We start from the raw sequence: 54326 nt of genomic DNA, 5'->3' as shown, positions 1-54326 counted from the left end.
TTTGTTTGTTTGTTTGTTTGTTTGTTTGTTTGTTACCATATAATATCCCATTATATTATAACATAATAGCTTTCAATAGTCAAACCATAATATTTTTTTATTCACATTCTTTATTGATTTTATATATTATTCTATTTTTTTAGCTATAATATATTCTGGTCTTTTTTTTACTTCATTGAAAAGATTAGCCAAATATTCACTTATAACAGAAAGAGAAATCAATTGAGCACCACCCATAAAAAGTATAATAATAATAGTTGATGCCCATCCTTTTACTAAAACATTTGGGTTAAAAAAATATAAATAAAAAACCCTCAAAGAAAATATAAGGGCAAAAAATATAGATATTATACCTAAATATAATGATATCTTTAATGGTTTTACTGAAAATGACAATATACCTGTCATAGCTAATTTAATCATCTTTTTTAATGTATATTTTGTCTCGCCTGCTATCCTTGCCTCTCTTTTGTATTCAAAAGCCATTTGTTCAAAACCCATCCAACTAATTAATCCTCTAATATATTTTGGATTTTCAGAAAATTGCTTATACGTTTCTATAACCTGCCTATTTATTAATCTAAAATCTCCAGTATCTACTGGAAATTTAATTTCAGATAACAAATTTATAAAACGATAAAATAATGCTGCTGTTACCTTTTTAAATAAATTTTCTCCATCTCTTGATATTCTTTTACCATATATTATTGGATTTTTTGTATTTTCGTATAGCTTTATCATATCCGGTATTATTTCAGGTGGGTCTTGTAGATCTGCATCTATAATTACAGCTATATCAGAACTGCAATTATGTATCCCACAACTTACAGCAGCCTGATGTCCGAAATTTCTTGAAAAAGAATATAATTTTATTCTATTGTCTTCTTTTGACAAATCTTCTATTATACTTTCTGTTTTATCTTTACTTCCATCATTAATAAATATAAATTCTATTCTATAATTTTCTATAGATTTCGAAACATTATCCAATCTTTCATAAAGTGATAATAAAACATCTTCTTCGTTATAGCAAGGAATTATAAAACTTAATTTTTCCATCATTCATTCACTCAGCAATTATAGGAATATATTTTTTAGTATATCCATATCTATACATCCAATTAGATATATATCTATTTATCATATCATTTTTATTTTTACCTAATCCAACATTTTGTAAATTAAAATCTTTCATAACTTTTTCAGTTATTATAATAATATTTTTATTTTGTTTATCTGCATCTTTATAAATTTCTACTAAAGAATTTTCAAAATTATATTTTGGATTAATATAATTATTGTTTTTATCATCATAAATTTTAAGAACATTTAAAAACATAGAAAATATTATAAATATAATTAAAAAAGAAGATACAAATGAACATACAATATTTTTAAGCCTAATCATTTTTAGTAAAATTAATACAAATACTGAAAATATTAATAATAATTCAAAATTAACTCTTGAAACTCTTATAGCAAAAAAGCCAAATATACCAATAATATTAACCAATAATATAGAAAAAATAATATAGCTTAATGCTGATATTTTTTTATTTTTAATAGCAACAATAATAATTACTATTAAAGATAGTATGGATAATATTATTAATACTTTTTCAAATATTAATAACTTATTAAAATAGTATGCTATATTACTAAATATTGATGTATCTTTAATACTTACTAATTGAGATTCTCCTCTTCCTCCATTGCCAAAAAGTGTCAAAATAAATGATACAGAACTAAATATTATTGTTAGCATCAATACAAGCAATATAGAAAATTTTATGTTTGCTATATTATTGTTTTTTAATACACTTTTTATAACAAAAAAGTATAGAATCATAAAAAATGACAACCCTGCTATTACTAATGAAGTTGTTTCTAATGTGAAAGTTGCAAAATAAATTAAATGTATTAATAATGAATAATAAATAATTTTATTTTCAGTAAAAATTAATTCTTTATTATTATAAAAATAGTATATTATAGGTAAAAATATTAATAATGAAAATCCTGCTGAACCTATATAAGCAGAAATATATATATAATCAATTGTATTTAAAGAAAGATAATAATTATATAAAGAAATTATAATAAATATTAATTTATAATTGTTTTTATTATTTAAAATCCAAACTAATATTGTTAATGAAATTGTTAATAAATAAAAATATATTGTTGTAAATATAGTTATAGTTATTTTTTGAGCTGTAATTGGTTCTATATTAAACAAATTTATTAAAATATTTCCAAATGGACGCATATTTAATGACATTAATATATCAGCAAAATGTCTTCCTCTTTGCCAAAAATATCCATGAAAATCATATATTTGATAAAAAGAATTATAATCAGTCGAGTATATCCAGTCATCTATACCTAAATTATTGAGTGATGAAGAAGCTAATACTATTAAAGAAAATATAATTATATAAATTATAAAAAGAATATTACTTATGTTATATTTTTTAAAAAAAACAAATTCTTTTATATAATAATTATTTTCAGAAAAATCTATATACTTATCAAATATTTGTCTATTAATATAAATAATGTAAGATATCAAAACAATAAAAAATACAAATATAATAGACATTAATAATTTAGTTTTTATTTTCAAAATATAATTAACATTATCAATTTTATCAGATTCTATCTTTTTGGAAGAAATTAAATTACCAAAAGGGCTACCATTATTAATATCTATTTCTTTAATAAAATCATTGTCTTTTAAAACTTTATTTGTATCTATATAAAGACCATAAATATCACTATGCTTAAATATTCTATTATAATATTGAACTTTAAAGCTATATTCATAATTTCTAATATTTTCATTTGTAAATATATAATTTTTAAGACTTTCTTCATCTAAATTATATTCTTTAATAAATTGATCTTTTATATGATATAAATTATTTAATTCTAAAGTCCTGTTTATATTAAGTTTAAAATCTCCTAAATATCCTATTCTATTTTTATTTCCAATAATAGAAAGTACTATAATCACTATAACAGATATTATTAATAATGATATATATATTTTTGGAGAAAGTTTATTATTTTTCATAAACTTTCTCCAAAAATAAATATGTATTTATATAAAAAAAATATTTTTTTGCAATAAGTATAAATTTCTTTAGAAGAGTAAAACTTGAGGTTTGTTTGTTTGTTTGTTTGTTTGTTTGTTTGTTTGTTTGTTTGTTTGTTTGTTTGTTTGTTTGTTTGTTTGTTTGTTTGTTATATAAATTTCTAGTAGCATAATATGTATTGTAACATAATTATTACAAATTATCAAATCATAATTTATAAAATATTAAATATACAAAATTAATTGTAATATTAGTAGAATAATAAATTCAAAAAATATTAATTATTCTTTTTTATTAACTTAAATACTTTTTTATGCTCAGTATCTACAAGTGGAGTGTATGTTATACCTTCATAGTTTATATAATAATTTGTAAAATAATTTGAAATATATATATGCATATTTTTATCATATGAATTTAGTAAAAAGTAAAATTTATCATCATTTATTTTAGCCAAATCATTTTCATTTTCTAAAATAGAATAATATAAATTTGTATTTAGATAACTAGTATCATAGTATTGAAGCATATCTTTATAACTATATACTTTAATATTTTCTTTTAATATTTCTTTTTTATCCCCTATATATTCAAACATTATAAATCTTTCAGGAGTTGATATAGATACAAAATAAATAGATGCTATTATATAAAAAAATAATATTCTAATTTTAATATTAGATACAAATGATACTACTAATGGTATTATAAATAATATAAATATATATCCTGTAGCTGAATATTTTTCCATTTTAGAACCAGATATTTTATATGCTATTATAGAATACATCAGGCCTATGATTATAACCATAATTAATATCTTTCTTTTGTCAGTATCCATTTTATTTAATATACTAATATTTTTTATCTTATACAGTACCACAAATAATATTATATATAAAACGAAAATTATGAATAAATATGGTATTAGTCCGTTAAATGATAAATTGTTTATATAATTAAAAAGTATACTCATTGGATAAACAGTTTTTTCTATCCTTTCGGAAGAAGTGGAAACTAATGATTTAAAGAAATTTAAATATAATATTTCTGATACAAAAAGTGCTGTTATAAAAGCAGCAGCATAATATAATACTACTTTATAATTATATATTTTTATTAAAGGATTAAAAACAATAATTTTATTACTTAAACAATAATTAATGAAAATTAATAAAGATATTATTAAAATAAATAATAAAGAAGAATATAAAGTTAAATATGTTACTGATGCCATTATAGTTGTAATTATAATATTTTTTATACTATAATTATTTTTATATATAGTACTAATTACCAAATATGTTATGATAACAAACATAGTTTCTTGTAATTGATAGGCTCTTAAATACATAGAAAGCCCAATTGATATAGGAGAAAGTGAAAATACAAAGATACTAAACAATACATATTCTTTCTGATTTTCAAAAATTAGTTTTAATAGCTTATATAAAGCGATAAATGATATAACAAAAAATATGCAATTTAATATTGTTCCTGTAATTATAAAATCAGAAATAGTATATGCAACTCTTCCAATAAAAGCAAGTCTTAATAAGATGTAATATATATTAGGAATAGGTCCATCATTAGTATTTTTATGCATTCTCATAATATCTTCAATGCAATCTTTTATACTTGCATTATCAAATCCAATATTTTTTAATATATCCTCTCCTAATGTATTATTAATTGGAATAGTGAATCTTGCACTGTATCCATTGTTAGAGAATGAAATACTTTGATATTCATCAGGACTTATAGCATCTTGATTATAAGCCCAATATAACCTAACAGATATTGAAAATATTAATATAACAAGAATAACAATATAATAAAATAATTTACTATTTATGAAATAAATTATTTTATTATAAATAATAGTATTGCTGCATACATTCTTGAAGTTGAAATATATTAGAAATAATATATATATTAAAGCACAACAATAAAATATAATTATCTTATTTTTTATCTTCAAAATATAATTAACATTATCAATTTTATCAAAATCTATTTTTTTGGAAGAGATTAAATTACCAAAAGGACTGCCATAATAGTCAGTAATAATTTCATTTATAAAATTATTATCTTGTAAAATTTTATTTGTATCTATATAAACACCATAAATATCACTATTTCTAAATACTTTATCATAATATTTTAATCTGAAACCATAGCTGTAATTTGTTATATTTTCATTTGTGAATATATAATTTTTAATACTTTCTTGATCTAATTTCCCTTCAGCATCTATAAATTGATCTTTTATATGAGATAAATTATTTAATTCTAAAGTACGGATTATATGAAAATCATCAAATTTAAAATCGCCTAAATATCCTACTCTATTTTTACCACCAAGTACATAAAGCACTATAATAGCTACAAAAATTATAATTATCAAAGACACATATATTTTCAGAAATAGTTTATTATTTTTCATAAACTTTCTCCAAAAATAAATATGTATTTATGTATAAAAAATATTTTTTTGCAATAAGTATAAATTTCTTTAGAAGAGTAAAACTTGAGGTTTGTTTGTTTGTTTGTTTGTTTGTTTGTTTGTTTGTTTTCATATAATTTTCCAATATTACAGTATCTATGCAGTGTAACATAATTATTATAAATAGTCAAATAATATCAAAAATACTTTATATTTTTTGACAAAGTATAGTTTATATGTATAATATTAATATGAATAATAAGTTAATAAAAATACTTTTATTAATCAGCATGCTTTTCATGTGCGGATGTTTGAATTTTTTTACAAACTCTTCCAGCACTAATAATGACGGTATAGATAAAAAATATATAGGAACATATCAGGGACAAATAACTACAATAGAAAATAATAATATTCAATCCCAAAGTACAGCAACTGTAACAGTAGGAAGCGGCGGATTTGTACAGATTAGAGTATCAGGCTCAACTATAAATTTAATGGTTAATATATATAAAGAAGATATAATAAAAATATCAGATAATTTATATAAAGCATCTGCAACTTCAAGCGGTTACATATATAATTTTAGTTTTTCATTTAATAATAATTGGTTAAATCTATATTTCACTAGAAGCGATAATAGTATAAGTGAAGGAAATTTAAATAAAATAAATTAACTATTTTTATAAAAATAGATCATAAGTGCAGCAAAAATTGTAAGCATCATTCCTATAATAGAATATATATCTACAATTTCATTAAATAAAAATATGCTGAATAAATAAGAAAATATTACACCTGTATAATTATAAATACTTATTCTTGATATAGGAGCTTTTTTATATGCTATTGTTAAAAAAAATTGTCCAAACCCAGCAAATATTCCTATAATCAAAAGCATTATTATTTGAATAAAATTTGGAATTACAAAATCTTTTATAAAAAATAATGACAATAAACAAGAAAATAAAGAGAAATAAAATATTATTAATGAATTGCTTTCTTTTCCTTTTAGAGAACCTATTATAGTATAAGAAATACCGGCAAACATTGCTGCTGATAATGCTATTAATGCCGGAAAAACATTTGAATTCATAGAAGGCTTTATAATAAAAATAGAACCAATAGCTGCAATTATTAATCCAATCCACTGGATTTTAAATATTTTTTCTTTAATGATAATAAAAGCAAATAAACTAGACCAAAAAGGAGAGGTTTTTTGAAGTACTGATGCATCTGCTAATACCATATTATTCGCAGCATAAAAATAAGCTATAATTCCCAAATATCCAGATACAGATCTGCATACAATAGATAAGACATTATTTTTATCTGGAAATAACCTCTCTTTATTTTTAAACATTACAAAAGCACTTATTAATAATGTTATAAAATTACGGGCAAAAACTTGTTCCATAACAGGAATAGTTTTTCCAGAAATTTTTACAGCTATTTCCATTATACTGAATGATAAAGCAGAAAATATTATATATAATGAGCCTATTTTGATATTGTTCATAAAAACATATTATATAAAAATCTATAATTTTTATAAATATTTTTCTATCTCTGTAAAAGCAACACCAGCCTTCTCTTGTATATAAATGTCTACTATAGAATTTGTAAAATTAGATGGTGCTGGATTTATTTCCATAATTCTAGCTCCGGAACGTTTAGCTAAATGCGGAATCTGTGCAGCAGGCATAACCTCACCGCCAGTACCTATTATAATAAATAAATCACATTTTTGAGCATCTTCTATAGAACTGTTAAAATCTATAGCAGGTAATTGCTCACCAAAGAAAACAAATGCCGGCTTTAAAGTAGCAGAACATTTTTCACATGAAGGAGGATCCATAGCAAGTATTTCTTTATCGATTTTATATCTTGTCTTGCATTTCATACATACTGCATATTTTGCTGTACCATGAAGTTCATAAACAATTTTGCTTCCGGCCTCTTGATGGAGATTATCAATATTTTGAGTAATTACAGAACGCATTATACCCATTTTCTCTAAGTTAGCTAACACTATATGAGCTTTATTAGGCTTAACATCTGTAATAGGGTCATAAAAAACCTTTTTAAGTGATTTCCAAGATTCTTTTTGATGCTTAACAAAATAAGAAATCTCAGCAAACTGACTTCCATGTTTCTCCCAAAGCCCATCAGGACCTCTGAAAGGAGGAACCCCACTTTCTACACTGATACCTGCACCTGTAAAGGCTACAGCGTATTTTGAATCTTTGATTGTTTGTGCTATTAATTTGTAGTCTATCATAATAGTTAAATTATATAATAAAATATTATTTTTTCTAGTATATATTTTATTTTTATAATAATAAATTTCAAATTGTAAAATAATGTTATTAATGTTCTATTAATGTATATAATTTATTATAAAATATAATTTTATAATAATATTTTTTTATTGACACATTACTTTATTATGTTATAATATAACTACATATTTTTATTTTTAAAATAAAAAACAGATATTAAGGATATATTATGATTAGTAGAACACAAATTATGCGTTTATTAAAATACAAAAATGCATTAAGACGCATGAAAAGTTTCGGATTTATAAAAGCTTATTCCAACAACTTGGGAGATGCTATAGGTATTACTTCAGTTCAAGTAAGAAAAGATTTTTCACTTTTTAATATCTCTGGAAATAAAAAAGGCGGATACAATATAGATGATTTACTAGAACAAATTGACAGCATATTAGGAAAACAAATATCACATAATATTATATTGATAGGATATGGTAAAATAGGAAAAGCATTAGTAAATTACAGAGGTTTTGAAAGTGAGTCAATAAGAATTATTGCTGCATTTGATCATAACCCTGATAAAATAGACAGAAATGCCTCTACCCCAATACTTCCTATAGAAGAATTAAAAGATTTTATAATTAATAACAAAATAGAAATAGCAATATTGACTGTTCCTGATTTAGAAGCCCAAAGAATGTTTGATGTTATATGTAATGCTGGTATAAAAGGAGTTCTTAATTTTGCTCCTATTAAATTATTAGAAAGACCTGATTGTATAATCAACGATGTTAATATAGCTGATGAAATTGAATCTTTATTCTATTTTATAAATGATGTAAAAGAAACATCTTCAAGCAAAAAACATAAAGATAAAGATAAAGGTGACAAATAATTAAAAAATAAAAAAAGAGATACTCTAAAAAGTATCTCTTTTTTATATACAAATGCATTATTTATTATAAGTTAAACTTGCTCTAGTCAATAAATCTATTACTTCAGGATTTCCATTTTTCATAGCATACATTAAAGCAGTTTTTCTAAACTTATCTGTAGTATTAAGATGTGCACCGGCATTAACTAAATACTCTACAGACATATAATCACCATTTTCAGCAGCAAACATCAAAGCAGTTTTACCGTCATTATCTGCTATATTCAAATCTGCATTAGCATTAATCAAAGCATTAATAGAACCACTCTTTCCAGAAACAGCAGCCCAAATCAAAGCAGTTCTTCCATCTCTCATTTTAAAATTAATACTTGCCTTTCCAATTAAAAGAGATGATACAACATCTGTTAATCCTAATGTAGAAGCTAAAGCAAGAGGAGTAATATTTCCATAAGGACCATAAGTAGCTACTATGTTAGCATCAGCACCGCGTTCCAATAATATTTTTGCAACTTCATTATTGCCTTTAGCTATAGCATAAAATAAAGCGTTTGCACCATGCTCATTTATATAATTAACTTCACTTCCTTTATCTAAAAGCAGTTTTACTATTAAATCATGGTTATTATATGATGCCACCATTAAAGGAGTCATATTATAATTAACACCATCGCCGTTTCCGCTTCTGTATGTACCGCTTATTTTTAAATCAGCATTCGCATTAACTATCATTTCAACTATGCTGTAATAACCCTTTCCTGCTGCCTGCAAAAGAGCTGTTGTCCCATTATTTAATTTTATATTAGGATTGGCATTTTTAGCAAGCAAATAAGACACTATATCTACATATCCGGCATCTGCCGCATAAGTTAATGCTGTTTTTCCATGTATACATGTAAGATTAACATTAGCATTCTGAGATAATAAAAGTAATACTACATCTTTATATCCTTTTGAAGCTGCAGTTATCAAAGCATTATGCCCTTGATTATCTCCATAGTCTATAAAATTTGAAATAGAACCTTGAGATATTAATCTCCTTATGCCGTTAGTATCACCTGTATTTGCATATTCTAATAATTGATCCAATCTTCCTGTATTAACATTGGCTGTTTGAGCAAAAAGAGTAAAAAATGTATTTAAAAATATCAAAATAAAAACTAAATAACGCATTTTTAATTCTTCCTTAAAGTATAGAATTTTAGCTATCAATAAATTTCGGAAATATATATATTAATTTTTAATAACTTTACAATTTATTTTCATTTATGACAAGTATATATGCTAAAAATTGTTAAGATAATACTTATAAAGTTCTTTTTTGGTAGAATACAAGCTGACTCCTTTTATAGGGCTTATTTTCAAGGTAATTGTTGTTAGCTTTATATTTTTAATATCTTTTATATGTAAAAAACGTTCTTTTAAAGCGTTTATTATATCAATAGTTATGCCTTTATCATTTACTCCGTTATTATAATATTTATAAACTTCTATGCTATCTTCTAAAGTATAGGAAACATCATTATTATTAAGTATCTTAAAAAAATTATTTTCTGTAAAACGGCTTGTAAATATTATAGTTTCTAAATCTTTATAATTATTTTTATCTTTTACAATATCAGACAAAGTATTATTATATTCTTTTATTATTAAATCAGTATCTCTAGCACTTTCAATATTTTTTCTTTCACATTTTGAAAATACATCAGCTATGCCTATTCTATTATTTTCAAAAAGTTTTTTCTTTTTACTTTTGTTAGTTAGAAAATCTTTATCATTTTTATAATCTATTTCAAAGCTATCCGCTATTATCTTCCAAAACTCACTTTTTTTACTTGAATAATACCAAGCATTTTCTCTTTCATAATCACTTAACTTTTCAAACTTTTCAATATTAGAAAAATTAGGCACCGGAAAAGTACCCAATATTAAAACTCTCATTTTCTTTGGAAAGAAATTAATATCGTTAAATACATGTTTTTCTGTTTTTACAATCATTTATCTTTTTATTATCCATAAAATTAAGCAGGATATTATTATTATAAATCCTAAAATACCTGTAAGTATTCTAACTCCAATTTCTCCAAAAATATCATATATAGAAGCCATAAAATTTGAAGCATTAGGATTTAAAAGCCAATTCCATTTAAAAACAGCAGCTAAAACAAATAATAAACCTGCCAATATGCCAATAATATAAGGATATTTATTCATATAAGATATTATACATACTCTCCATTAATTTAAAACCAATAATCATTAATAGTATAAAATTAGTTTATAATTCAAATAACATATTACCAAGACATTTGAAGTCCGAATCCAATATAAATATCATTTAAAGTAGGATAATTTCCTATTATATTTTTATCGAAACTTTTAGGCAGTCTTAAAGCCAATAATAAATAAGGCTCTCCTGTAACTACATTCTGATATCCTGATATTGGTATGCTTGCATTAAAACCAGCCTTTAATGCAACAGACTGCATATAGTCCTTACAATAATAAGCATATCTATATGAAAGAGAGGCAAAAAAATTATCAAAATATATATGGCTCAAATTAAACTGAGAATCCAAATAACCTAAAAGTTCAAAATCTCCAGCCAAAAAATAATTATCTTTATATTTTTTATTTTTCACATAGGCGTGAAACTCTTCCGGAGCCTTTACATATCTGCTTCCGAATACTGTAGAAGCTCCGTCAAATGCCGCAATACTGTCGAAAGCATAAGAACCGTAAAAACTTGCTCTAATTGGAACGTATCTGGTTTGGAACTTAGTGCTGAAATCAAGAGCAAATTTATTATATTTAATTGAGTATGTAGGATATAATGTTATATCAACTAAATCATCTCTGTAAGGCTTATCCGTTTTTACTTTAAATAAAAGAGAAGCCTTCAAAGAAACATTGAAAGTCCATGAAGAATATTTCCAAGTAAATGCACTTGATGTATTAGTTTGAGGATTAACAAACTCTGAAAAAAATGCACCTGATATAGAAGGTTCTAATAAGAAATATAATTTATCACTTTCTGTATTGATTAAAAACTGCATAGCAGCATAAGTATTTAATCTCCAATAATTATAAGTAGAATACACAACATCACTTTTAAATCCGAAATACAAAGGATAAAGCAGATTATATGATGTCAAAGTTAATTCTGTCTGAAGAAAATTAGAAGGTATATCATATCCAAGCCAAATTTGCGCTATATTATCCATTGAAGGCGAAGCTATAACCGATAATATACCAAGTCCATTAACTAAAAATGGAAACGTATCATTAACCTGAGGCAAAGGCACCCACATAGCCCAAGGCTTAATATATTTAAAAGGATTATAATTTCCTAGATCCATTTGAGGTGTAAACTCATACTTATTTATAGTTTTATCTGTATATGTGAAATTTTTATTCTTAGATTCTGTATCAGTATAATTCATGAGTCTGTCATATCTTGAGAATCTTCCCTTATAATAAATTTTATCGCCTGCATATACTGGAGCAAATACTCCGCCTGAATAATCTTTAGTATAAATCTTCATGGAATTATTATTTAAATCAATTTCCCCAAGTTTATAGAATCTGTCATCATTATTATAGGAAAAAAGAAGCTTATTATTTGAGTATCTTAAATATCTTACATAATTTAGAGTATTATCTTTTGTATCAATATATTTTAAAGATTTATCATTATAATTAAATATAGCTATATGCTTAACGCCGCTTTCTGTAACAATTAATGCTATATTATCATCATCTATAACAGCAGGAGAACTGTATCCGAAGTTATCATTGGCAGGAAGCAGAATTTCTTTTTCATTATTTTCATCTATATAAATTAAAACTGAGTTATGCAAATCTTTTGATATTCCTATAATTCCATTTTTGAAATATCTTGCATACTGCATATCAAACCATTTTCTTTTGGTTCTTATCTTTTTATTTAAATCATATTCCTTAACAATATATTTATAAAGTCCGCCGTTATACATTAAAGAAACTATTAAAGCATTGCTTCCGTCCTTTGAAATATCCAAACTCTCAGAGCCTCTGTCTATTAAAAATTCAAATTTTAAATCTTTTTTATTATTTTCATTATTTCTTTTATCTTTATAAGAATACAATGCCCCAATGTCCCCGTCTATATAATAAACTGTGTCATCATAAGAATAAACATCATTAATAAAAGTTTCTTTATCATTTACTCTTAATTCCTCGCTTGGATTAATATTTTCTAATACTAATGAATTTTGAAAATCAGACCATATCTCAGTAAATTTAATTCCGTATACTTTTTTAAAAGCTCCGTAAACTCCTGAATTATAAACTAAAAATGAGAAATGAAGTCTAGTCTGCATTCTATTCCAAAACTCATTATACTTTTCCATTCCGAATCTTTTCTGAATATATTGCGAGAAAAGTCCTCCGTATTCATAATAAACATTTCCGTAAGGGTTTTTAGTCCATAAATAGGAAGCCTGCATAGGTGTTCTGAAATCACCTTCAAATATATCCTGTCTTAATCTTTGCCTAACTAAAGGATCATTAGCTCGTCCGAATCCTGTTAAACTCTCTACACTTACAGGAGCACCTTCTATCATAAAAGGCATAGCATTAATATGTACAAAAGAAGCCCAATTACCCATTACTTTAGTAGCTGTACCGGTATTCTCTGAAGCCATTGAAAGCAAATGCGTAAGTTCATGTATGAATACGCTTTCAAAATTATTGCTGAAGCTTGTAAAGTTTTCATCCAAATTTGTATCATATAGTATCAAACTTGAATAAGGTATTATCATTGCAGCAGAATTAAACAAATTAAAATCCGGTGTTATGGTTATTGGAATTTTTCCTCTTACTGTACTATTTAAAATTTTAGAATATTTTTCATATATATCATCAGCAACTTTTGCAAGATTTTCTGCTGTTCTCCTTGATTCCATTGGGAAAATAATTTCAAACTTTTCTGTTTGTATAGTATAAAGCTTTCTAAACGGCTTAAAGGTCTGCGAATAGATATTGGCAGAAAGTATAATTATAATAGATAAAAATAAAAAAAGTTTTCTCATAAATAATTATTGCTAGTATATTATAGTTTAGTATTTTTGCAATAAACAGTTTATTTTAGATTAGAACAAATTAAACATATATATAATTTTTTTTATAAAATCATAATTAAAGTTAATAATAATTTTATAAAAATCAAATGCATATAATATATTTTCATTATAGATAATAAACTGAATAATCAAATATAAAATATACTTGTAGATTTAAGATTGTATGATAATATAACTCGTACTAAAAATTATAGAACTGTATTTATAAATTATGAAATATAATGTTTTAAGAAATAAAGATTATGATTTTATAAATGAAAATTATTCAGACTTATACCCAAATATTCATAAATATCCTGCTACAATGCTTCCGCAAATAGGTGTAAAAATACTGCATGAATTAAATATTTCTAAAGGCATTTTACTTGATCCTTATTGCGGTTCAGGATCATCTTTCTCAAGCGCTCTGGAATGCGGAATAAATTATATGTCCGGATATGATATCAATCCTTTAGCAGTATTAATATCGAAAGTGAAATTTACTAAAATATCATTAAACTCGCTGGCAAAAGAAAGAGAGCATTTATATGATGAGATTATTAACTTCAAATATAATAAATCATTTATGATTACTCAGCCTAATGTAACAAATATTGATTTTTGGTTTTCAAAAGAAGTGATAAATAAACTAATGATTCTAAAATATTTTATTTATAAGACAAATAACAAATTAAGAAATTTTTTATTAATACCTTTTTCAGAAACAGTAAGAGAATGTTCTTATACAAGAAATAATGAATTTAAACTATATAAAATGGAAGAAGAATATATATCTAATTTTAATCCTAATGTATTTAAATTATATTTTGAAAAATTAGATAAATTAATTTCTATATATAAAGATTTTTATTTACCAAAATTAACTAATAATATTAATATAAAAATAAAATGTTCAGAATTAAAAAATGAAAAAAAATTATACGATGTAGTTTTAACAAGTCCTCCTTACGGCGACAGTAAAACAACGGTTGCTTATGGGCAATTTTCAACTCTGCCTAATGAATGGATGGGAATTGAATATGCTAGAAAAATTGATAATTTATTAATGGGGGGAAATAAATCTAAAACTCTTTTTACTAAAGGTATAATATCAGATTACATTAATGAAATAAATCTTTCTAATAATAAAAGAGCATTAGAGATTTCATCATTTTATTATGATTTAGAAAAATCAATTATGAATGTATCTAAAGCAGTTAAAAAAAATGGAAAAATAATATATGTTGTAGGCAATAGAAGAGTTAAAAATATAGAATTGCCTACAGATCAATTTATAGCAGAAAAATTTGAGGAAAATGGATTTAAACACTTATTAACTTATAAAAGAATATTAAGCAATAAATCTATGCCTTCAAAAAATTCTCCTGAAAATAAAAAAGGCAAAACTTTAAATACTATGCTGTATGAATACATTGTAGTATGTGAAAAATAATTTTTATATAATATTATTTTTTAAGAATGTAAATTCCCAAAGAAATTAATCCCAATCCTAAAACAGTACTTAATATATAAAGAATACTATCAGAAAAAGGAAGTTTTATATCTCTTGGTTTATCAGCATCATACCATAAAGGGATTTTATCTCCTACTTTTCTAAAAGGATAATAACTTTTTAGAGTTGTATATAATGTTCCGTATTTATCTGTTTTATAACTTATAAGCATTGCACTTTCATATCTAGTTTTTCTATACTTATATACTCTTTTTCTATTATACTGTTCAACTACTCCTACAGTATGAATATAATTTTTTGTACCAATAAAAGAAAAAAAGCCTATTATTCCAATCAAAGTTAAAACTATTCCTGCAAAAAATACTGCTATTTTTACTATTATTTTATTCATATTAGTCATAATTAAAACCTATTATTGATTCTATCATACACAAAAATAAAATCAATTATGTTTTTATATTAACTGCAAATTATATAAAACTTGATAAAAAATTTTTTTTGTTTATAATATGAAAACATTTTATAAATTACTTTTGATTTATATACAGGGGAATGAGGGTGAAAATCCCACGCTGGCCCGCAACCGTAAAGTATAGAAATTTGTTTTTCTGTCGAAGTCGGAATGCCTGAAATTAATAATCAAGTCGAGTGCACTAGGTTATATATGCACTCCTTTATAAAATTGCTAGAATTTTTAAAAGGAGTTTTTTATGTCAAATATAAAAACTAAATTATTTTTTATAGCTTCAATGTTATTGTTTGCTATATCATGCTCAAATCCATCAACCAATCCTGTACTTACCCAAAACACAAAAAATTACTTGATAAATGTCTGGGAAAATCCAAGCTATAAAGGAGAAATATACGAATATAAAGAAGGATATTTTTATGCTTACGGCGGAGGATACGGTATAGTTACTTATTCAATTACTGCAGATGAAATAGTTTGGGGTAAAGATAATACATCAGGAATAATATATGGAAAATATCTTGAAAGCTGGGATAAGCCGTCAATTGGAAAATATTATGCTGTATCTTTTAAAAATTTAACAGCAAATAGCATATCTATTTCAGGTGCTTTAAATAAAGACGGAACGTATACAGCTAATTCATTAGAAGAAGCTAAAAAAATATTTACAGCAGAAAATAATTCTTTTTCTGTATATTCAGACTGCATAAAATACAGCAAATGATTTTATCAACTAGGAAACAATTATGAAAAAACAAATTAAAATTTTATTATTTATATTATCAATATTTATACTATCATCATGTGCAAAACATTCGGCAACCGATCCTAGATTAGATAATACAGACAATAATTCATTTAAAGGAGTAGCTATAGGAAATGGTTATGACGGTACTGTTTATTATGGAAATAAATCTTTTACTGGAAGAATAACACAAGAGAAAATAGAAGAGTTATGGAAATCTATGGTTTCAGATAAAACAGTATACAATAACAGCAGCTATCAATTTGTAACTGGAAATTTTAAAAGCGATGCTCACTATTATGAAAGCACTTGGAACAGCGGAACAGCACCAAGAACAGAATTTAGAAAATGCATAGTACAGCGTTATAATGGTAAAGATTATATAGCAGGCATATACTGGGATAATAAAACAGGTGTTGGAATGCAGATAAGATACAGGCTTATTATAATAGATGAAGACGGTGCTGAACAGGCATGGTATGGCGGCGGAAGTTCTGAAAATGCAATTCCAAATGAAAATACAACTGATTGGGTTAAATATTGGTTTGTATTCGGATATATAAAATTATAAATATTAATTGGAGACTATATTAAAATGAAAAAAATTTTATTACTTATTTTATTAATATCAATAATAGTATCATGTTCTAAATCGCCTACAAATCCAATATCTCAAAGAAGCGAATATAAACTTCTTACAGATAATTATATTTTATCTCTATCTTGGAGCGATAAAAGAAAACAAGATTATTTCTACACCAATTGGATGAATACTTTTACTAATCAGACTATAATACCCGCAGGAGTAACAACAAAAACTAGAACAACAGACAGTAAAGCAACCTATTTAGAGGATGGTACAGTTTTAGGAAACTTTATATATGCCACAAATATAGAATGGAAAGGGACTAATTGGATAGGTGCTTTGTATGAAGATCCAAGAAGAAGCGGACAAGACAGCAGATGGATGATTTTCCATGTAGATTTGGAAGGCAACTTTATGCTTGCTTCTGCATTCGTACAGGTGCTGTAAATAATGCTCCTACAGAGGATGATTGGAAAGGAATATTCAATCAATGGGGATCCTATGCAACTGGGATTTTAAATTTAAATTAATAACACTTTATAAAATATAAGAAGTTTATTAATAATATTTTTATTTTTAATGAAGATTATATGGAAGGAACAATGATAAAAAAAATAATCTTTTCCAAATATTTTTTTATTATGAAGCATACATCAATACTAATTATTTTATTATCAGCAAATATTTTATATTCTCAAACCTATTTAATAAAAGAGCTTAAAGGAAATATTTGGGTTACTTCTCAAGTTGAAATGACTAATAACAATGAGTCTGTACAAACTAATAGAAACGCCAAAGAACCTATTAAAGTTAATAATAGGGTTATAACTTCTGAAGAAATAGAGCGAATGGGATATAATAATGCTCAGGAAGTATTGGCCAATCAGCCCGGATTTGTGAATAAAGGCAATTATATGGGCAATGAAGTTGTTGATCCTGCCGGAGCTAATGGGGATAATATAAAAATATATATCAACGGAATTCTTATGAACACAGCAAAAGGCAATGCAGATGCAGGAGTAGATTTAAGAAGAATACCAGCAAATTTAATAGAATCTATTGAGATAATAGGAAATTCTATTTATATAACAACTAAAAGTCCTAATCAGGATATCACTTTAATATCTTTTGCTTACGGAGCTTATAACACCATAAGACCTTCTATATTATTTTCAAAAAAAATAGGAGATAATCAAATATTTACATTCACTGCAGATTCATATTACAGCGATGCAAATTATCATTATGATTTTATAAATATGGCTGGAAAAAGAGTAACTGGAAATTTTAGAGACAACAGACAATTTATAATAAACTCATCAGCTAATTATAAGTACATACTTCCTAATGACGATTATATAAATGCTTTTGTAAATGTATCATATTCTGATTCTGCAGCACAATACCAGATTCCCCCTATAAGCTATACTGATTCTTGGTTTACATTTACAACCGTTGCATCGTCAATATCTTATAATGGCTTTTCAGATATTTTAGACTATAATATAAATCTCACTTATTTATTTGATTCATTTGTTGACAGACCTTATTTTAAAGACGGAAAATTTATTTCTGACTATAAATCTCATGCTATAGCTTTAAATGCATCTCTAAAAAGAATGGATGAGCTTCTGCCTAATACAATAACACTATACAATCAATTAACACCGGAATACAGATACGATATTTTAACAGAAGACACCAATTCAATAGAAACTAATTTTTATTATTATCCGCAAAGACATTCTCTATCTATAAAATATGATATGCAGCTTTCATTCGGATATTGGGATGATTCCACTCCTATATTTTCATTATTGCCAAGTATTAAATATGAATATCAAAATGAACATTTTACAAATAATCAAAATAATAATTATCTGGCATACAATGCAGCATTTAATTTAAACTTCTATAAAGGATACAGTTTATATTTCTCATATTCAAGCGATTATACTTCTCCTACATTCAATGATTTATATTACGGAACATTCAGTAATCCTAATCTTAAGCCGGAAACATATAATCAAATACTTACAAAATTGACATTAGAGCCTATAACAAATTTAACTATAGAAGCTTCTTATGCATATACTGAATACACAAATAAAATAGTTTGGTATAATGCCGTTCCTGAAAATGTTGACTCTGCCGTTTCTCATATATTTAATTCAAGCATAGGATATCAAATACCATTTCTTAATTTTAATAAAATATCAGCAAAGATAGGATATTCATATCAGATTGCAAATCTTGGAAAAAACAAATTGCCTAAAATAGGACTTCCTGAACATGTAGTAAGTGCACTATTAGGATACGACTTCATACCTAATTATAAAGTATTAAGTTCATTTTCAATTAATTTTATATATACATATTCTGCACCAAGACCATTAACAGAAAATAAGCCTATATATTACAGTGAAGTATTCCATGACTTTAATATATCATTATATTCTATATGGTTTAATCATTTAATAGTATCTATGAATTTTAAAAACATTTTTAATAGAACTCCTCAGCTTTCAACTTATTCGGTTGCAAAGCCTTTTACTTGGGAAATAGAAGTAGGATATAATTTTTAGTAATAAAATGAATCATAACTACAATGAAATTACAAGCAAATCAATATTATAAATTTTATTCTGTATGCGGGAAATTTACTTTAAATCTAAAAAATATTGGGCGGGCAGTAAAAATAACTGTTAAGATAAAAAGAAAAATAATACAAAAATTCAAATTGAAATAAAAAATATAGAGGGTGGGCAAGTGTAATTAAATTTTAAAACTTTGATTACATACCCCGCCCTTTATACTTATAACTAACTTTTAAATTTCAATATTAACTATCTTTATAACTTACTTAGAATTTTTAGCTCCCGCCAAAGTGTTAATTAAGTTTAGAATTTCTTTAACATAAGCTAAATAAAATTTTTAGTATAACGAAAATTGAATTATATTTTATATTTAAGAACCTTTGCTAAACTTTCTAAAAGCCTGAACAGTTTGAACAGAACCGTACTAAAAAACTATTTTAAATCTAAATACTCCTAAAGCTATTTTACATAAAGTTTTATAAAGATTGTATAAATTAATATCTTTGATAATTTCAAATTTATATTGTTGTATATTATATAAGGTAATTTCATGATTTTTTACTGTAAAAGTTAATATATCTTTTTTATTTAAATTGTCATATTCAATATTAAAATCATTATTTAGTATTTTAGGAATTCCTCTTTTTCCTTTAATACAAAATAATGTTTTTGCAACATCTAAAAATTTAGAAAAGTCTTGTTCTATATTTTCATTAAACCAAGAATTACATTTGTCGCATTCCAAACTATCTATTAAATGACCGCCTATATTTTCAGGTATTATATGAGATTCATTAGAAAAATATTTTTTATCTGAATTATTACAATATTTACATACTTTAGGTTTAATTTTATAATTAAATGTATATTTCCCTTTATCATCATAATAAATTGTTGTTATAATATTAAAATATTTAGAAATATACTCTTTATAGTTTTTTACATATTTTTCATCTATATTATATACTTCTTGTAACTTTTCTTCTGAAATTTCTAATATATCTGAAATACAATAAATACTATTTGTTGTATAAATTTCTATGAATAAAATAAAAGGTTCACCATTTTTTATAATTTTTAGTTTGTTTTTTATTTTATGATTATATTTATTTGAATAATATTTATTTATAAAATTAGATAAATTATTAATGATATTATCATTCATTATAATTATTTGAAATGGTTGATAGTCTATTTGATTATTAATTATTTTATATTCAAATCTAAAAACATTAAAAAAATCTAAAATAGCTATTTTATAATATAAATTAATATTATATATTTCTTGTAGTAAGTAATGAGTAATACAAAAATTAATTTTATACATTTAATAATTATTCCTTAAAAAATCATATTCAATTATAAACCAAATAAGTAAATCGGCAACAATATATAAGATGATATCTAAACAATTTTAACGCACGGTAAACAAAATATTAACTATAATAAAATTCAAATTACAATCAACTATATTATTAATTTTATTTTGCGTGCGGTAAATAGATGTTAAATTTAAAAAAATATTGGGCGGGCAGTTAAAATAACTGTTAAGATAAAAAAGAAAAATAATACAAAAATTCAAATTGAAATAAAAAATATAGAGGGCTGGCAAATGTAATTAAATTTTAAAACTTAATTTACATACCCCACCCTTTATTCTTCATAACTAACTTTTGAATTTTAATATTAACTATATTTATTGACTTATTTAGAAATTATAGCACCCGCCCAAATATTAATTAAATTTAGAATTTATCTAACGCACGGTAAACAGAATTTATATAATACAATAAAATTTGAATTATAGATGAACTTATATTTTAAATTCGTTCTGCGTGCGGAAAGAAATATACGAATTTAAAAAAACATTAGTTCAGTAATCGGTTTAAAATTAAAATCCCAATCACTATTTACTGGTATTGTATGTCCGTCAACATCATCAAAATAAAATGTTATGCAGTTTTTAGAATTTATGCTTATAGATGTTAAACTTATTGATTTTATAAATTTTTCTCTTTCCATATTATGAGGCTTAAATATACTTTCTGACGCACATTCTTTTAATTTTATATCAATATCTTTTTTGTTAGCAAATATTTTTTTGATTATATCAACGCTTTGTTTATTAAATTCTTCATCAATATTATCAAAGAAGATTAAAATATTACTGTCAGTCCAAAACATATCTTTCTTAAAACTGTTTATATCTTTATTAAGCACAAAATCGCCTAACTCTTCATCTTTATAATAAATAATCTCTGAATATTTTTCTAATATGATATTTAAATCATCATCTTTATAATCATTGTCAACTATATCTTCAAGTAAAAAATTAATATAGAAATCATCAGGATCTTTTTCTTTTCTCACCTTTAATCTTACTATACTTTCATCTTTGAGTATTTTTAAATATTCTTCAGGTTCTTTAACTTTTTTATGAATAATAAAATGAGTGTTTTCTATAATGACATTAGCGGCAATATTTTTTAAAGCTATAGCTGAAACAAATAAAGTATAATATTTATCCCAAGGTATTTTATTATATTTGCAGCATGACCTTTTTAGTACGAATGCCATGTCAAAAATTTCATCATCAAAATCTTTATTAAAATCTTCAATTTCTTTATCCATTTTTATACCCTGTTAATATTATAATATGCTAATATAAAATATCAATAATAAATTTTAAAACTTTTATTAATACCCCGCCATTTATTCTTTATAACTATATTTTAATTTTAGTTTTTTCAATTTTATTGTTTGTGGTGGCTTTGCCCCACCGCTCTGCGTACTTCGTAACACCCCACTTCTTTTGTTGCCACAAAGAAGCAGGCACAGCCCGCCTGTGGCGAAAGGCTACACTTGCACTTTTTGGTTCTTTTTGCGGCGGGAAAAAGAACAACAAAAAAATTGACAAACTCTAAAATTTTTAGTATATAATAAAATTTGAATTATAATATAAATTTATATTTTTAGTTTTGTTAAACGTGCGGTAAGTAAATTAAAAATTAATTATCCTATTATATAAGGCTCTGTAAAACTAAAATCATAGTCACTTTCTACTGCTATTATATGTCCCCAGAAAATATCACCGTCATCAAACCAAAATGTTATATTATCTTCGTATATAGTTATAGATGTTAATTTTATTAATTTTGAGAAATCTTTTTTATTTATATGAGGCTTGTCAGCATCATCATTCCAATTGTTGGCATCTTCAAGCATGTTCTCTGATATATAGTCTTTTAATTTTTTATCAATATCTGTTTTATTAGCAAATATTTTTTTGATTATATCAATACTTTTTTTATTTAGTTCTTCATCAATATCATCAAATGAAACTGATATATCATTATTATCAATCCAAGGCATGTTTTTTTCAAAACAGTTAATAGATTTATCAAGTTTAAAATCTCCTAATTCTTCATCTTTATAATAAATAGGCTTAGAATATTTGTCTAATATAATATTTAAATCATCATCTTTATAATCATTATCAACTATATCTTCAAGCAGAAATCTTATATATAAATCATCATTATTTTTTTCTTTTCTCACTTTTAATCTTGCTATGCTTTTACTTTTTAGTGTTTGAAAATACTCTTTTGTTTCTTTAACTTTTTTCTGAATGATAATATTGTCATTTTCTATAATTTCATTAGAGTCAATATTTTTTAAAGCCATAGCATAAATATACAAAGTATGATATTTATCTTTATGAGCCTTACCAGCTCCTAAGCATGATTCTTTAAGCACGAATGCCATGTCAAAAATTTTATCATCAAAATTGCTATTGAAGTTTTCAATTTCCTTACTCATTTTATATCCTATTATTAATAATGTCATACTATAGTTCATATTATATACCAAAAATCTGCAATACATTTTTAAAACATATGTAAATTTATAGCTTTTTTTATATATCTATATATAATATAACTATTAATTCAAAATAAATAAGTTAGGATTATCAAATGAGATTTAGAAAAAGTATAAAAATATGCAAAGGATTAAAGGTTAATTTATCTAAATCAGGATTAAGTGCTACAGTAGGTGGAAAAGGATTATCTTTTAATTATGGTAAAAGAGGTGGATATGTAAATGCTTCAATTCCAGGTACAGGATTACATACTAGAAATAAAATAATAGGAAGTTCAAAAAATACATATAAATCATATTCTCCTAAAAATAAAAGTTATTCTTCTAATAGTTATGATGATTATGATGATAGTACTACATTATTTTATTTAAGTATTAAAGAAGATAGCGGAGAAATTGTTATTCTAAATGAAGATAGGATTGAAATCACAGATGAAACTATTATAAAAAAAATTAAAAGGTCTGAAACTTATAAAGAAAAAAAAGAAGAATTATATGCTAAATTAAAAGATAAGATAGATAAAGAAGAAATATCTTTTATTGATATATATAAATTAACACCTAAAGTTGTAACAGAAGATGATATTAAAAATAATTTAAATAATTTAGTAAAAGAGGAATATACAATTGAACCTTTTATTAAAGAAGAATTAAATGAAGATGAATTATATAATGAAGCCACTAATTTATCAAAAGGTAAAATAAAATTATGGCCATTTTGGACTTTTTCTAAAAGAAAAAAAGAATTTATAGATAATGAATTTAATAATTTGAAAATATTAAAAATAGAAGATGAATTAGCAAAAGAAAAATTACATTATGAAGAAGAAAAAAATAAGAAATTATTATTAGATAAAGAATTTGAGGAAGAATTTAATAATACAAAAAAACATTTAAATGATATATTATCTGGGGATGATATTTTTGTAAATGATACAATAACAAAAATAATTGATGATATGGAATTACCTATTGAATTTAATATCAATTTTGACTACAACTATGAAGAAAAATCTGTATATTTAGATTTAGATTTACCTGAAATAGAAGATATTCCAACAAAAAAAGCAAACTATTTATCTTCTGGAAAATTAAAAGTAAAAGAAAAATCTCAAAAAGAATTAAAAGAAGATTATTTAAAATGTGTATGTGGATTAGCATTTTTCTTTAGTGCATATATATTTAATGTTTCAACAAGAATAGAAAATACATTAGTATCTGGTTATACTCAGAGAGTTAACAAAAAAAATGGTAATGTTGAAGATGAATATATATATTCTATTTTAATAGAAAGAAATAAAATGAACAATATTAATTTTAATAATATTGACACAATATTAGCATTTGATAATTTTAAAAATATAAAGAACTTCACTAAAACTTTTGAAGCCAAAACTATAATACCAGCAAATAATATTGAAGATATTATGAAGTAGTCATGCTATATAATAGTTTTTATTTTTATAATTATGAAATCTAATAATATAAATCAACATGAGGAATATCTTTATGAAAAAAATTATATTTATTATTTTATTATTATCTAATTTTTTAAATGCTGATATTTATACAGATTGGAATATACAAAATTTAGGTTCTATGATTGTATTAGTAAAATATAGTACAGATAAATTAGGAATGTTTACAATTGGATTATCTGATATTATGGGTGATAATGTACAAATAATACACTATAATTTACATAATGCTGATACAGCTATAAAAATAGTATATGATGATGATAATAGTAAATTATATGGTTTAGATGAATATACATCAGGAAGTTCTATTATTATGTCAGGTGATATAGCTAGTTTTTTAATAGATAATTTATATAATGTAAAGGAAGTATTTATATATTGTGATAATAGTTTAATTTGCCAATTTGAATTAAAAGATTTAACTAATTTATTAAATAAGTATAGATAAATTAATATTATATAGTAAATACTTATAAATTAAATAAAACTAGTTTTTAGTAATACAAAATATCTTTTATATAATAACTAATCGAACACACCTATTAAGTACTATATGAAATACTTAATAAGTGCGTGAATAAGTTTTTACTTCATAAAATAAGATTTTACTGTTCCGTATATTGATGAAGTAAATCTTTTATTAATCTCTAAAGGATTTATATATTCTTCTTCATTGCAGTTTCCGTTTTCATCTAGTCTGTGGAAAGAAATATTTTTAAATGTTACTTTTTCGCTAGCCTCCATTCCAAACCACATATATTCAAAATCTATACGGCATGCAATTTCTAATACTGAATCTTTTAATTCATAATAAGTATAGCTTCCGCCGTCTTCAATATCTCTGCTTCTTTCAAATGACATTTTATTTGCCATTGACATTATTTCGCCTGCTGTTATTTCTTGATCTTCAAAAGAAATGATTTTGTTGTTTTTTATGTGTTCTTCTTTCACTTCTTCAAATAATAAATCAAGCTGATTTATAGGCTGTGATATTTCATAATCACTTAATTGAGTTTTCCATTTTGATAATTTATCATCGTCTAATTCTATAGGGTGAACTAAAGTAATATTCTTTTTATTTTTAAAACTGTCTTCAAATATATATTCTTCTTCATCGAAGGTATTGAAAGAACCGTCTTCCATATATCTGAAGCTTTCTATCAAATTATTCTTTTCATCATAAACACCCCATATAAGTTTTAAAGCAAATATATTCATTATAGGGTTTTCAACAAAAAGCTCAGTAAAAGTTTTATAAGACCATTTTCTTCCGTTTAATAAAACTTTATTTAATCTTGTTATTTGATTGGAAGTTATCATTTTTATATTTTTCTTTATCAAAGTTAATTCTTTTTTGGATGCATCTGCAGTTTCTTTATGGTCTTTGCTGTTTGGTGCAGGAAGTGATTTTAAAACTTTGTCATTTGAATCTGTTACTTCGATAGTGAAATCATTTTTTATTTGAAGTTTAAATACTCTGTTTGCCTCTCCTCCATAATGAAGTTCTCTCATTCCTTTTTTGTCAAAGTCTAAATCTGGAATTATTTTATCTATTAGCTCATCTTCTGAAATCTCTAATGCTTTGGCAGTCTTTTTTAATGCATCTTTAGCAGCATTTTTTACTTGATTATTTTTTACTTTTACAGACATTGTATCAACTAATACTAATGCAAATTTGCTTGCATTTAATGCTATAGCATATACTGCATGTGCTGCTAATGCTCCTCTTGCATTCAATGACCATTCTTCAATTTGAGTTTTTAATTTCAATAGTTTATCTTCAGGCTGGAAAATACAATATGGAATAAGTATATTTTTTAATTTTGTATCCGCTTTGTTGTTAAGCCAATTAGAATATATAGAGTCAAGTGCATTTCTAAATGAATCAATATCAAAAAACTCTGCTATTTTGTTGCAGTCTTTTAATATAGAAGGTTCTTTTAATGCAACATATTCCATAAACACATACTGAACTATTTTTAAAGGGGCTTTAGTTTTCTTGTCTTTTAAGAGAATATTAGAAAGTATATTTTCGTCTATATCTTTTATTAAACTTTCATGTCCTTCATTATAGTATTTATTTAAATGTGATTCTATTTCTTCAACACTTGTAAATTGAAAATCATCATCAAATTTCTGTAAATCCCAATATTTAATTATTTCTTTATAAACTGTTCTTGATGCTTCTTTTCCTTCATTTGCTAATTTTTCTACTTCGCTTCTTACAATGCTTTCATTATTATTAATTACTGATACACAATACTTTTTTATTTCTTTTGATTTTGCTGTGTCGAGAACTTTGAAAACAAAATCAAATTTATTATCAATAAGTTCTTTTAATTCATCACTGAAAAGACAATTGATAAATGATATAGTACCGCTAATATTTGCTGTTATAGAAGTGATAAATGATTTTTCTTCCATAATAGATTTTGTTTCTTCTGCATTATTTTTTATAAGTGTGATAATATTATCTTTTGAATCTAATAATGATAAATAAATATCTTTTAATGGTACTTTTTTATCATTAACTAATTTTTCTTTAATTTCTAAAATACCTCTATTATAGAATATTTCCTGAATAGAAATATAAATTGAAATTTTGCCGTATATTCCATAATGCTTTAATAATTTAGTAGTAATTTCTGATGCTTCATCATTTATACCGTCAAAGGACATTATAGCTGACAAATAATGACTATGATTACCATAAGGTTCTTCTTTTACATATTTAAGGCTTTTAGAAATTATATTATCAAAATTTTTAATAGGGTCCATCATTTTTAATAATACAGGCTCTCTAATTTTTAATAACTCTACGCACATTGTTTTGAGAGTTTCTACAATGGAATTAGTATCTATATTATATTTATTATCACCGCCTGCAAGCATAATTGATGAAAGCATAGCATAATCAAGATATAAATTTTCCAATTTTGATTTTTCTATTATCTCATAAAGTTTATAAAATGTTTCTTTGTCTTTATCATATAATTTTTTTACTTCTACTGTTAAATATGAAATAAAAAGAGTGTTATTATTAACTATTGTGTTTAATAAAATACATTCTTTAGGGAAATTGCATAGTTCTAAATATTCAGGTATAAGTTTTTGAGTGTAGTAATAATAGCCTTTATCCTCTGAATAGCTTTTAAATAATCTTTTATATAATTTTATAGTTCTTGTCATATCTTTGTATATATTCACAAGAAAATAAATCATATTGTTATCTTTATTTAAAATATTCATTAATCTTTTATAAACTTCTTCATCTTTATCAACTATACTAAAAAGTAATGATATAGTTTCTTCATCATTGATTTTTAGAGAATCTATATAATTTAATAATTGTTTTATGAGGCTTTTATCATCATCTCTATTTATGAGGTATACCAAAATAGTTAATAATAAATGAGGCTCTTTATTTAATAATGCTTTATTGTCATTTTTTACTTTTTCTAAGTATTGATTAAAGTCTTTAGGCATATAGGCTTCTAATTCTGAAAATTTATAAAAATTATTTACTTGTATTTGTATATATTTAGATGCTTCATTGTTGGCTAAAGTTGCTTTAGAATATTTTTTATCATATATAGTTCTTTCATACGTATTATTATAACTTTCTATTAATGCTTTTTCTAAATCTTCACCAGTGGATAATCTCAAAATTATATGAACATTTTTGTCTTTGTATATATCTTTTATTATAGCTTCAGCGTATCTTGACAGTGCTTTTTTATCTTCTTCTTTAGTATTTTCATCAAAATAAAATTTAAAAATATCTTCAGCTTCATAACCGTAATAATTTCTTAAAATAGGACAGCTGTTTGATCTTCCGTAAAAATAATCAAGGAATGCATTCTTATTGTTTTCGTATTGGAATATTCTTTCAAACTTATTTCTTATTTGTTCTTCATTACTGATATTATTCTCCATATATCACCTCATCAATAGTATTTTTATATAGTATAATTAATTTTTTTTGTTATGTCAAATTTTATTATTGTTGCTATGCTATAATCAGCAAATAAATTTATTTGCAGGACTGTAGCTTCGGCTCTAAACTCTGCTTTAACATACTAATAATTTCATATTGAAAATATCATAAACTATATATTGTTTTAATATTTTTATAATACTTTATAATAATTAAAAATATTTCGGATTATTTTATGACTGAAGAATTAAAAACAAAAATACAAAAACTAATAGAAGAAAAACATTTTGAAGAAGCTATAAAGCTATGCGATGAAGCCATTGAAAAAGATGATAAAGATGAGGATGCATATTTTTTTAATGGAGTATCTTTTCTTGAATTAAAACAATATGATGATGCAATATACAATTTCAATAAAGTAATAGAACTAGATCCAAAAGATGAAGAATCATATTATAACATTGGTAATTGTCAATTTGATTTAAAAAATTATAAAGAAGCTATAAAATATTTTAATAAAGTTATAGAACTAAATTCAAATAATAAAAAAGCTTATATTAATAGAGGTTTAGTAAAATCAAATTTAGAAATGTACGAAGAAGCCATAGATGACTATACTAAGGTTATAGAGTTAAATCCAAATAATGAAAAAGCTTATTTTAATAGAGGTTTAGCAAAATCAAATTTAGAAATGTATGATGAAGCTATACATGATTACATTAATGTTATAGAACTAAATCCAAATAATAAAATGGCTTACATCAATATAGGTTTTGCAAAATCATATTTAAAAATGTATGAGGAAGCTATATATTATTTCAATAAATTTATGGAATTAGATCCAAATAATAAAATGGCTTACATCAATATAGGTTTTGCAAAATCAAATTTGAAAATGTATGAGGAAGCTATATATTATTTTAATAAATCTATAGAATTAGATCCAAATAACGAAATAGCTTATATTAATAGAGGTTTTGCAAAATCAAATTTGAAAATGTATGAGGAAGCTATATATTATTTTAATAAATCTATAGAATTAGATCCAAATAACGAAATAGCTTATATTAATAGAGGTTTTGCAAAATTAAATTTAAAAAGATACGAAGAAGCTATAAATGATTTTTGTAAAGTCACAGAATTAAATAATAAAAATGAATATGTATATTTGCCAATAGTTTTTATTCAAATTAGTTTAAAAAAATATAGTGAATCTATCACTTATATTAATAAAGCCATAGAATTAAATAATAATAGATATTGGTACTACTTAAGATTTCTATCTAAAATAAATTTAGGTGAATATAATGAAGCTATAAACGATATAAATAATTTTATACAATTAGATAAAAAAAATCTAAAAATACCATATATAATATTGATATTTCAAACATTAGAAAAATATTATAGTATAGATAAATTATTTATATTATTAACTGATATTAATAATGATAATTTATGGGAAAATGAATCAATAATAAATTTAATTTCTCGCTTTGATGAGAGCAAAAATTTTAATGATAAGCTTAAAGAAAATATAAAATATCTTTTATTATACGAATATTTTTTACTTAAAATTTTAACTTTTGATACTGAAGAAGAAAATAATATAGAAATATCTCATTATACATCTTTGAATATTCTTACTTTATTATTAAATCCTAAAGAAGAAAAAACAGATAATAAAGAGAATACAAAAGAAAGCGGAAATATAAGAATAAATAATATAACAACTGCTAATGATCCTAAAGAGGGAAAGATTTTAGAAAAAATTTTAAATAAAAATAATATAGATATAAAAATAGAAAATGATGAAAAAGCTTAACATTACAAACATCATATTCAAGAAATAAAGATTCTCTTACGATGTTTAGGCTTTATGGTAAAAAAGAAAATAAAGAAGCTACAGGGATATGTTTAGTTTTAGATAATAAATATTTTAATAATTCATATACTTCTTCTTATTATTATGAATATGAATCAAAAATAAATTATGAAATTATTAATGAATTAAGAAATAGCATAAAAGTTGATGAAAATAAAACTATTAATGATATTTATAATGGAGAAATACCATTTATACAAAAAAGAAATTTATATTGGGTGCTTTATTATAATGAAAAAGAAAATCAGCTTATTTACAATAAAGAAAAATCTAAATATGCAAGCAATATTATTGATTTAAATGATTTGAATAAGCCTAATTATAAAGCAGAGTTAAAAGAAGATGATAAAAAAGAAGATATGATTAAATATGCATTTGCAAAAATATTCCATTATACAGAAGAGATTAAAAAACAAATAGAAGGAAATGAAAATTATAAAAATATTAAAAATCAATTATACAGCTATTTATTTGAAAATATAAAATACATAATAAAACATGAAGCATTCTTTGAAGAACAGGAACTTAGAATGCTTGTAACAAATGATTATAAATCAGATGAGATATTAATTGATAATGACAATAAAAAACTTTATATTGATTATATAAAACTTTTTGATGAAAAGAGTAATTATATAAAAGAAATAATAATAGGCTCTAAAGTAGAAAATAATGAAGCAGTTGCAGAATATATAAGAAAGGTACTTCACTTAAAAAATACAGAGATGAATAAATTAGATAATATAAAAGTGAGCATATCAGAAGCACCTTTAAGATGATTTTTAATTTAAATTTACAAATAAAATAAGTTTATATTGCAAAAACATATTTATATTAAATTGTTATTTCGGCAGAATTTTATACCAACATCATTATTCTCTTTTGCAAGTTTTATAAGGTATTTTTTTATTTTTTCTTTTAATTCATTATCAGCAATTTTATACGCATTTTTAAAATTTTCTAAAGATTCAGATTTTAATTTTTTGTATTCATTTTCTGGAATACTTTCTTTTTGAATGTTAGCAAGTATGTTTTTAATATAGCCTATACTGTTTAAAGCATAAGCATGTTCATTGTCTAATTCTAAAGTTTTATAAAAATATTTTAAGCATTCATTATATATTTCAATAGCTTTCGATATGTTGCCATTATTCCTTTCTATATTAGCAAATTTAGTATTAACAAAACCTATACCATCATAGCTTTCTGCATAGTTACTGTCTAGCTCTATACATTTATTAAAATATATAATAGCTTCATTTAATAATTTTTTAGCTTCTAATATATTATTATTTTTTAATTGAATATTAGCTAATCTAATTTTTGTAATACCAATTTCATTATAAACATCTATATAATTATTATCTAACTCAACAGCTTTATCATAGTCTTTTAGAGCTTCACTATAGTTTTGTAAATTACGTTTAGTATTCCCTCTATTATAATAAGGATTAGGATAAAAAGAATTTAACTCTATTGATTTATCAAAATCTTCAATAGCTCCTTGATAATCTTTTAACTCATTTTTAACTATACCTCTAAAATTATAAGCATAATTATCAAAAGGATTTAATTCTATAGCTTTATCAAAATCTTTAATTGCTTCTTCATATTCTTCCAAATCATTTTTAACAAGTCCTCTATTATAATAACCTTCATATTTAGCATCTAATTCAATACATTTATTATAATCTTTAATAGCTTCCTCATATTCCTTTAATTCTGATTTAACAATTCCTCTCATATTATAATAATATGGATATTTAGGTTTTAATTCTATACATTTATCGAAATCTTTAATAGCTCCCTCACAGTCTCCTAATTTATATTTAGCCTCTCCTCTAGAATAATAATAATCCACATTTTTTGGTTTTAATTCTATACATTTATCATAATCTTTAATTGCATCTTCGTATTCTCCTAATTCATATTTAGCAAGTCCTCTATTATAATAGGCATAATCAGCTTTAGGAAGAGAGGCAATACATATATCATAATCTTTTATAGCTTCCTCATATTCTTCTAAATGAGATTTTGCAAGCCCTCTGTTATTATAAGCTATTCTATGTTTGGGTTTTAATTCAATGCATTTAGTAAAGTCTTTAATAGCTCCCTCATAATCTTCAACATCAATTTTTACAATTCCTCTCATATTAAGATAATTAGTATTATTAGGCTGAAGTTCTATAGCTTTATCATAATATTCTATAGCCTCTTTATATTTTTCTTCTTTTTCCAAAGCTAATGCTTTTTTATAAAATTCTTTTGCCTGTTCTTTACTTTCATCTTTCATAAATTATCCTAAAAATATGGCATTATTATATAATTATAATATATTAAAAAAGAAAATTCTATAATTTTCATTATGTAAATATTTGCTTTTATGGTAAAATTGAAATTAAACGTATTATATTTTTATTAAGGAATATTTATGTCATCAGAATTGAGTTATGAAAAATTAGAACTTATTTATGATACTATGGAAAAAATTTATAATAAAGAAATTAAAGGTGTAGACGGACTTCAAATGCTTGAAAATAAAGTATCTGAATATCCGTATAATTCTTATGCAAGACTTTATGACACTTTTAGAAAAATAAAAGACGGCAACGGCTTTGATAAATTGCTGGGCTTTCAATTTTATAATTTCTTTATGAATAAAATTGCACAAAAAAATAACATAGAAGAATTAAATAAGGCATTAAAAGCAAGCAAAGAATACATTATATATAGAAATTTAAAACAATCAAAAATAATAGATTTATGCAAAGATTTATCAGCAAAATACAAATCAGAAATTTCTTTTGATGAATTTGAATATAGTAAAAATAAAGACGAAAAAACAGATGATGAAGAAATTACACACACTAATGATAAATCGTATAATTCTTACACAAAAAATGATTTTCTTAATGAAGTTTTTATATCAGAAGAAAAATACAACACTATTTGTAATTTATTAAATAGAAAGAAGAATATTATTTTTCAAGGCTCACCAGGAGTGGGAAAAACTTTTATGGCTAAAAAACTTGCTTATTCGATTATAGGCGAAGCTGATGATGATAAAATAAAAATGGTTCAGTTTCATGAAAGTTATTCTTATGAAGATTTTATTATCGGATACAAACCTAATGATAAAAACTTTGAATTAAAAAACGGTGTGTTTTATGATTTTTGTCAGAAAGCTGCATCAGATATGGATAATAAGTATTTCTTTATAATAGATGAGATTAACCGCGGAAACATTTCTAAAATTTTCGGTGAGCTTTTAATGCTTATAGAATCAGATAACAGAGATGCAGAAATTATACTCTCTTACAATAATGAAAGTTTTACAGTGCCTAATAATTTATATATTATTGGTATGATGAACACTGCAGACAGAAGTATTGCTGTTATTGATTATGCATTAAGAAGGAGATTTTGTTTTATAGATATTGAACCTGCTTTTGAAAATGAAAAGTTTAAAATATACTTAAAAAATCAAAATGTAAATGATAATCTTATAAATAAAATAATTAGAAAATTTACTGATTTAAATAATATTATAAAAAGCGACAGAACTCTCGGCAAAGGCTATACTATAGGACATAGTTATTTTTGCGATAAATTAGATGATGAGGAATACAAAAATATTATAGAATATGAGATAGCTCCTACATTAAGAGAGTATTGGTTTGATAACGAGGATAAAGCAGAAAAGGAAATAAAAAAGTTATTAGATTAAAAAATGAATAACAATATAAAAATACCTATTAAAAATATATACTACATGCTATCTTATACTTGGAATGTTTGGAATATCATTGATGAAGATAATAAAAAAGAAATTTTCGGTGATGAAAAGTTTGATAATATTTATAATGTTATGGCTTATATTCTCAATATGTTTTTAGATAAATTAATTAAAAGAGGTTTTTATAAAGGATATATCACTTTAGAAGAAGATTTATCTGTATTAAAAGGAAAAATCAACTTTTCTAAATCTATAAAAAGAAATACTATTAATTATAAAAAATTAGTATGCAGTTATAATATTCTCTCTAATGATATACTTTTTAACCAAATAATAAAATCCACTTTAAACAAACTTATAAATTATCAAAATATAGATAATGATATTCTTGAAAAACTAATAAGATTAAATCATTACTTTATAAAAATAAAAAATATAAATGTTAATAATGCCACTTTCAAATCATTAAAGTACAATAAAAATAATATGCATTACAAAATTATAATTAATATTTGCAAATTCATACATAAACATTTAGTAGTTAATAAAAATACTGATGAATATTCATTTATTGATTTTAATGAAGAAAAAAGAATGCATATACTTTATGAGAAATTTGTTTTAAACTTTTATAAAATGCATTTTAGAAATAATAAAAATATAAAAGTAAAAAATAAATCTATTAAGTGGCAGATAAATAATAATGAATATATACCTATAATGAAAACTGATACTATGATTTATAATAAAGAAAAATGTTTAATAATAGATACAAAATTTTATAAAAATATATTAATAAAAAATAATGATAAGATATCAATAAGAAGTTCGCATCTATATCAAATGTTTTCTTATATGAGTAATGTTAATAAAAAATTTAAAACTATAAAAGGTGTTTTGCTTTATCCTTTATGTAGTGATAATATTAACAAAGAATATAAAATACAAGATAAATATTTTGCAATTAATACTATAAATTTAAATAATGATTTTAAATCAATAAAGCAGCAATTAATTAATATTGTAAATAATTTTAATTAAGGTCTGCATACTTTACAAGCTTCATAGCCCATTGATTTGGCTTTGCTTAATGAAATGGCTTTTGTATTTGAATTTTTTGTTGTTCTGCAGTATTCTCTATGATATTTTTTACCTTTTTCTGTAATATAAACTGTTTTATCCTGAGAATATGATAGAGATGAAATTAATAATAGTAATAATAAAGGTTTAAAAATCCTCATAAATATTTATCCTATGATTATGATTTTTAATACTATAATAATGTTAATTTTTATAAACCTTATATAAGATGTTTTTACATAAAAAAATAGATTTCTAAGGAACTTTTTATTGTATAATTCGTCTAATAAAGCAAATAAAACATTTAATTAAAAGAGGGTTATTATGAAACGCATTTTTGGTATTATTTTATTTATAGTTATATTATCAGTATCTGTATACGCTAAAGAAATATAATTGGAAAGATTATGACGGAACATGCAATTATGAATATTTTATTTATAATGAGGCAGGATTAACACAAGCTCAATTAGCAGAAGTTATGAAATTAAAAAGTGAGTATCAATCAAGATTTCATGATTTAAAACAAAAAATCTATTTAGAAAAAACTAAAATGGATTTGGAGATGTCTAAGGAAAATTCTGATCCTAATGTTATAAGTAATTCTATGAATTTAAATATTCAGTATTCAAAAGAGCTTCAGGATTTAGCAGATGAATTTTTAGCAAAATATAATGATATAAAAAATAATAAATAATTATTGTTAAATAAAAATAGAGATGTAATTAATTTTATATCTCTATTTTTATTTTAACAAATAAAATAATAAATATTCCCATTTTTATTTTTTATATTTTCCAAGATAAAACTAGTTTTATTATGCATTCTTACACAATCAAATATTACAGTATTTCCTCTATGATCAATAATATCTTCTTCTTTACATTTACTGCATCCTACTGACATGCTCTTAGGACAGAAAGCAAAGTTCATAGCAGGAATAAAACCTTCTTTTACAGATAAAGTATGCTTTAAATTTTTACCTGCTTCAATTGATGATATAACAGTGTCAATTCCTAATTTATATAAAAGGTTCACACTGTAATTATTAATTGCATTAAGCCCAATGCCTGCCCATAATACAGCTTTTCCTTTTAATGCTTCAATATGTCCTAAGTTATTGCATATTACTATCATACCATTTGTTTTTTCTACTATGCTTTTTATTATTTCAATATCTTTATCGAATGTAACATGGGGCAGGAGTATTCCGTCTATTTTTTTATTTTTAAAAAGCTTAATTATATTTTCATCATAAACATTTGGAAATAATATTTTTTTATCATAATGAATATCAGAATATAAATTAATTTTTTCTTCACTGCCAGCAATCAAAACTTTTATATCAGTGTTTGGATAATTAATATTTTTTTCACAATCTTTATTATAATTAATTTTTTTAGACTGCATTAAAATATTTTCAAGTTTTTCGATTAGGCATCTTCTAGCTTCATTTAAAATTTTAACAGGTATAAAAGGATTTTTGAATTTTTCTTCAATATTAATATTATTAATATTTTCAAATTCAAATACAGTGCCTCCTGTTTTTGAAAGAGAATTAAAAATATCTTCTTTAGTTGTTGCTTTAGTTTTAGCTTCTTGAATTATATAATCGCTTATATATTCTATATTGTTTAGCCTATCATCATATTTGCTATTGACTGTTAATTTTATTTTTTTATTACCATTAATATCATTAAATCCAATTATACAATTTAAATCTAGCAAATGTTTAAAATGATCGCTTTCAATTATTTTGTCTGCCTCGTCCATTTGTAATTTATCAGTGGTTCTATAAACTTCATCTCCAATATTCACATTTTTTAAAACAGCTGAAAAACTTAAATTTCCTTTCGCTCTTTTTACTCTTACATTATCTTTATATAAATCAGAAATCTGCATTCCTACCTTTCCGCTTTCACCAAATGAAAGTCCGTCATAAACATTCAATTCTTTATCAGCTTTTACATATATTTTATTTTTCTTATATGCTGTAACTTCTCCTATATACTCACCATCATGGCTAGGCTTATAATTTTCAAAAATATCTTTTGAATTATAATAATAACCTTGAGAAAATCCTCCTCTGTTAAAAATCTTCATTAAACTTTCTCTATATTTTTCAATAGGTATATCCTTATTTTCCAAAGCCAAATCAATAGCATGCCTATATATTGAAGTAGTAACAGCAACGTATTCGCTTCTTTTAGCACGTCCTTCAATTTTAAAAGAAGTTATTCCGCTTTCAAGTAAATTTGGAATTATATCAATAGTCATTAAATCTTTTGTACTCAAAGGATAATCTGTTTTTCCTCCAGTGTATTCCATTCTGCAAGGCTGAGCACAAGCTCCTCGATTTGCACTTCTTCCTCCATGCAAATAAGAATAAGCACATTGACCTGAAAAACTTACGCATAAAGCTCCATGAACAAAAGTTTCAAGTTCTATATCCGTATTATCTCTGATATATTTTATATTCTCTAAACTCATTTCACGTGCCAACACTACCCTATCAATACCAATACTTTTAAGAAGTTTTACACTGTCTAAATTATTACAAGACATCTGTGTGCTTGCATGCATAGCAATATTTAAATTATTTCTAACAATATCAATAATACCTAAGTCCTGAACTATAATGGCATCAGCTCCCAAATCAGAAACGCTTTTTATTAATGGAAGCACTTTATCAATTTCATCATTATAAACTAAAGTATTAACTGTAATATAAACATTCACATTTCTTAATTTTGCGAATTTTATATTTTCTTCAAGTACCTTTTCATCGAAGTTTTCAGCTGCCCCTACCCTAGCATTAAAACTTTTAGTACCAAAATACACAGCATCAGCTCCAGCATTAACAGCGGCCTTTAATCCTCTTTCATCTCCGACAGGTGCTAGCAGTTCTATTTTTTTGTTTTGTGTTTTTATATTCAATTTGTTTTCCATTTATTTTAATTAATATTTAAACTATAGCATATAAGAAAATGAATTCAAGTGCTGAATAATTTTTTGATATAACAATGCAAAAGAAATTAAAAATAAAAAAGGAAAGTTTTTAATTAAAACCTTCCTTTTTATAATTTATAATTAAACAAACCTTTTACTTACATCATTGTTTATTTTGATATTATTTTTTCTTACCTTGATTTGCAACAGCTTCCATAGCTTTTTTAACAGCCTCAGGATCTCCTAAATATTGTTTATTAACTGCTTTGAAATTGTCATCAAGTTCATAAACTAAAGGCATACCTGTTGGAATATTTAACTCTGTAATATCAGCATCAGAAATATTATCTAAATATTTAACCAATGCTCTTAAACTATTACCATGAGCAGCTATTATTATTTTTTTACCAGCTTTTATATCTGGAAGTATAACATTTTCCCAAAAAGGCACAACTCTTGCAACTGTATCTTTCAAACATTCAGTTAAAGGCAATTCTTTTTCTGATAAATTTTTATATCTTGGATCATGTCCTGGATATCTTTCATCAGATTTTTCTAATGCTGGAGGAGGAGTATCATAGCTTCTTCTCCATATTTTTACTTGATCTTCTCCGTACTTTTCAGCAGTTTGAGATTTATTTAATCCTTGTAATGCTCCGTAATGTCTTTCATTTAATTGCCAGCATTTTTCTACAGGTATCCATAAAAGTCCCATTTCTTCTAAAACCAAATTCAAAGTTTTTATAGCACGTGTAAGAGTAGAAGTATATGCTTTATCAAAAGTAAATCCTGCTTTTTTTAATTCTGCTCCGCCTGCTTTAGCTTCTTCTATTCCTTTTTCAGATAATGTAACATCAGCCCATCCAGTAAATAAATTTTCTTTATTCCAAACACTCTCACCATGACGTATTAAAACAACTTTAGTCATTTTTAAAACTCCTTATAATAAGATTAAGTTCTATTATATACTAAAATAATAAAAAAGTTAAACAAAAAATCTAATGTTTTATATCAAACATTTAATTAATAAAAAATACCATTTAAATAAAAAAACAAGACTGTAAAATATATTACAGTCTTGTTTATTGTTTTATAATCTTAAATTATTTTAATTAGAATGAAGCAAATCCGTCATCAGTCATTTCACTTGGAGTAGAAGAATAAGTAGTTCCAAATTCTTCATTTTTTACAGTTTTATTATCCTGCTGTATCATCATTTTTTCCTCAGCTCTTGATTTTTCAACAGATGGAGGTACTTTTAACTCTTTCTTTTTAGGTTCAGTTTTTTCTATTTTTATTTCTGTATTTCTTTTTACCTCAGTTTCTTTTTTAATTTCTGTATCTTTTTTTATTTCTACTTCTTTTTTAACTTCCTGTTTTTTATTCTTTTTAGGTTCTGCTATCAAATCAGAAGGATTTAATTTAAAGAAACTTACAGCTTCCTGAAGCAAATGTGCCTGACTAAGCAGAGATTCTGATGTATCTGTACTCTCTTGAACAAGGGATGCATTATGCTGAGTTACAGTATCCATTTCTGCAACAGCCCTATTAACCTGATCAACCCCTACCTGCTGTTCCATCGCTGTAGCACTTATGTCCTGCATAATTTTAGCAGTATCCTCTATTTTTTGCTGAATATCTATAAATATATCCTGAGACTGACGTGCTGTATCTGTGGCTTTATTAATTTTTTCATTAGTATTATCAACTAATGCAGTAATATCTTTAACAGATGACTGAGTTGTCTGTGCCAAATTTCTAACTTCGCTCGCTACAACAGCAAAACCTTTACCCTGTTCTCCTGCTCTTGCAGCCTCAACTGCCGCATTAAGAGCAAGTATATTAGTTTGAAATGCAATATCCTCAATTATTTTTGTTATATTCTTAATTTTAGCACTAGCCTCATAAACTTCTTCTATATTTATCGTAGTCTCAGCTATAATTTTTCCAGCACTTTCTACGGCCTCTCTTGATGCTATCATCATATTATTTCCAGCAACCGCATGTTCGGTTGAAGATTTTATTGTAGAAGCCATCTCTTCCATAGAGCTTGCTGTTTCCTCCAAACTTGCAGCCTGAGATTCTGTTCTTCTGGATAAATCTGTATTTCCATGTGCTAATTCTTGAGCAGCTTTAACTATATTATTTGAGGCCGTATTAACTTCTGTAATAGTTTCTACAAGTTTATTACGCATACTTACAAAAGATCTTGATAAAACTCCTATCTCATCTTTTCTAGGTTTGATACGCTGTTCTGTCTTAGTTAAATCTCCGCGTTCTATCTCTTGTGCCTCTTCTACAACTATTTCAAGAGGTTTAGTGATAGTTCCTATAAATAAACTTACAAATACTGCAAGAACTATTATAGATATTACCCCTATTATTATGCTTGCTATTATTAATTTCAAATTCTGTTCATATATTTCATAATTCATCATAGCAAGCGCTATTATCCAAGGCTGTGTTTTCATTTTATAATAAGCAGCTGTTCTTTCCTGACCATTTACATCATAAGTTATTATTCCTGAATTACTTCCGCTTGTAAAAGCTTGTTTATATATAGGATTAATTTTCATCACAGCTATATTTTCATATAAAGAATCCATTATATTATACAAATCAGAACTTGTTATAAATAAACCTCCTGTTTTACCCAAATCTATATTTGAAAAATGTGTTTGATGCAAAATAGCCCAATCAAGAAGAACATATATATATCCTATATTCTGATTATTTTCATTTTTAACTATTTTTAAGGCAGGCATAGACCATTTACCTGTTATATCCGATTGAAGTAATCTATCACCATAAACAACCTCATCAGAATTAGATGAAGTAATCCTTGTCCAAGCCATAGGAATATAGTCTTTTAAATTTCTTCCAATTAATTCCTGAGAAACAGAATCACTTATTATATTCCCATTAATATCAGCTATCCCCATATTAATTATATAAAGATTGCTGTTTTTAAAATTTTTTATAGTACTTGATAATAATTCTAAACTTGTTGTTTCATTACCTTGCAAATATCTAATAATTACAGGAGTTACAGAATATGTATTTATAAGAGATGTTTCTAGCCCAAACCAAGTATCCAATACTGAAGCATATCCTGCTATTGTACTGTTAAATCCTCCTAGTCTACTTACACTTATACCTTTACTAGCTATTCTTATAGAAGATATAAGCATTGTTACTATTATAACAACAACTATACAACATATAACAAAAGGCATTCTAAATGCTAAACTGTTTATTTTTTTCATATATACTATATCTCCAAATAAAAAGAAAATATTGAATTAATTTTTTAAATATGCTTGTTTTTAATATATTATAAATTCGGCTTTTATGCAATATATATAGGAAAAATATAAAAAACTATAGAGTTATATACATATATAATTCTATAGTTTTTTATAAATTAGTTAAATATGTATTATTTATATGATTTTTGTAATACAGTTAATACTTCTTCATCAGTAAAATTATGAGGATCTATTTCAAACAATCCGCCCATAGCAAATTTGGCATTTTTAGCTATATCAGGCAAATCTTCTTTTTTCATGCCATAATCTGATAGTTTTAAATTATCAACTCCGCACGCTTTTTGCAAATCAACTAAAGCATCAACAAAATCCATAGCCTTATTGGCATCTTTTTTACCTAAAGCCTTAGCCATATTTATCATTTTTTCATCGCAGTCATGAGCATTGGCAATTACTGTATAATATTCCTTGCTAATAATGATAAGTCCTGCACCATGCTCAAGATTAGGATAATAAGCACTTAAAGCATGTTCTATAGAATGCTCAGCCGTACAGCTTGAAGTACTTTCTACTATACCTGATAAAGTATTTGCCATAGCAACATTTTCTCTAGCTTCCATATTATTTCCGTCTTTAACAGCATCAGCTAAACTTTTTCCTATAAGCTCTATTGCTTTTAATGCAAATAAATCACTCATATCGCTTGCTATTTTATTAATATATCCTTCTGTACTATGGAATAATGCATCAAAACCTTGATAAGCTGTAAGTTTTGGAGGAACAGTTTTCATAAGTTCAGGATCTACTATAGAAAGATAAGGATAAGTTTTTTCATAACCGAAACCTATTTTTTCTTTTCCATTAGTAATAACAGTCCAAGGATCTGCTTCTGTACCAGTTCCAGCTGTAGTAGTTATTGCAACAACAGGAAGAGGATCATTAGGAACAGGTTTCCCTTTTCCTGTACCTCCAAATATATAATCCCAATAATCTCCTTCATTAGTAGCCATTACAGCAATAGATTTTGAAGAATCTATACTGCTTCCTCCTCCTATACCTATAACAAAATCACAATTTTCTTTTTTTGCTAAAGCAGCTCCTTCCATCACATGATCTTTTATAGGATTTGGAAGTATTTTATCAAACAAAACATAAGCTACCATTGCTTTATCCAATTCATCCTGAAGTCTTTTTAAATAACCGTATTTTTTTATGGAAGTACCGCCTGTTACAATCAATGCTTTTTTACCAGGTAATTTCTGCTTATGTAATTTGTTTAAAGAACCATTGCCGAATATAACCTTACTAGGCATATAAAAATTAAAATTCATAATTGCTACCCCTTCAATATAATATTATGTTTACTATTATACAACTCTATAATTTTTAAATCAAATTATAATTTTTAAATATTGATAAAACTTTAATATGAAGAATATATAAATAAAGAAATATATTTTTATTGAAATTAAGTTATATTGCCGCAATACTTATTATAAAATATTACGGCAATATTTAATTGATAGTTATTATTTTTTATTCTACAGGAATATATCCATTTTCTTCTACTATTTGTTTTCCTATATCGCTGAATACATAATCAACAAAAGCACTTTCACTTTCAGAAAGCTCCGAATTTTTAATAAACATTAAAGGTCTTTGTATTTTATATTGACCATTTAAAATATTTTCTTTGGTAGGTTCTACTCCATCAACTTTGAAAGCAAATAAATTTTCTTTATTCTGATTATAAACACCATAAGAAGCATAACCTATAGCATTTTCATTTTCCACTATTTTTGTTCCTAATGCTCCCATAGAAGGAGATTGTATAGCATTAGGAGATATTTGAGTTTCTCCCATTATAGACTCTTGGAAAACCTCATAAGCACCGCCGCTTAAATCTCTAATTATAACTACTATTTCTTTTTGAGGCAAAGAAGCATCTACATCGCTCCAATATTTATATTCGCCTGAAAATATTTTTCTAATAGTATCAGAATCTAAATTATCTTTAATTTTTGTTATTGGATTTTTAGCATTAACTGAAACTGTCAAAGCATCGGAGGCCACTAAAAATTCTTTATAATTTGTCATTTGAGATTTTTCATTATCTCTTATTTTTCTAGCCAACATTCCAAAACTTGCTGTATTATCTAATATGCTTTTTACACCGGCACCGGAACCTGCTGATGATACATATATAGATATTTTTTCATTAGGAAGATTAGAAGATACTTTATCCCATGTAACATATTCTTCCATAAATTTATTACCTATAGAAGCCATGACAGGAGCTAAAGAAGAAGATCCGTCAAAAGAAATCTCTGCTTTAAAACCTGTATTATCAGAAGGCGATGATTGAGATGCGTTATCTGTTTTGCTTGAATTACAGCTGTACAATAAAGCTATAATAGAGAATAAAAAGTATAATTTTTTCATAGTACTATCCTTTAATATTTTGTAATAAAAAATAATTTAACATGTTAAAATATAAAGTCAACAAATTAAACAGTTAAAAATTATAACATACCCCACCCTATAGATTTTATGATTTTAATTATAATACAAATTTTATTTAATATTTTGAATCTCAATAAAAAAAGCATACCCGCCCTAGTTTTTGTTAAGTTTCTAATTTCAATTAACGCACGGTTAACAAAATTTCTAATTTAATAATATTTAAATTGCATACATTATATATATTTAAAATTTTATTCTGCGTGCGGTAAAGAAAAAATAAAAAACTATAAGAGATAATGCATTCATTATAGATTTTCTATAATCAAATTTTCACTCAATTAAATCACTTTGCTTTTATATATTTTTTATTAAATTAGTATTGACTTTTTTGAATAATATTTAGTATAATCAAAATATAAACAGCGGATATAATGCTGAACTGCTAACCGCAATTACCAATTTGTTGACAGCTATAATAATTGCGGTTACGACTTTTAAAAATAAGAAATAATTCTTAATACAACCAAAGGGGAGTGAGTCCGCAACCCGCTTCCTTCAGATATTATAAGACATAGATATAAAGGAGTCAAGCATGTTAGAAAAAATTACTTGTATAATATCCATAAGTGCTTTATGTATAAGCATATTCAATTTAATAATGGTGTTAACAGTATGAAAAAAAAGTAACAGTAAAATAAAGGCAGTAAAAGAGAAAGCACCGTAAGACCTATCAGAGATATTAATAAAGTAAAATGAATAGCATAATATAACTTGCATGATGATGTAGAAAAGGGACAGAAATTAATTTATCAGCTAGTCAGTATATGGCTATGATACATAAAGAATATATAAATAAGTAAAGCAGTCTCAGCATATAATAAGTGCTGCTATAATTTGTATTATTGCAGCACTATTTTTATTCAATATGTAAAAATATAACTATCTAAATAGAAAGGTTTTTACTTATACAAAATTATTTTTTTCTTTTAAATATTCCGTTAAATCCGTATTTTTTATTCTCATTATGATTATAAGGTACTTCTATAAGAAATAAAGTATCATTATCTATTATAAACATCATAATTCTATATTTGGCAGCCCATCCATACAAGAATACAAATTTGTTTTTACAAAATAAACATCTAAAACCAAATGAATATTCACCTCCCATATCATTTTTTATTGATTCTTCTATAAATTTGTTTAATTTAGAAGAACTGGATTTAAAATAACAATTGTTTTTATTATTATCTTCATCTAAGTAATTATCCATATAACTTTCTAATTCTGAAAAATACGTGCTATAAGGATATGAATAGTATTCGATAAATTTTTCTTTTGATAAAGTAAATGATATTGATTTATTTTCTGATTCAAATGCAGCTAGAAAACTTTCTAATGAAATTTTGCTGATAGAATTATATATATATCATCATCTAATAATATTGCTATAGGTTCTGCTCCATGTTGTTCATATACATCATCTGCTTCATTTTTATTAACAGCAAATGCTCTCCATAATCAGGTTCATATCCTACTAGCAAAGGTGTTACATACAAAATATTATTTTCAATTATAGATAAATAATAATTTGTAATTTTTTCATACTTACCTTCTTCATAATTATGTCTTTCTACAATATTATATAAATAAAATTGATTATCATTTTTAGCACTATCAAAATAGTATAATATTTCTCCAGATTCAGATAAAATATTGGTATTTTTATCTATTTTATATATAGGATCATTACCTGAATAATGTTCAAAATATTTAAGAATAACTTTACCTTCAAATAATTTAAAAAACTTTTCTTTTCCTTCCTGTGCATTTAAAACACTAACTGAAATAATAAATATAATAAATAACTTTTTCATAAATAATACTCCTAAAAATTAAGCTCCGTATTTTTCAAGCAATTCAATAATATCCTCTCTGCCTTCAGAAGCTGCAACCATTAAAGCATTTTTACCATAATAATTTTTTGCATATAATCAGCACCTCCCTCTAAAAGTGCCTCAATTACTTTGATATCTACCTTATAACTGCTATATCTGTATCCTCTATCTTTACTAATACACCAAGTTAATATATTCTCTCTTTTATTTTCAAGCTCTTCATTTACATCAATACCTGAACTCAAAAGTAATTTTACCATCTCAGCATCATTATTCTCTACAGCCACCATCAAAGGATTATTATGCTCATATTCTCCATAAACATTAAGATCAGCTCCTGCCTCTATTAATATCTTAACAGTATTTATATTTTTACTTCTTACAGCATACAAAATTAAATAATCATAATATCGTTCAGGACTATTATCAGAACCTGCATAGTCTGCCTCTTTATAATTTACATCCGCTCCATTTTTAACTAATTCTTTTACAACTTCAGGACTTCCTCCAGCTTTAACTGTTTCATATAAAGCCTCATCAAATCCATTAGCTCCTGACTTTATAAGTTCACGAATTATTTCAATATTACCTTTTTTAGATGCATAAGTTAGATAATAATTAGCTTTTGCTCCTTTTTTTAAAAATTCTTTTACTCTGTTAATATCATTTTTATATATAGAATAAAATAAAAAATCAGTAGGGTTAGCACCTTTACTTAACAAATATTCAATAATATCATTTCTGCCGCTATTAAGAGCAAAAAAAGCAGCATCAATTTGCCCGCCTCCATAATAAGTTACATCCGCACCGAATTTCATTAATTCTTTTACTAAATCTAAATTACCGCTTTTCACTGCATATATCAAAGCACTAAATTTTTTCATCTACTATATTAACATCAGTGCCTGTTCTTATTAATTTTTTAGCAGCTTCTAAATTTCCATTTTTACAAGCTTCTATTAATGCTTTTTCATCATCATTATATTGAGTAAAAGCCAATGAATTAAATAAAGTAAATGAAAAAATAATTATTGTTAATATTTTAAAAATTCTCATAAAATAACCCCTTTGACTATAAAATATTTTTTACTATATGTAAATATACATAAAAATCAGCAAGAAAATATGTTTAAACCATATAAATACGTAAACAATTATAAGTGCCCGCCCTTTATATTTTTTATTTTATCTGGTATTTCTGTATTACTTTTTTTAAAATCTCAACAGTTGTTTTAGCTGCCCACACATAGTGTTATTTAAACTTATAGCCACATAACCGCATGCAGAATGAGTCTAAAAATATAGATTTGTTTGAAATTCAAATTAAATAATATTATAAAATTGATTAACCGTGCGTTAAAGAGATTCTAAATTTAATAAACACTTGGGCGGGTGCTTTAATTTCTAATTCAAACTATAAAAATAAACATGATCATATTGTAAGTGGAAGTTATAAATTTTAAAGGGCGGGGTTTTAAAATAAATTTTTAAGATTGAATTTCAATAAAAAAATATACCCCACAGGGCTTTAATATAAAAACTTGAAAAAAATAATCTTTATAATATAATAAATAAAAACTTGACTGTAGGATATATTGTTTATGAAATATTTATTAATTTTTTTACTTTCTATAATTATATTTTCTTGTAATACCAAAGAATCAAACAATAATAATACAGATAAAGCAGCTATAAATTTAGATGACAGTATAGATAATAATAATGCAGATAAAGCAGCTATAAATTTAGATGAAAGTACAGATAATAATATAAATAAAACAGAACAATCAAATACAGACGATAAAGATAATAAATCAAATAATTCATCAATAAATACAAATCAAACAGAAGAAACAACATATTATTCATACACAGATAAAGAAATTGTATCTTTTATAGAATCAGGAGATTTGGAAACAATCAAAAAATTAATTGAATCAAAAAGTTTAGATGTTAATTATAACTTAGGGATAGATGAATATTCTAAGTCAACCCCTTTAATACAAGCTATAAAATATAAGCAAACTGATATCATAAATTATTTATTAGAAAATAATGCGGATCTTAATTTAAAAGAAGAACTTACAGGCTTTACTCCTCTTATGGCAAGCTTGCATGATATTACTATAGCAGAGCTTTTAATTGAAAAAGGTGCTGACATTGAAGCAAGTAATGTTGACGGAATTAATGCTTTAGTTTATGCGGCTTCTTTAAATGATGAAGAGATGGTAAAATTTTTACTTGAAAAGGGAGCTGACGCCAATACAGTATGCGAAATAAAAAATGAACATATTGATATATCGCCTAATCCTTTAATGAATGCTGTTTATAACGGAAACACTAATATAATAAATATGTTATTGGAAAATGGTGCTGATATTAATTATACCAATGATTTTGATATGACTCCTTTAATTTATGCTGCTTATAAAGGAAACACTAATATAATAAATACGTTATTAGAAAATGGTGCTGATATTAATTATACCAATGATTATGGAATGACTGCTTTAATGTATGCAGCAAGTTATAATCAATTTGAAGCAGTAAAAATACTTTTAGAAAATAATGCTGATACTTCTATAACTGATGAAGATGGTTATACTGCACTTGATCTGATAAAATCAAAAGATAATAAGGATATAGTTAAGCTTCTTGAAAAATATAATTAATACTTTTTAATATATACCTAAACAAATATATTTTGTCAATTCTAGTTTTTTAAATTTTATTATTTGTGATGGCTTTGCTGCGAAACACACAGACGTGCCATACCCCACTTCTTTTGCGACCAAAGGAAGTACTGCGACTGAAAGGAGTACCTGACGAAATCCACTGTAAGTGTAGGTATGGTATTGCCGCTGTAGCGTGCGGCTGGAAAAAGAACAACATAAAAATTGACAAACTTCAAAATTTTAAGTATAAACTAAAAAACAAATAAAGTTAATATTCAAGTATAAAACAATAAACATAAAGGGCGGGGTTTTAAAATAAATTTTTCTAAGATTGAATTTTAATAAAAATATACCCTATAGGGATTTAATATAAAACTTGAAAAAATACATTTTTATAATATAATAAATAAAAACTTGACTATAGGATATATTATTATGAAATATTTGTTAATTCTTTTTCTATCTACCATAATATTTTCTTGCTCTAACGATAATAATAACGATACTAACAATAATAAAGAACTAAATAATAATGCAGATAAAGTAACTATAAATTTAGATGACAGTACAGATGACATAAATAAAACAAAAGAATTAAAAACTACAGATAATGAAGAAAATAATTCATCAATAAATACAAATCAAACAGAAGAAACAACATACTATTCATACACAGATAAAGAAATTATATCTTTTATAGAATCAGGAGATTTTCAAACAATCAAAAAATTAATTGAATCAAAAAATTTAGATGTTAATTATAATTTAGATATAGATGAATATTCTAAGTCAACACCTTTAATACAAGCTATAAAATATAAACAAACTAATATCATAAATTATTTATTAGAAAATAATGCAGATGTTAATTTAACTTTAGGATATTCTACTCCATTAATAGAAGCTATGTATGATGAAGAACTTGTTCGTAAACTTATAGATTTAGGAGCAGATGTCAATTTACCTGCAGAACTTACAGGCTTTACTCCTCTTATGGCTAGTCTTCATAATATTACTATAACAGAACTTTTAATTGAAAAAGGTGCTGATATTGAAGCAAGGGATGATGACGACATTAATGCTTTAGTTTATGCTTCAACTTATAATAATGAAGAGATGGTAAAATTTTTACTTGAGAAAGGAGCTGACGCCAATACAGTATGCGAAATAGAAAATGAACATATTGATATATCGCCTACTCCTTTAATGAATGCTGCTTATAGAGGGAATACTAATATAATAAATATGTTATTAGAAAATGGTGCTGATATTAATTATACCACTGATTATGGAATAACTGCTTTAATGTATGCAGCAAGTTTTAATCAATTTGAAGCTGCAAAAATACTTTTAGAAAATAATGCTGATACTTCTGTAACTGATGAATATGGCAGGACTGCACTTGATATAGCAAAATCAGAAGATTATAAGAATATAGTTGAGCTTCTTGAAAAATATAATTAATACTTTTTAATATATACCTAAACAAATATACTTTGTAAAAAATAAATTTATATTTTTGTTTTTACATCTGGGGCTTTGCCCTTACGAAGTACACAGCGTGCCATACCCCACTTCTTTTGGTGGCCCAGGCGAAGCCCTCCTCGCTGTGCGTACCGACGAAGTCCACCTGCGGTGGCGGCAGCAACTTTTTGCGGCGGAAAGATGTACAAATAATCTTATATTTTTTTCTAATTTAGTACACTTTTTGCGGATTTGATTGGAGATATAAAAAACGCCCTCAAGAGAGATAAATGTGTCAAGCATAAATCTGTGAGGGCGGTTATTAGCTAAATTAAATAATGTAGAAAAATTGCTCATTTATACTCTCTCTTTAAATAAATTTCTGCTTGACATTTATTAGTATAGTTCATAATACAAAAATAATCAAGTAGAAAAAATAAAGAATGTACAAAAAGAATAAAAAAGTTATAAAGTTTTTAAAAAAGTTGCCATAAGAATTTGACTTTAAATCAGTATAAATATATACTGTATATATAAACATTATTAAAGGTTTTTTAATAAACAACGATAATAATTTAAAGAATTATCATTGTTTTTAGCTTTATAGCTTACCTTTAATAATTTTTATTTTTGGAGCTAAAGGCAATATATGAGTTCACACAATTAAAAAATGAATTTATTGCTTATTGTCATTTAAGTATTTCTAAAGTTACAACATATAATTACTGCTATGCTTTAGAAAAATATTTTTTCAAATACTGTGATGTATCTATAACTGAATTAAAAAAAAGACACATCATTCAAATAATTCTAAAAATCATAAATGAAAAAGGACGCAATATAGCAAAAAATGTAAAAAACGCATTGACTAAATATTTTAATTTTCTTAATGATGTTTATGAGACAGATTTAAATATAAGTATTTTAAATGTCAAAATACCTGAATATGTTGTACAAAATACAAGTACAATCAATTCTAATAAAACATTAGAAATAATAGAACTTATGAAAAAGAAAAAAGGCTTTGCTAATCAAAGAAATATTTTAATGTTTTTAATATTAGCAACAACAGGAATACGCAGAAAAGAAGTTTGCGGAATTAAATTAGATGATATAGATTTTGAAAATAATACAATTTATATCTTAAATGTGAAAGGAAATAAAAAGCCTCGCACAGTTCTTTTAGCACAAATCGTAAAAAACTATTTAAAAGATTATTTAATTGAAAGAAAAAAAAGAGCAGAAAAAAATGTACAAAATCTTTTAATAACTCAATGCGGCAAAGCATGTAAAATAGATAGTATTTCGCATATAGCAAACAGACTATCTAAAAAATATAATATTAATTTTACTCTTCACAGCTTCAGACGAGGCTTAGCAACAGAACTTTACAATGATAATAATATTCAAGTTCAAGACATAGCACTTTTGTTAGGACATAGTAAAATAGATACTACAGTAAAACATTATATAAAAGCTGATAAAAAAAGATTAAATACAGCTTTAGAAAATCATAATTTATTTAAGATTAAAGAAGAAGAACTGAAATGCGTACATTTTAACGATATATTAAAGATGTTTAAAGAAAAAGAAATAAAAGAAAATTAGACAGGTTTCATCGTTTTATATATATTCTCCCCTTGCTGTTAGATTTTTATTTTCTAGCAGCAAGGCTATTTATTAATATTAGTCTGAATGCTATACCAAGCCTCCCATTCGTTTAGTTTGATTAGAGCTTTTTGGTATTCTCTGAATAAATCCTTCTGAGTTTTTATATCTCCTTCATTAATAGAATAATTTTCAGGCGGAGGCGATAAAGGCACTGTAACATATTTTACAGTGCTGCAGCTTATTGAAAATATAAGCAATAATATAATTAATAAGATTTTATTTTTCATTGTTTTTTAGTTTATATATTTGATAATCTATATTTCTTATTTTGTAATCTAAATCAGATAATTCATTATAATAATCTTCATATTTAGAAGCATATTCTTTTATTGCTGTTTTTTCATCTATACATCGTCCTATAAGCATAGATATATCTTTAATTTTTTTTAATACATTTTCTTTTTTTAAAGCTAATAAATAAGCCTTAATACTTAAATCAAGCTCATTATCATCTTTTAGTTTATTAATACATTCATCTAAAGCTATGATATAATTCATTCTACAATCTCCAAAAAATATTTTATTCTTTCATTAGTTATCAAACATTTTATAGGTATATAGAATATTTGAAATATCACAAAGAATATAAACTCAATAATATTAAAAAAATAGAATATAGCTTCTAATAAATTAAGCGGAGTATCTCCTTTAAATAGTTTAATATATTTGAGTATATGCCTATAAAGATTTTTATAACTGATTAATATTATTTTAAGCATTTACTAAACTCCTAAAAAATTAAAAGTTTCATCTCTAATCCTATTCATACACACCCTCAAAATTAATAAATTATTATCATTGATTTTTTTAGCCAAAAACAACAAAACTTTTTTATCTTGGCGGAGAGCGTGCCGCATTATAGTCTTTTATAATTTTATTTAATGTATTTATTTCATTAGAATTATATTCTTTGTCATCAATAAGATTTTCTATTGCCTCACTGCTATTTGTATAAATATTATCTATGTAATTTTTATTAGAAACAAAAGCAATATTTTTTTGAATTACCATATTTGATAATTCAATTTTTGTTGTATATAATTGATTTTCTAAATACTCTATTTTCTTATTTTTGTTTTTAAATTGAAAATAAGTAAAAACTATTATACTTGATATTATAAACAAAATAACAAACACTAAAAAATATTTAGATTTCATAAACTCAAATAATTTGTTTTTTACAAAATTTAATATACAAGTAATGATTATTGACAATTTGTTTTCTCCTTACTTTTCATAGCTTCTTTTATCATTTGAAAGCGATTATTTTTATTTTTTATTAATTCTTTATAATCTTCTAACCATTCGTACAACTGTTTATATTCTTCAGCTCTTAGAGGATCATAATTTTTTAGTAAATTATATTTTTTATTATAATAAGATATTGTCTCATCAAGAGTTTTTATCATCATTATCTCCTGATTTTTCTTTTAATATTTTCTTTTGATCTCCTTTCAGTATTTTTAAAAAACCTCTCAAGTCAGAACCGAAACTAACAGCATTAAGCCCAAGAAGAATAATAACAACAGCTATAGCTTCTTCTTTTGTTACTGTTCTGCCACGCCAAATAAGATTAACTGAAACCCAAACAACACCCAAAATGAAAGTTACTATACTTGTATAAATAGAAACTTTTTTATTCGCATTAGGTTCATTAATAAAATTACGCATACTCATATTTTTAATATCCTTATTTATAATTATTTTTTAGCATATTCAAAAAATTACCTAAAATAAACTCTTTTAATTCTTTAATATCTTTATTTAGTATGCTGTCTTCAATCTCCCTTAAAGCCTCATTAAAATCATTAATATTTTCAAGCTCGCTTTCAATAACTTCTTTATTATTAGAATTAGTTTTTATTGATGAAAGATTTATTTCTTTTCTATTGTTTTCAGCATCTATATGTCTGTTTTTTATATCATCAAATATTCTATTAAGCTCCATATTAAAAAGAAGCATATTCGTATTAAGTATTATTTGAATTTCTTTGTTTTTAAGACTTTTAATTTCACTTTTTTGAAGCAGCTGATTAAAAGCAAGTGTTATATTATCAATATATTTCTGTTTGTATTCAGAATATTTTTGTCCTTCGTATCTGCTTATTCCGTTTTTATAAATAACTTTTCTAAACAGTTTGCGTGTGTAAACTTCCCAATTAATAACTATATATAAAAAAGCTATGTATATTGTTTTGCTTATATATTTGTTTTTTAGATTGTATATTTCTGTTTGATATTTTTTTATAGC

Annotated in this window: 47 protein-coding genes, 1 pseudogene and 1 riboswitch; of the genes and pseudogenes, 16 read left to right on the top strand and 32 right to left on the bottom strand. The window is 24.5% G+C overall.

Going from position 1 to position 54326, the window contains the following annotated elements; all coding sequences use genetic code 11:
- Nucleotides 1–126: 126 nt before the first annotated feature.
- The 3 genes from T324_RS0103775 to T324_RS16675 form a co-directional block, all read right to left on the bottom strand.
- Nucleotides 127–1059: a glycosyltransferase gene (locus T324_RS0103775; protein WP_028329029.1), complete on the bottom strand. Its 933-nt coding sequence runs from the start codon at nt 1057–1059 to the stop codon at nt 127–129.
- A 7-nt stretch (nt 1060–1066) separates the two neighbouring features.
- Nucleotides 1067–3076, bottom strand: coding sequence for a hypothetical protein (locus tag T324_RS0103770; protein ID WP_028329028.1), 2010 nt, complete (start codon nt 3074–3076; stop codon nt 1067–1069).
- 299 nt (nt 3077–3375) lie between these two features.
- The gene (locus T324_RS16675) at nt 3376–5544 is read right to left on the bottom strand and encodes a hypothetical protein (protein ID WP_051436784.1); all 2169 of its coding nucleotides are present in this window, start codon (nt 5542–5544) and stop codon (nt 3376–3378) included.
- Nucleotides 5545–5795: 251 nt separating this feature from the next.
- Between T324_RS16675 and T324_RS0103755 the strand changes: the two genes are divergently transcribed.
- Complete coding sequence (locus T324_RS0103755; RefSeq protein ID WP_038375008.1) at nt 5796–6221, top strand: hypothetical protein; 426 nt, start codon at nt 5796–5798, stop codon at nt 6219–6221.
- Here the strand turns inward: T324_RS0103755 and T324_RS0103750 are convergent.
- On the bottom strand, nt 6218–7063 hold the full coding sequence (locus T324_RS0103750) for a DMT family transporter (protein ID WP_028329026.1): 846 nt from the start codon (nt 7061–7063) through the stop codon (nt 6218–6220). The genes T324_RS0103755 and T324_RS0103750 overlap by 4 nt on opposite strands.
- A gap of 30 nt (nt 7064–7093) precedes the next feature.
- Nucleotides 7094–7825, bottom strand: coding sequence for an SIR2 family NAD-dependent protein deacylase (locus T324_RS0103745; protein WP_028329025.1), 732 nt, complete (start codon nt 7823–7825; stop codon nt 7094–7096).
- A 230-nt stretch (nt 7826–8055) separates the two neighbouring features.
- On the opposite strand from T324_RS0103745, the gene T324_RS0103740 reads away from it, so the two are divergent.
- Nucleotides 8056–8718: a redox-sensing transcriptional repressor Rex gene (locus T324_RS0103740; RefSeq protein WP_028329024.1), complete on the top strand. Its 663-nt coding sequence runs from the start codon at nt 8056–8058 to the stop codon at nt 8716–8718.
- A 57-nt stretch (nt 8719–8775) separates the two neighbouring features.
- On the opposite strand, the gene T324_RS0103735 is transcribed toward T324_RS0103740, so the two are convergent.
- The 4 genes from T324_RS0103735 to T324_RS0103720 all read right to left on the bottom strand — a co-directional run bounded on the left by T324_RS0103735 (nt 8776) and on the right by T324_RS0103720 (nt 13787).
- On the bottom strand, nt 8776–9888 hold the full coding sequence (locus T324_RS0103735; protein ID WP_028329023.1) for an ankyrin repeat domain-containing protein: 1113 nt from the start codon (nt 9886–9888) through the stop codon (nt 8776–8778).
- A 111-nt stretch (nt 9889–9999) separates the two neighbouring features.
- Nucleotides 10000–10713, bottom strand: a complete 714-nt coding sequence (locus T324_RS0103730; RefSeq protein WP_028329022.1) for a uracil-DNA glycosylase family protein — start codon at nt 10711–10713, stop codon at nt 10000–10002.
- On the bottom strand, nt 10714–10929 hold the full coding sequence (locus T324_RS0103725) for an immunity 17 family protein (protein ID WP_038375002.1): 216 nt from the start codon (nt 10927–10929) through the stop codon (nt 10714–10716).
- Between the two features lie 83 nt (nt 10930–11012).
- Nucleotides 11013–13787, bottom strand: a complete 2775-nt coding sequence (locus T324_RS0103720) for a TreP protein (RefSeq protein ID WP_028329020.1) — start codon at nt 13785–13787, stop codon at nt 11013–11015.
- 262 nt (nt 13788–14049) lie between these two features.
- Between T324_RS0103720 and T324_RS0103715 the strand changes: the two genes are divergently transcribed.
- Entirely contained in the window at nt 14050–15270 is a 1221-nt protein-coding gene (locus T324_RS0103715) for a TRM11 family methyltransferase (RefSeq protein ID WP_038375001.1), read from the top strand.
- A 13-nt stretch (nt 15271–15283) separates the two neighbouring features.
- On the opposite strand, the gene T324_RS0103710 is transcribed toward T324_RS0103715, so the two are convergent.
- Complete coding sequence (locus tag T324_RS0103710; protein WP_028329018.1) at nt 15284–15682, bottom strand: hypothetical protein; 399 nt, start codon at nt 15680–15682, stop codon at nt 15284–15286.
- A 142-nt stretch (nt 15683–15824) separates the two neighbouring features.
- Nucleotides 15825–15927: riboswitch (adenosylcobalamin-variant (AdoCbl-variant) riboswitch) on the top strand.
- A gap of 74 nt (nt 15928–16001) precedes the next feature.
- Between T324_RS0103710 and T324_RS0103705 the strand changes: the two genes are divergently transcribed.
- The 4 genes from T324_RS0103705 to T324_RS0103690 all read left to right on the top strand — a co-directional run bounded on the left by T324_RS0103705 (nt 16002) and on the right by T324_RS0103690 (nt 19676).
- Complete coding sequence (locus tag T324_RS0103705) at nt 16002–16484, top strand: hypothetical protein (RefSeq protein ID WP_038375000.1); 483 nt, start codon at nt 16002–16004, stop codon at nt 16482–16484.
- 22 nt (nt 16485–16506) lie between these two features.
- Nucleotides 16507–17076, top strand: coding sequence for a hypothetical protein (locus T324_RS0103700; protein WP_028329016.1), 570 nt, complete (start codon nt 16507–16509; stop codon nt 17074–17076).
- A 24-nt stretch (nt 17077–17100) separates the two neighbouring features.
- Nucleotides 17101–17538: a hypothetical protein gene (locus T324_RS16670; protein ID WP_245580620.1), complete on the top strand. Its 438-nt coding sequence runs from the start codon at nt 17101–17103 to the stop codon at nt 17536–17538.
- A 194-nt stretch (nt 17539–17732) separates the two neighbouring features.
- Nucleotides 17733–19676, top strand: a complete 1944-nt coding sequence (locus T324_RS0103690) for a TonB-dependent receptor plug domain-containing protein (RefSeq protein ID WP_028329015.1) — start codon at nt 17733–17735, stop codon at nt 19674–19676.
- Nucleotides 19677–20112: 436 nt separating this feature from the next.
- On the opposite strand, the gene T324_RS0103680 is transcribed toward T324_RS0103690, so the two are convergent.
- The 3 genes from T324_RS0103680 to T324_RS0103665 form a co-directional block, all read right to left on the bottom strand.
- Complete coding sequence (locus T324_RS0103680; protein WP_028329014.1) at nt 20113–21015, bottom strand: HNH endonuclease; 903 nt, start codon at nt 21013–21015, stop codon at nt 20113–20115.
- A gap of 530 nt (nt 21016–21545) precedes the next feature.
- On the bottom strand, nt 21546–22319 hold the full coding sequence (locus tag T324_RS0103675; protein WP_028329013.1) for a DUF7021 domain-containing protein: 774 nt from the start codon (nt 22317–22319) through the stop codon (nt 21546–21548).
- 381 nt (nt 22320–22700) lie between these two features.
- Nucleotides 22701–23507: a DUF2262 domain-containing protein gene (locus T324_RS0103665; RefSeq protein ID WP_028329012.1), complete on the bottom strand. Its 807-nt coding sequence runs from the start codon at nt 23505–23507 to the stop codon at nt 22701–22703.
- Between the two features lie 155 nt (nt 23508–23662).
- On the opposite strand from T324_RS0103665, the gene T324_RS0103660 reads away from it, so the two are divergent.
- On the top strand, nt 23663–25003 hold the full coding sequence (locus T324_RS0103660) for a DUF4236 domain-containing protein (RefSeq protein WP_028329011.1): 1341 nt from the start codon (nt 23663–23665) through the stop codon (nt 25001–25003).
- Nucleotides 25004–25076: 73 nt separating this feature from the next.
- Nucleotides 25077–25496 carry a hypothetical protein gene (locus T324_RS0103655; RefSeq protein WP_028329010.1) on the top strand — a complete coding sequence of 140 codons (420 nt, stop codon included), beginning with the start codon at nt 25077–25079 and terminating at the stop codon, nt 25494–25496.
- Nucleotides 25497–25633: 137 nt separating this feature from the next.
- On the opposite strand, the gene T324_RS0103650 is transcribed toward T324_RS0103655, so the two are convergent.
- Complete coding sequence (locus T324_RS0103650) at nt 25634–28984, bottom strand: DUF4132 domain-containing protein (protein ID WP_028329009.1); 3351 nt, start codon at nt 28982–28984, stop codon at nt 25634–25636.
- A gap of 236 nt (nt 28985–29220) precedes the next feature.
- Between T324_RS0103650 and T324_RS16660 the strand changes: the two are divergent.
- Nucleotides 29221–31649, top strand: a pseudogene (locus tag T324_RS16660) (tetratricopeptide repeat protein).
- A gap of 50 nt (nt 31650–31699) precedes the next feature.
- Here T324_RS16660 and T324_RS17670 read toward each other — a convergent pair.
- Nucleotides 31700–33163, bottom strand: coding sequence for a tetratricopeptide repeat protein (locus T324_RS17670; protein WP_051436783.1), 1464 nt, complete (start codon nt 33161–33163; stop codon nt 31700–31702).
- A 138-nt stretch (nt 33164–33301) separates the two neighbouring features.
- On the opposite strand from T324_RS17670, the gene T324_RS0103635 reads away from it, so the two are divergent.
- Nucleotides 33302–34597, top strand: a complete 1296-nt coding sequence (locus T324_RS0103635) for an AAA family ATPase (RefSeq protein WP_028329008.1) — start codon at nt 33302–33304, stop codon at nt 34595–34597.
- A gap of 3 nt (nt 34598–34600) precedes the next feature.
- A complete protein-coding gene (gene mcrC / locus T324_RS0103630) occupies nt 34601–35647 on the top strand; it encodes a 5-methylcytosine-specific restriction endonuclease system specificity protein McrC (protein WP_028329007.1) in 1047 nt (348 codons plus the stop codon).
- On the opposite strand, the gene T324_RS0103625 is transcribed toward mcrC, so the two are convergent.
- Entirely contained in the window at nt 35644–35847 is a 204-nt protein-coding gene (locus tag T324_RS0103625; RefSeq protein WP_028329006.1) for a hypothetical protein, read from the bottom strand. The genes mcrC and T324_RS0103625 overlap by 4 nt on opposite strands.
- Before the next feature lie 320 nt (nt 35848–36167).
- On the opposite strand from T324_RS0103625, the gene T324_RS18865 reads away from it, so the two are divergent.
- The gene (locus T324_RS18865; protein WP_342664434.1) at nt 36168–36383 is read left to right on the top strand and encodes a hypothetical protein; all 216 of its coding nucleotides are present in this window, start codon (nt 36168–36170) and stop codon (nt 36381–36383) included.
- 53 nt (nt 36384–36436) lie between these two features.
- Here the strand turns inward: T324_RS18865 and T324_RS0103615 are convergent, their stop codons facing one another.
- The 9 genes from T324_RS0103615 to T324_RS18390 form a co-directional block, all read right to left on the bottom strand.
- Entirely contained in the window at nt 36437–38635 is a 2199-nt protein-coding gene (locus T324_RS0103615) for a peptidase U32 family protein (RefSeq protein WP_038374998.1), read from the bottom strand.
- Nucleotides 38636–38816: 181 nt separating this feature from the next.
- Entirely contained in the window at nt 38817–39563 is a 747-nt protein-coding gene (gpmA, locus tag T324_RS0103610; protein ID WP_028329004.1) for a 2,3-diphosphoglycerate-dependent phosphoglycerate mutase, read from the bottom strand.
- A gap of 184 nt (nt 39564–39747) precedes the next feature.
- Nucleotides 39748–41901, bottom strand: coding sequence for a methyl-accepting chemotaxis protein (locus T324_RS0103605; protein ID WP_028329003.1), 2154 nt, complete (start codon nt 41899–41901; stop codon nt 39748–39750).
- 173 nt (nt 41902–42074) lie between these two features.
- A complete protein-coding gene (locus tag T324_RS0103600; protein ID WP_028329002.1) occupies nt 42075–43235 on the bottom strand; it encodes an iron-containing alcohol dehydrogenase in 1161 nt (386 codons plus the stop codon).
- Nucleotides 43236–43440: 205 nt separating this feature from the next.
- Entirely contained in the window at nt 43441–44346 is a 906-nt protein-coding gene (locus T324_RS0103595; protein ID WP_028329001.1) for a phosphate ABC transporter substrate-binding protein, read from the bottom strand.
- Between the two features lie 994 nt (nt 44347–45340).
- The gene (locus T324_RS0103585; RefSeq protein WP_028329000.1) at nt 45341–45640 is read right to left on the bottom strand and encodes a hypothetical protein; all 300 of its coding nucleotides are present in this window, start codon (nt 45638–45640) and stop codon (nt 45341–45343) included.
- A gap of 175 nt (nt 45641–45815) precedes the next feature.
- Nucleotides 45816–46244: a hypothetical protein gene (locus T324_RS0103580; RefSeq protein WP_028328999.1), complete on the bottom strand. Its 429-nt coding sequence runs from the start codon at nt 46242–46244 to the stop codon at nt 45816–45818.
- An 80-nt stretch (nt 46245–46324) separates the two neighbouring features.
- Nucleotides 46325–47149 (bottom strand): ankyrin repeat domain-containing protein, encoded by an 825-nt coding sequence (locus T324_RS16645; RefSeq protein ID WP_245580619.1) that lies wholly within the window; start codon nt 47147–47149, stop codon nt 46325–46327.
- A complete protein-coding gene (locus tag T324_RS18390) occupies nt 47136–47321 on the bottom strand; it encodes an ankyrin repeat domain-containing protein (RefSeq protein WP_245580618.1) in 186 nt (61 codons plus the stop codon). The genes T324_RS16645 and T324_RS18390 overlap by 14 nt, the downstream gene beginning before the upstream one ends.
- A gap of 545 nt (nt 47322–47866) precedes the next feature.
- Between T324_RS18390 and T324_RS0103570 the strand changes: the two genes are divergently transcribed.
- From T324_RS0103570 to T324_RS0103560, 3 genes are all read left to right on the top strand, one after another.
- On the top strand, nt 47867–48937 hold the full coding sequence (locus T324_RS0103570; protein WP_028328998.1) for an ankyrin repeat domain-containing protein: 1071 nt from the start codon (nt 47867–47869) through the stop codon (nt 48935–48937).
- Between the two features lie 438 nt (nt 48938–49375).
- On the top strand, nt 49376–50404 hold the full coding sequence (locus tag T324_RS0103565) for an ankyrin repeat domain-containing protein (RefSeq protein WP_028328997.1): 1029 nt from the start codon (nt 49376–49378) through the stop codon (nt 50402–50404).
- Nucleotides 50405–51034: 630 nt separating this feature from the next.
- The gene (locus tag T324_RS0103560) at nt 51035–52012 is read left to right on the top strand and encodes a tyrosine-type recombinase/integrase (RefSeq protein WP_028328996.1); all 978 of its coding nucleotides are present in this window, start codon (nt 51035–51037) and stop codon (nt 52010–52012) included.
- 65 nt (nt 52013–52077) lie between these two features.
- Here T324_RS0103560 and T324_RS0103555 read toward each other — a convergent pair whose 3' ends face one another.
- The 7 genes from T324_RS0103555 to T324_RS0103525 form a co-directional block, all read right to left on the bottom strand.
- Nucleotides 52078–52302 carry a hypothetical protein gene (locus T324_RS0103555; RefSeq protein WP_028328995.1) on the bottom strand — a complete coding sequence of 75 codons (225 nt, stop codon included), beginning with the start codon at nt 52300–52302 and terminating at the stop codon, nt 52078–52080.
- A complete protein-coding gene (locus T324_RS0103550) occupies nt 52292–52573 on the bottom strand; it encodes a hypothetical protein (RefSeq protein ID WP_028328994.1) in 282 nt (93 codons plus the stop codon). The genes T324_RS0103555 and T324_RS0103550 overlap by 11 nt, the downstream gene beginning before the upstream one ends.
- A complete protein-coding gene (locus T324_RS0103545) occupies nt 52570–52794 on the bottom strand; it encodes a hypothetical protein (protein WP_028328993.1) in 225 nt (74 codons plus the stop codon). Before T324_RS0103545 ends, T324_RS0103550 begins: the two co-directional genes overlap by 4 nt.
- 112 nt (nt 52795–52906) lie before the next feature.
- The gene (locus T324_RS0103540) at nt 52907–53290 is read right to left on the bottom strand and encodes a hypothetical protein (protein ID WP_051436782.1); all 384 of its coding nucleotides are present in this window, start codon (nt 53288–53290) and stop codon (nt 52907–52909) included.
- The gene (locus T324_RS0103535) at nt 53281–53484 is read right to left on the bottom strand and encodes a hypothetical protein (RefSeq protein WP_028328991.1); all 204 of its coding nucleotides are present in this window, start codon (nt 53482–53484) and stop codon (nt 53281–53283) included. The genes T324_RS0103540 and T324_RS0103535 overlap by 10 nt, the downstream gene beginning before the upstream one ends.
- The gene (locus T324_RS0103530; protein ID WP_028328990.1) at nt 53468–53752 is read right to left on the bottom strand and encodes a hypothetical protein; all 285 of its coding nucleotides are present in this window, start codon (nt 53750–53752) and stop codon (nt 53468–53470) included. The genes T324_RS0103535 and T324_RS0103530 overlap by 17 nt, the downstream gene beginning before the upstream one ends.
- 13 nt (nt 53753–53765) lie before the next feature.
- A partial coding sequence (locus T324_RS0103525) for a hypothetical protein (RefSeq protein ID WP_028328777.1) occupies nt 53766–54326 on the bottom strand: 561 nt, incomplete at its 5' end.

This window comes from Brachyspira alvinipulli ATCC 51933 (assembly GCF_000518245.1).
GTDB classification, from domain to species: domain Bacteria; phylum Spirochaetota; class Brachyspiria; order Brachyspirales; family Brachyspiraceae; genus Brachyspira; species Brachyspira alvinipulli.
This window is presented reverse-complemented; position numbering and strand designations above follow the sequence as displayed.

Bases quoted from the DNA above. Each gene is read 5' to 3' on its own strand.
- T324_RS0103605 (WP_028329003.1), bottom strand. From the start codon at position 41,901: ATGAAAAAAATAAACAGTTTAGCATTTAGAATGCCTTTTGTTATATGT.
- T324_RS0103735 (WP_028329023.1), bottom strand. From the start codon at position 9,888: ATGCGTTATTTAGTTTTTATTTTGATATTTTTAAATACATTTTTTACT.
- T324_RS18390 (WP_245580618.1), bottom strand. From the start codon at position 47,321: ATGAGAATTTTTAAAATATTAACAATAATTATTTTTTCATTTACTTTA.
- T324_RS0103530 (WP_028328990.1), bottom strand. From the start codon at position 53,752: ATGAGTATGCGTAATTTTATTAATGAACCTAATGCGAATAAAAAAGTT.
- T324_RS0103545 (WP_028328993.1), bottom strand. From the start codon at position 52,794: ATGCTTAAAATAATATTAATCAGTTATAAAAATCTTTATAGGCATATA.
- T324_RS0103625 (WP_028329006.1), bottom strand. From the start codon at position 35,847: ATGAGGATTTTTAAACCTTTATTATTACTATTATTAATTTCATCTCTA.
- T324_RS0103550 (WP_028328994.1), bottom strand. From the start codon at position 52,573: ATGAATTATATCATAGCTTTAGATGAATGTATTAATAAACTAAAAGAT.
- T324_RS0103570 (WP_028328998.1), top strand. From the start codon at position 47,867: ATGAAATATTTATTAATTTTTTTACTTTCTATAATTATATTTTCTTGT.
- mcrC (WP_028329007.1), top strand. From the start codon at position 34,601: ATGAATAACAATATAAAAATACCTATTAAAAATATATACTACATGCTA.
- T324_RS0103710 (WP_028329018.1), bottom strand. From the start codon at position 15,682: ATGAATAAAATAATAGTAAAAATAGCAGTATTTTTTGCAGGAATAGTT.
- T324_RS0103565 (WP_028328997.1), top strand. From the start codon at position 49,376: ATGAAATATTTGTTAATTCTTTTTCTATCTACCATAATATTTTCTTGC.
- T324_RS0103535 (WP_028328991.1), bottom strand. From the start codon at position 53,484: ATGATAAAAACTCTTGATGAGACAATATCTTATTATAATAAAAAATAT.
- T324_RS16670 (WP_245580620.1), top strand. From the start codon at position 17,101: ATGAAAAAAATTTTATTACTTATTTTATTAATATCAATAATAGTATCA.
- T324_RS0103730 (WP_028329022.1), bottom strand. From the start codon at position 10,713: ATGATTGTAAAAACAGAAAAACATGTATTTAACGATATTAATTTCTTT.
- T324_RS0103650 (WP_028329009.1), bottom strand. From the start codon at position 28,984: ATGGAGAATAATATCAGTAATGAAGAACAAATAAGAAATAAGTTTGAA.
- T324_RS0103665 (WP_028329012.1), bottom strand. From the start codon at position 23,507: ATGAGTAAGGAAATTGAAAACTTCAATAGCAATTTTGATGATAAAATT.
- T324_RS0103745 (WP_028329025.1), bottom strand. From the start codon at position 7,825: ATGATAGACTACAAATTAATAGCACAAACAATCAAAGATTCAAAATAC.
- T324_RS0103660 (WP_028329011.1), top strand. From the start codon at position 23,663: ATGAGATTTAGAAAAAGTATAAAAATATGCAAAGGATTAAAGGTTAAT.
- T324_RS0103740 (WP_028329024.1), top strand. From the start codon at position 8,056: ATGATTAGTAGAACACAAATTATGCGTTTATTAAAATACAAAAATGCA.
- T324_RS0103655 (WP_028329010.1), top strand. From the start codon at position 25,077: ATGAAAAAAATTATATTTATTATTTTATTATTATCTAATTTTTTAAAT.
- T324_RS0103690 (WP_028329015.1), top strand. From the start codon at position 17,733: ATGAAGCATACATCAATACTAATTATTTTATTATCAGCAAATATTTTA.
- T324_RS0103725 (WP_038375002.1), bottom strand. From the start codon at position 10,929: ATGAATAAATATCCTTATATTATTGGCATATTGGCAGGTTTATTATTT.
- T324_RS0103555 (WP_028328995.1), bottom strand. From the start codon at position 52,302: ATGAAAAATAAAATCTTATTAATTATATTATTGCTTATATTTTCAATA.
- T324_RS0103595 (WP_028329001.1), bottom strand. From the start codon at position 44,346: ATGAAAAAATTATACTTTTTATTCTCTATTATAGCTTTATTGTACAGC.
- T324_RS16675 (WP_051436784.1), bottom strand. From the start codon at position 5,544: ATGAAAAATAATAAACTATTTCTGAAAATATATGTGTCTTTGATAATT.
- T324_RS0103720 (WP_028329020.1), bottom strand. From the start codon at position 13,787: ATGAGAAAACTTTTTTTATTTTTATCTATTATAATTATACTTTCTGCC.
- T324_RS0103700 (WP_028329016.1), top strand. From the start codon at position 16,507: ATGAAAAAACAAATTAAAATTTTATTATTTATATTATCAATATTTATA.
- T324_RS17670 (WP_051436783.1), bottom strand. From the start codon at position 33,163: ATGAAAGATGAAAGTAAAGAACAGGCAAAAGAATTTTATAAAAAAGCA.
- T324_RS0103755 (WP_038375008.1), top strand. From the start codon at position 5,796: ATGAATAATAAGTTAATAAAAATACTTTTATTAATCAGCATGCTTTTC.
- T324_RS0103750 (WP_028329026.1), bottom strand. From the start codon at position 7,063: ATGAACAATATCAAAATAGGCTCATTATATATAATATTTTCTGCTTTA.
- T324_RS0103680 (WP_028329014.1), bottom strand. From the start codon at position 21,015: ATGTATAAAATTAATTTTTGTATTACTCATTACTTACTACAAGAAATA.
- T324_RS0103580 (WP_028328999.1), bottom strand. From the start codon at position 46,244: ATGAAAAAGTTATTTATTATATTTATTATTTCAGTTAGTGTTTTAAAT.
- T324_RS0103615 (WP_038374998.1), bottom strand. From the start codon at position 38,635: ATGGAAAACAAATTGAATATAAAAACACAAAACAAAAAAATAGAACTG.
- T324_RS0103600 (WP_028329002.1), bottom strand. From the start codon at position 43,235: ATGAATTTTAATTTTTATATGCCTAGTAAGGTTATATTCGGCAATGGT.
- T324_RS0103770 (WP_028329028.1), bottom strand. From the start codon at position 3,076: ATGAAAAATAATAAACTTTCTCCAAAAATATATATATCATTATTAATA.
- T324_RS0103585 (WP_028329000.1), bottom strand. From the start codon at position 45,640: ATGGATAATTACTTAGATGAAGATAATAATAAAAACAATTGTTATTTT.
- gpmA (WP_028329004.1), bottom strand. From the start codon at position 39,563: ATGACTAAAGTTGTTTTAATACGTCATGGTGAGAGTGTTTGGAATAAA.
- T324_RS16645 (WP_245580619.1), bottom strand. From the start codon at position 47,149: ATGAAAAAATTTAGTGCTTTGATATATGCAGTGAAAAGCGGTAATTTA.
- T324_RS0103775 (WP_028329029.1), bottom strand. From the start codon at position 1,059: ATGGAAAAATTAAGTTTTATAATTCCTTGCTATAACGAAGAAGATGTT.
- T324_RS0103705 (WP_038375000.1), top strand. From the start codon at position 16,002: ATGTCAAATATAAAAACTAAATTATTTTTTATAGCTTCAATGTTATTG.
- T324_RS18865 (WP_342664434.1), top strand. From the start codon at position 36,168: ATGAAATTAAAAAGTGAGTATCAATCAAGATTTCATGATTTAAAACAA.
- T324_RS0103715 (WP_038375001.1), top strand. From the start codon at position 14,050: ATGAAATATAATGTTTTAAGAAATAAAGATTATGATTTTATAAATGAA.
- T324_RS0103675 (WP_028329013.1), bottom strand. From the start codon at position 22,319: ATGGATAAAGAAATTGAAGATTTTAATAAAGATTTTGATGATGAAATT.
- T324_RS0103635 (WP_028329008.1), top strand. From the start codon at position 33,302: ATGTCATCAGAATTGAGTTATGAAAAATTAGAACTTATTTATGATACT.